55 protein-coding genes and 1 riboswitch (1 of these 56 running past the window's edge) are annotated in these 57,671 nt (G+C 51.0%); of the genes, 15 read left to right on the forward strand and 40 right to left on the reverse strand.

Translation table 11 applies throughout. From position 1 onward, the window contains the following. Positions 1–412: 412 nt before the first annotated feature. From hemG to JIG40_RS21280, 3 genes are read right to left on the reverse strand one after another with little or no spacing between them, the layout of a single operon-like run. Complete coding sequence (gene hemG / locus JIG40_RS21270; RefSeq protein ID WP_055452363.1) at positions 413–937, reverse strand: menaquinone-dependent protoporphyrinogen IX dehydrogenase; 525 nt, start codon at positions 935–937, stop codon at positions 413–415. Positions 938–947: 10 nt separating this feature from the next. Continuing rightward, positions 948–2,405: a TrkH family potassium uptake protein gene (locus JIG40_RS21275; RefSeq protein ID WP_024374751.1), complete on the reverse strand. Its 1,458-nt coding sequence runs from the start codon at positions 2,403–2,405 to the stop codon at positions 948–950. 33 nt (positions 2,406–2,438) lie between these two features. Continuing rightward, complete coding sequence (locus JIG40_RS21280; RefSeq protein ID WP_143683432.1) at positions 2,439–3,062, reverse strand: YigZ family protein; 624 nt, start codon at positions 3,060–3,062, stop codon at positions 2,439–2,441. A 216-nt stretch (positions 3,063–3,278) separates the two neighbouring features. On the opposite strand from JIG40_RS21280, the gene fadB reads away from it, so the two are divergent. Together fadB and fadA are read left to right on the forward strand one after the other, a co-directional pair. Next, a complete protein-coding gene (gene fadB, locus JIG40_RS21285) occupies positions 3,279–5,450 on the forward strand; it encodes a fatty acid oxidation complex subunit alpha FadB (protein WP_199466062.1) in 2,172 nt (723 codons plus the stop codon). A gap of 25 nt (positions 5,451–5,475) precedes the next feature. Beyond that, complete coding sequence (gene fadA / locus JIG40_RS21290; protein WP_024374754.1) at positions 5,476–6,639, forward strand: acetyl-CoA C-acyltransferase FadA; 1,164 nt, start codon at positions 5,476–5,478, stop codon at positions 6,637–6,639. 54 nt (positions 6,640–6,693) lie between these two features. Here the strand turns inward: fadA and punR are convergent, their stop codons facing one another. Further along, positions 6,694–7,599, reverse strand: a complete 906-nt coding sequence (punR, locus tag JIG40_RS21295) for a DNA-binding transcriptional activator PunR (protein WP_047461745.1) — start codon at positions 7,597–7,599, stop codon at positions 6,694–6,696. Positions 7,600–7,752: 153 nt separating this feature from the next. On the opposite strand from punR, the gene punC reads away from it, so the two are divergent. Further along, the gene (punC, locus tag JIG40_RS21300) at positions 7,753–8,955 is read left to right on the forward strand and encodes a purine nucleoside transporter PunC (RefSeq protein ID WP_199466063.1); all 1,203 of its coding nucleotides are present in this window, start codon (positions 7,753–7,755) and stop codon (positions 8,953–8,955) included. Between the two features lie 31 nt (positions 8,956–8,986). On the opposite strand, the gene JIG40_RS21305 is transcribed toward punC, so the two are convergent. Beyond that, positions 8,987–9,760, reverse strand: a complete 774-nt coding sequence (locus JIG40_RS21305; RefSeq protein ID WP_024373974.1) for a transporter substrate-binding domain-containing protein — start codon at positions 9,758–9,760, stop codon at positions 8,987–8,989. Between the two features lie 96 nt (positions 9,761–9,856). Here JIG40_RS21305 and JIG40_RS21310 point away from each other — a divergent pair, with 96 nt between their 5' ends. After that, complete coding sequence (locus JIG40_RS21310; RefSeq protein ID WP_075989133.1) at positions 9,857–10,591, forward strand: amino acid ABC transporter permease; 735 nt, start codon at positions 9,857–9,859, stop codon at positions 10,589–10,591. 31 nt (positions 10,592–10,622) lie between these two features. Here the strand turns inward: JIG40_RS21310 and glmU are convergent, their stop codons facing one another. The 23 genes from glmU to JIG40_RS21425 form a co-directional block, all read right to left on the reverse strand. After that, the gene (glmU, locus tag JIG40_RS21315) at positions 10,623–11,984 is read right to left on the reverse strand and encodes a bifunctional UDP-N-acetylglucosamine diphosphorylase/glucosamine-1-phosphate N-acetyltransferase GlmU (RefSeq protein WP_199466064.1); all 1,362 of its coding nucleotides are present in this window, start codon (positions 11,982–11,984) and stop codon (positions 10,623–10,625) included. A gap of 153 nt (positions 11,985–12,137) precedes the next feature. After that, on the reverse strand, positions 12,138–12,560 hold the full coding sequence (locus tag JIG40_RS21320; RefSeq protein WP_024373977.1) for a F0F1 ATP synthase subunit epsilon: 423 nt from the start codon (positions 12,558–12,560) through the stop codon (positions 12,138–12,140). 18 nt (positions 12,561–12,578) lie between these two features. Next, positions 12,579–13,982, reverse strand: a complete 1,404-nt coding sequence (gene atpD, locus JIG40_RS21325) for a F0F1 ATP synthase subunit beta (protein WP_032082197.1) — start codon at positions 13,980–13,982, stop codon at positions 12,579–12,581. A 34-nt stretch (positions 13,983–14,016) separates the two neighbouring features. Continuing rightward, positions 14,017–14,883, reverse strand: coding sequence for a F0F1 ATP synthase subunit gamma (gene atpG / locus JIG40_RS21330; protein ID WP_020430349.1), 867 nt, complete (start codon positions 14,881–14,883; stop codon positions 14,017–14,019). Positions 14,884–14,926: 43 nt separating this feature from the next. Beyond that, positions 14,927–16,468, reverse strand: coding sequence for a F0F1 ATP synthase subunit alpha (atpA, locus tag JIG40_RS21335; RefSeq protein ID WP_020430350.1), 1,542 nt, complete (start codon positions 16,466–16,468; stop codon positions 14,927–14,929). A gap of 13 nt (positions 16,469–16,481) precedes the next feature. After that, on the reverse strand, positions 16,482–17,015 hold the full coding sequence (gene atpH, locus JIG40_RS21340) for a F0F1 ATP synthase subunit delta (protein ID WP_020430351.1): 534 nt from the start codon (positions 17,013–17,015) through the stop codon (positions 16,482–16,484). Between the two features lie 15 nt (positions 17,016–17,030). Then, positions 17,031–17,501, reverse strand: coding sequence for a F0F1 ATP synthase subunit B (gene atpF, locus JIG40_RS21345; protein WP_024373978.1), 471 nt, complete (start codon positions 17,499–17,501; stop codon positions 17,031–17,033). Between the two features lie 78 nt (positions 17,502–17,579). Further along, positions 17,580–17,834, reverse strand: a complete 255-nt coding sequence (gene atpE, locus JIG40_RS21350) for a F0F1 ATP synthase subunit C (protein WP_002540812.1) — start codon at positions 17,832–17,834, stop codon at positions 17,580–17,582. Between the two features lie 54 nt (positions 17,835–17,888). Continuing rightward, entirely contained in the window at positions 17,889–18,701 is an 813-nt protein-coding gene (gene atpB, locus JIG40_RS21355) for a F0F1 ATP synthase subunit A (protein ID WP_020430363.1), read from the reverse strand. Between the two features lie 3 nt (positions 18,702–18,704). Further along, positions 18,705–19,100, reverse strand: coding sequence for a F0F1 ATP synthase subunit I (locus tag JIG40_RS21360; protein WP_024373979.1), 396 nt, complete (start codon positions 19,098–19,100; stop codon positions 18,705–18,707). Positions 19,101–19,287: 187 nt separating this feature from the next. Further along, positions 19,288–20,169 carry a ParB/RepB/Spo0J family partition protein gene (locus JIG40_RS21365; protein ID WP_199466065.1) on the reverse strand — a complete coding sequence of 294 codons (882 nt, stop codon included), beginning with the start codon at positions 20,167–20,169 and terminating at the stop codon, positions 19,288–19,290. Between the two features lie 23 nt (positions 20,170–20,192). Next, positions 20,193–20,966 carry a ParA family protein gene (locus JIG40_RS21370; RefSeq protein ID WP_020430367.1) on the reverse strand — a complete coding sequence of 258 codons (774 nt, stop codon included), beginning with the start codon at positions 20,964–20,966 and terminating at the stop codon, positions 20,193–20,195. Positions 20,967–20,981: 15 nt separating this feature from the next. Continuing rightward, complete coding sequence (rsmG, locus tag JIG40_RS21375) at positions 20,982–21,614, reverse strand: 16S rRNA (guanine(527)-N(7))-methyltransferase RsmG (RefSeq protein WP_020430370.1); 633 nt, start codon at positions 21,612–21,614, stop codon at positions 20,982–20,984. After that, on the reverse strand, positions 21,614–23,509 hold the full coding sequence (gene mnmG, locus JIG40_RS21380; RefSeq protein ID WP_047461791.1) for a tRNA uridine-5-carboxymethylaminomethyl(34) synthesis enzyme MnmG: 1,896 nt from the start codon (positions 23,507–23,509) through the stop codon (positions 21,614–21,616). Before mnmG ends, rsmG begins: the two co-directional genes overlap by 1 nt. Positions 23,510–24,004: 495 nt before the next feature. Beyond that, positions 24,005–24,439 (reverse strand): FMN-binding protein MioC, encoded by a 435-nt coding sequence (gene mioC / locus JIG40_RS21385; RefSeq protein WP_024373982.1) that lies wholly within the window; start codon positions 24,437–24,439, stop codon positions 24,005–24,007. Between the two features lie 298 nt (positions 24,440–24,737). Beyond that, positions 24,738–26,099, reverse strand: coding sequence for a tRNA uridine-5-carboxymethylaminomethyl(34) synthesis GTPase MnmE (gene mnmE, locus JIG40_RS21390; protein WP_100268764.1), 1,362 nt, complete (start codon positions 26,097–26,099; stop codon positions 24,738–24,740). A 94-nt stretch (positions 26,100–26,193) separates the two neighbouring features. Further along, positions 26,194–27,816, reverse strand: a complete 1,623-nt coding sequence (gene yidC / locus JIG40_RS21395) for a membrane protein insertase YidC (RefSeq protein ID WP_020430377.1) — start codon at positions 27,814–27,816, stop codon at positions 26,194–26,196. A 2-nt stretch (positions 27,817–27,818) separates the two neighbouring features. Then, positions 27,819–28,076, reverse strand: coding sequence for a membrane protein insertion efficiency factor YidD (yidD, locus tag JIG40_RS21400; protein WP_075989131.1), 258 nt, complete (start codon positions 28,074–28,076; stop codon positions 27,819–27,821). Further along, positions 28,043–28,366 (reverse strand): ribonuclease P protein component, encoded by a 324-nt coding sequence (gene rnpA, locus JIG40_RS21405; protein ID WP_020430379.1) that lies wholly within the window; start codon positions 28,364–28,366, stop codon positions 28,043–28,045. The genes yidD and rnpA overlap by 34 nt, the downstream gene beginning before the upstream one ends. 46 nt (positions 28,367–28,412) lie before the next feature. Continuing rightward, positions 28,413–28,550 (reverse strand): 50S ribosomal protein L34, encoded by a 138-nt coding sequence (gene rpmH / locus JIG40_RS21410; protein WP_004728723.1) that lies wholly within the window; start codon positions 28,548–28,550, stop codon positions 28,413–28,415. Between the two features lie 254 nt (positions 28,551–28,804). Continuing rightward, positions 28,805–29,542, reverse strand: a complete 738-nt coding sequence (locus JIG40_RS21415; RefSeq protein ID WP_020430381.1) for an amino acid ABC transporter ATP-binding protein — start codon at positions 29,540–29,542, stop codon at positions 28,805–28,807. Continuing rightward, positions 29,539–30,210: an amino acid ABC transporter permease gene (locus tag JIG40_RS21420; protein ID WP_024373985.1), complete on the reverse strand. Its 672-nt coding sequence runs from the start codon at positions 30,208–30,210 to the stop codon at positions 29,539–29,541. The genes JIG40_RS21415 and JIG40_RS21420 overlap by 4 nt, the downstream gene beginning before the upstream one ends. Positions 30,211–30,283: 73 nt before the next feature. Further along, a complete protein-coding gene (locus JIG40_RS21425) occupies positions 30,284–31,030 on the reverse strand; it encodes an amino acid ABC transporter substrate-binding protein (RefSeq protein WP_020430384.1) in 747 nt (248 codons plus the stop codon). Between the two features lie 309 nt (positions 31,031–31,339). Between JIG40_RS21425 and dnaA the strand changes: the two genes are divergently transcribed. The 5 genes from dnaA to JIG40_RS21450 all read left to right on the forward strand — a co-directional run bounded on the left by dnaA (position 31,340) and on the right by JIG40_RS21450 (position 38,174). Beyond that, on the forward strand, positions 31,340–32,746 hold the full coding sequence (dnaA, locus tag JIG40_RS21430) for a chromosomal replication initiator protein DnaA (protein WP_020430386.1): 1,407 nt from the start codon (positions 31,340–31,342) through the stop codon (positions 32,744–32,746). 63 nt (positions 32,747–32,809) lie between these two features. Continuing rightward, positions 32,810–33,910: a DNA polymerase III subunit beta gene (gene dnaN / locus JIG40_RS21435; RefSeq protein ID WP_172560369.1), complete on the forward strand. Its 1,101-nt coding sequence runs from the start codon at positions 32,810–32,812 to the stop codon at positions 33,908–33,910. Positions 33,911–33,927: 17 nt separating this feature from the next. Continuing rightward, positions 33,928–35,007 (forward strand): DNA replication/repair protein RecF, encoded by a 1,080-nt coding sequence (recF, locus tag JIG40_RS21440; protein ID WP_075989130.1) that lies wholly within the window; start codon positions 33,928–33,930, stop codon positions 35,005–35,007. Between the two features lie 18 nt (positions 35,008–35,025). Next, a complete protein-coding gene (gyrB, locus tag JIG40_RS21445; protein WP_020430391.1) occupies positions 35,026–37,443 on the forward strand; it encodes a DNA topoisomerase (ATP-hydrolyzing) subunit B in 2,418 nt (805 codons plus the stop codon). Between the two features lie 293 nt (positions 37,444–37,736). Continuing rightward, the gene (locus tag JIG40_RS21450) at positions 37,737–38,174 is read left to right on the forward strand and encodes an Hsp20 family protein (RefSeq protein WP_020430395.1); all 438 of its coding nucleotides are present in this window, start codon (positions 37,737–37,739) and stop codon (positions 38,172–38,174) included. 40 nt (positions 38,175–38,214) lie between these two features. Here JIG40_RS21450 and JIG40_RS21455 read toward each other — a convergent pair whose 3' ends face one another. The 3 genes from JIG40_RS21455 to glyQ form a co-directional block, all read right to left on the reverse strand. Continuing rightward, positions 38,215–39,465 carry a valine--pyruvate transaminase gene (locus JIG40_RS21455; RefSeq protein WP_024374363.1) on the reverse strand — a complete coding sequence of 417 codons (1,251 nt, stop codon included), beginning with the start codon at positions 39,463–39,465 and terminating at the stop codon, positions 38,215–38,217. Positions 39,466–39,651: 186 nt separating this feature from the next. Continuing rightward, positions 39,652–41,718: a glycine--tRNA ligase subunit beta gene (gene glyS / locus JIG40_RS21460; protein WP_199466066.1), complete on the reverse strand. Its 2,067-nt coding sequence runs from the start codon at positions 41,716–41,718 to the stop codon at positions 39,652–39,654. Between the two features lie 14 nt (positions 41,719–41,732). Further along, on the reverse strand, positions 41,733–42,650 hold the full coding sequence (gene glyQ / locus JIG40_RS21465; protein WP_024374365.1) for a glycine--tRNA ligase subunit alpha: 918 nt from the start codon (positions 42,648–42,650) through the stop codon (positions 41,733–41,735). Positions 42,651–42,863: 213 nt separating this feature from the next. After that, a riboswitch (yybP-ykoY riboswitch) is annotated at positions 42,864–42,978 on the forward strand. A 91-nt stretch (positions 42,979–43,069) separates the two neighbouring features. On the opposite strand from glyQ, the gene JIG40_RS21470 reads away from it, so the two are divergent. Further along, positions 43,070–43,624 (forward strand): TMEM165/GDT1 family protein, encoded by a 555-nt coding sequence (locus tag JIG40_RS21470; protein ID WP_032082185.1) that lies wholly within the window; start codon positions 43,070–43,072, stop codon positions 43,622–43,624. A 141-nt stretch (positions 43,625–43,765) separates the two neighbouring features. Beyond that, the gene (locus JIG40_RS21475) at positions 43,766–44,026 is read left to right on the forward strand and encodes a hypothetical protein (protein ID WP_020332592.1); all 261 of its coding nucleotides are present in this window, start codon (positions 43,766–43,768) and stop codon (positions 44,024–44,026) included. Between the two features lie 35 nt (positions 44,027–44,061). Here the strand turns inward: JIG40_RS21475 and tusA are convergent, their stop codons facing one another. Then, the gene (gene tusA / locus JIG40_RS21480) at positions 44,062–44,310 is read right to left on the reverse strand and encodes a sulfurtransferase TusA (RefSeq protein ID WP_020332591.1); all 249 of its coding nucleotides are present in this window, start codon (positions 44,308–44,310) and stop codon (positions 44,062–44,064) included. 137 nt (positions 44,311–44,447) lie between these two features. Between tusA and JIG40_RS21485 the strand changes: the two genes are divergently transcribed. Further along, positions 44,448–44,633, forward strand: coding sequence for a hypothetical protein (locus JIG40_RS21485; RefSeq protein WP_024374367.1), 186 nt, complete (start codon positions 44,448–44,450; stop codon positions 44,631–44,633). 135 nt (positions 44,634–44,768) lie between these two features. Next, a complete protein-coding gene (locus JIG40_RS21490) occupies positions 44,769–45,725 on the forward strand; it encodes a LysR family transcriptional regulator (protein ID WP_158129880.1) in 957 nt (318 codons plus the stop codon). Positions 45,726–45,759: 34 nt separating this feature from the next. Here the strand turns inward: JIG40_RS21490 and JIG40_RS21495 are convergent, their stop codons facing one another. The 6 genes from JIG40_RS21495 to ilvG form a co-directional block, all read right to left on the reverse strand. Further along, complete coding sequence (locus JIG40_RS21495; protein WP_020332588.1) at positions 45,760–46,740, reverse strand: MDR family oxidoreductase; 981 nt, start codon at positions 46,738–46,740, stop codon at positions 45,760–45,762. 161 nt (positions 46,741–46,901) lie between these two features. Further along, positions 46,902–48,434: a threonine ammonia-lyase, biosynthetic gene (gene ilvA / locus JIG40_RS21500; RefSeq protein ID WP_061057050.1), complete on the reverse strand. Its 1,533-nt coding sequence runs from the start codon at positions 48,432–48,434 to the stop codon at positions 46,902–46,904. Positions 48,435–48,437: 3 nt separating this feature from the next. Next, positions 48,438–50,279 (reverse strand): dihydroxy-acid dehydratase, encoded by a 1,842-nt coding sequence (gene ilvD / locus JIG40_RS21505; protein WP_199466067.1) that lies wholly within the window; start codon positions 50,277–50,279, stop codon positions 48,438–48,440. Positions 50,280–50,291: 12 nt separating this feature from the next. After that, positions 50,292–51,233, reverse strand: coding sequence for a branched-chain-amino-acid transaminase (gene ilvE / locus JIG40_RS21510; RefSeq protein WP_020332585.1), 942 nt, complete (start codon positions 51,231–51,233; stop codon positions 50,292–50,294). 11 nt (positions 51,234–51,244) lie between these two features. Next, positions 51,245–51,529 carry an acetolactate synthase 2 small subunit gene (gene ilvM, locus JIG40_RS21515; RefSeq protein ID WP_014204160.1) on the reverse strand — a complete coding sequence of 95 codons (285 nt, stop codon included), beginning with the start codon at positions 51,527–51,529 and terminating at the stop codon, positions 51,245–51,247. A gap of 11 nt (positions 51,530–51,540) precedes the next feature. Beyond that, a complete protein-coding gene (gene ilvG / locus JIG40_RS21520; RefSeq protein WP_020332584.1) occupies positions 51,541–53,187 on the reverse strand; it encodes an acetolactate synthase 2 catalytic subunit in 1,647 nt (548 codons plus the stop codon). 484 nt (positions 53,188–53,671) lie between these two features. Between ilvG and JIG40_RS21525 the strand changes: the two genes are divergently transcribed. Continuing rightward, positions 53,672–55,195, forward strand: a complete 1,524-nt coding sequence (locus JIG40_RS21525; RefSeq protein WP_199466068.1) for a YifB family Mg chelatase-like AAA ATPase — start codon at positions 53,672–53,674, stop codon at positions 55,193–55,195. Positions 55,196–55,298: 103 nt separating this feature from the next. Next, entirely contained in the window at positions 55,299–56,192 is an 894-nt protein-coding gene (locus JIG40_RS21530; protein ID WP_199466069.1) for an acyltransferase, read from the forward strand. 41 nt (positions 56,193–56,233) lie between these two features. On the opposite strand, the gene JIG40_RS21535 is transcribed toward JIG40_RS21530, so the two are convergent. Both JIG40_RS21535 and JIG40_RS21540 read right to left on the reverse strand, forming a co-directional pair. Next, positions 56,234–56,833 (reverse strand): thiol:disulfide interchange protein DsbA/DsbL, encoded by a 600-nt coding sequence (locus tag JIG40_RS21535; protein ID WP_024374484.1) that lies wholly within the window; start codon positions 56,831–56,833, stop codon positions 56,234–56,236. Positions 56,834–56,863: 30 nt separating this feature from the next. Beyond that, positions 56,864–57,671 carry the 3' portion of a serine/threonine protein kinase gene (locus JIG40_RS21540; protein WP_199466070.1) on the reverse strand. It continues 179 nt past the right edge of the window, so only the last 808 of its 987 coding nucleotides appear in the window; its start codon lies off the right edge, out of view; the stop codon is at positions 56,864–56,866.

The following is a 57,671-nucleotide window of genomic DNA, read 5'->3' on the forward strand; positions in this document are numbered from 1 at the left end:
TGATAACATTACTACGTAATGTTGAATTGACTGTGCTCGATACCGAAGTATCAAATTGGTCACTCAGTTCATTGATAAATCTTTTGCGATTATCATCAACGAGTGCCCACACAGATTGATAGGTTTAAGTTGTTAAAGAGCGTTGCTTTTCGAAGCTTTCTTCTCAAAGCGGACGGCCATTTTAGCGAGTTAAGTTTTAGTGTCAACCACTTTTTTCAAAACTTTTTCATCATATTTGACGAAGCTAAGTGACCTGCTAATCAAGGACTTTTCTGTCGAACCGTTCCCGTGTCAGCGAGGCGGCATTATAGGGAGACCTAGAATTTTGGCAATAGTTTTTGAGGCGAATTTTACGTATTTTTTGTCGTTCGGCTAAAAAAGAGGCAAAGGTCCACAAATCTGCTGGTTTTCTTTACATCTTTTTAAATTTTATCGCGAATTGAGTCACTTTTTCCCAGTTGGTGTACTCCACTTCTTTTGTGGTATCCGTTTCTCCGCCTGTCAGCGTCATGATTAAACGAATCATCATTTTGTCGAAAAAGCGGTACCTAGGGTAATAGAGTGCACCAGCAAACACACCTATCAGTTCCGGCTGCCACGGTGACTTTTTCAAAAACGTCTGTATATAGACACTCCCCTCGGGCGTGTCTTTGCCCTGATCCTCTTTGCGAGCGGTCAGATTGACACAAAAGAACGCGGCTTTGCTTTGCTGCAACTGGGTAAGATGACGCGCGATAAACTCATAGAGCTTTTTATTCAGGTGACCATAACGAATGGACGCTCCAATCAGAACTTTGTCATAAGCGGCCAGATCCAATGAGGCACAATCGTGCAGGTTGCGAATATCACACTCATACCCTTCAAGCTGACCTGCAATGGTACGTATGATTTTTTGCGTTTGCCCTTCCCGGCTGGAATATAATAATAGTGCTTTCACGAATGCTTCCTCAGCTGCGCCAGAACGTCGGCGTCAACAATATTAATAGTGTGAAGATCTCTAATCGGCCAAACAGCATCGATACCACCAGAATCCACTTGGCTGTATCGTTCACGTCAGCAAAGTGTACCGCGACTTCACCCAAGCCCGGGCCCAGGTTATTAAGTGTGGCCGCGACTGCCGAAAACGCGCTTAGTTCATCCATGCCAGTAGCAATGAGGGCCAGCATACACACGACAAACACCAGCGCGTACGCGGAGAAGAATCCCCAAACGGCATCCACAACACGTTGTGGCAGTGCGCTGTCTCCAATCTTAATGTGGTAGATCGCACGCGGGTGCACCAGGCGCTTCATTTCACGTGCCCCCTGCAGCGTGAGCAAGAACACGCGAATCACCTTCATTCCGCCCCCCGTCGATCCTGCACAACCGCCTATAAAAGAAGAGAACAATAGCAATACAGGCAAAAACAGTGGCCAATCGGAAAAGCCCGTGGTGGTAAATCCTGCGGTGGTCGAAATGGAGACGGTCTGGAATAGCGCCTGGTCAAACGCATCATAAAGCGAGTCATAAGAGTGGTGCTTGAGCAGCATCAGGAAACAGACGCTAAACAAAATCGCCTGAATGACAACAAACGCTCGAAACTCCGGGTCTTTCCAATAGTACTTCGGGTGCACGCCTCCGGTCGCGAACGCGGCATAGTGCAGAGTGAAGTTACACGCCGAAATCAGCAGGAACACCACCGTAATCATATTAATCGCGTAGCTATCGAAATAACCAATGCTGGCATCGTGAGTAGAGAAGCCCCCAATCGCAATGGTAGAAAAACTGTGACAAATCGCGTCGAACAACGTCATACCTGCCAGCCAGAACGCGCCCGCACAGGCGATGGTTAAGCTCAGATAGATATACCACAGCGCTTTAGCCGTTTCGGCAATGCGTGGCGTCACTTTGTTGTCTTTCACCGGCCCCGGAATTTCCGCTCGGTAAAGCTGCATGCCACCGATACCCAGCACGGGCAGAATGGCCACGGCCAAGACGATGATCCCCATCCCGCCGAACCATTGCAGAAACTGACGATAAAACAATACCGCTTTCGGCAGATTATCCAGCCCGACAATCACCGTGGCTCCCGTGGTTGTCAGCGCAGAAAAAGATTCAAAAAAGGCATCCGTGACGGAAATATTCGGATTGTCGGCAAGCAGAAACGGCAGCGATCCCGCACTGCCGATAACGGTCCAGAACAGAACCACAATCAGAAAGCCATCGCGCGCTTTCAATTCATGGCGATAGCGACGGTTAGGAAACCAGAACAGGCCGCCACACATCAGCAGAACAAAAAAGGTCGAAACGAACGGAACACCAGCACCGTCGCGGTAGATCAAAGCCACCAGCGCGGGCGCCAGCATAGACACACTGAATAACGCGAGCAGCAGCCCGACGATTCGAATGATTGAACGAAATTGCATGAATAGACTTAACGAAGCTGCGCTTCTGAGTTCCTAACTGTTTTCCACACCAGCAACAAGAATCTTGGCGCCGCTCTTGTTAATGATGCTCTGAGTAAACGCCTCAACATGAAGGCATTCCAATTCCACGGTAAGGCAGACACTTTCTCCATACTCAGCGTCCACTTCCGCGGCTTCAAACTGGCTCATGATCGACTGCGCCAGAGCAACCAATCCGTAGTCTAGCGTCAGGTGCAGTTTTGTGGTGATTTTTTTCTCAATAGTTTGAAGCAACTTGAGCGCTTGCTGCACACCGCCGCCATAGGCTTTCACTAAACCGCCGGTTCCGAGTCGAATCCCGCCATAGTAACGCGTCACCACCGCGGTCATCTCTCCCACACCCGACCCGGACAGCTGAGCCAGAATCGGCTTTCCCGCAGTACCGGATGGCTCGCCATCATCACTGAACCCCCACAGCATAGAGTTCTGTGGCCTGCCAGCGACAAATGCCCAGCAGTTGTGACGCGCATCGGCATGACGCGACTTGATCTCATCGACAAACGCTTTCGCTGCGTCAATTCCTGGCGTATGAGCTAAATAGGTAATAAAGAGGCTCTTTTTGATCTCTTCTTCAAAGCGAACCGGAGCTGCAGGAATGTGGTAAGGCTGAACGTTCATTTTTCTCGCCGATGATGAAAAGGTCGCCAAGTGTAACACGAGGATTTGAAAAATGACTCAGGATTGGCATGGCGCACAATGTTAAACAGTTGTTTAAAAAATGTATTGAAATTAATCAATCTCAGGTTCACACTAAATCGACTGGTCTAACCAGAATTTTAAATACAATAAAAACTCTCACACACAATCGTGGATTGTATGTCACGGAGATAGACAATGATTTACCAAGCCAAAACCCTACAGGTAAAGGAATTACATGATGGCATTGTGGAGCTGAGTTTCTGCTCTCCAGAATCCGTCAATAAGCTTGACCTAGCAACACTGACATCCCTGGACGAAGCGCTGGATGCGCTAAAGGCACATGCCGGACTCAAAGGCTTAGTCCTGACATCGGATAAAGAGGCATTCATCGTTGGTGCAGACATCACCGAATTTCTCGGCTTATTTGCTAAGCCGGAAGCAGAGCTCGATGAATGGCTGATCTTTGCCAACCGCATCTTTAACAAACTGGAAGATCTTCCGGTTCCGACGCTGTCAGCTCTGAAAGGATTCACATTGGGTGGCGGATGTGAGTGTGTACTCGCTACCGACTTCCGCATTGGTGATAAAACCACCAGCATCGGTTTACCTGAAACCAAACTGGGTATCATGCCAGGGTTTGGCGGCACGGTACGTTTACCTCGTGTGATTGGCGCAGACAGCGCAATGGAAATCATCACGCAAGGTAAAGCCTGCCGCGCAGAAGAAGCATTAAAAATCGGTTTGCTGGATGCTCTGGTCGACAGCGACAAACTGCTGGAATCTGCTCTGGCGACATTAACGCAAGCCATCAATGAAAAGGTTGACTGGCAAACACGTCGTCAGCAAAAAACATCGCCTCTGACGCTGAGCAAGCTGGAAGCCATGATGAGCTTTACCATGGCCAAAGGCATGGTCGCGCAAGTGGCTGGCCCGCATTACCCGGCGCCAATGACGTCTGTCGTGACGATTGAAGAAGCCGCTCGCTGCGCGCGCGATGAAGCGCTGGCGATTGAACGCAAACATTTCATTAAGCTGGCGAAATCTCAGGAAGCACAAGCGCTGGTCGGTATTTTCCTCAACGATCAGTACATCAAAGGCCTGGCGAAGAAATCAGCGAAAGCGGCCAGCAAAGCCACAGAACGTGCAGCGGTACTGGGTGCCGGCATCATGGGTGGCGGCATTGCTTACCAGTCAGCCAGTAAAGGCGTACCGGTACTGATGAAAGATATCGCGCAGAAATCACTGGATTTAGGCATGACTGAAGCGTCCAAACTGCTGAATAAACAGTTGGAACGCGGCAAAATTGATGGTTTTAAAATGGCCGGAATTCTGGCTTCCATCACGCCAAGCCTGCATTACGCAGGTATCGAACAAGCCGATGTTATCGTCGAAGCAGTGGTGGAAAATCCAAAAGTTAAAGCTGCGGTATTGAGCGAAGTGGAACAAAACGTCTCTGCTGAGACCATCATTACGTCCAACACCTCTACCATTCCGATTAACTTGCTGGCCAAATCGCTGCAGCGCCCGGAAAACTTCTGTGGCATGCACTTCTTCAACCCGGTACATCGCATGCCGCTGGTTGAAATCATTCGTGGCGAGCATACCTCTGAAGACACCATCAACCGCGTTGTGGCTTACGCCGCCAAGATGGGTAAATCGCCGATTGTGGTCAATGACTGCCCGGGATTCTTCGTCAACCGCGTCCTGTTCCCCTACTTTGGCGGCTTTAGCCTGCTGATGCGTGACGGTGCGGACTTCACTCAGGTTGATAAAGTAATGGAACGTCAGTTCGGCTGGCCAATGGGTCCGGCGTACCTGTTGGATGTGGTCGGTATCGATACCGCGCATCACGCGCAGGAAGTGATGGCGCAAGGCTTCCCGCAACGTATGGGTAAACAAGGCCGTGACGCGATTGATGCCCTGTATGAAGCGAACAAATTTGGTCAGAAGAACGGTTCAGGCTTCTATCAGTACACTATTGATAAGAAAGGCAAACCGAAAAAAGCGTTCTCAAGCGATATTCTGCCAGTGCTGGAAACCGTGTGTGGTGCGAAAGCGGAGTTTGACGCACAAACCATTATCGCTCGTATGATGATTCCGATGATCAACGAAGTCGCCCTGTGTCTGGAAGAAGGCATTATCGCGACACCACAAGAAGCTGATATGGCGCTGGTCTACGGCCTCGGTTTCCCTCCTTTCCGCGGCGGCGTGTTCCGTTACCTCGACAGTATTGGCCTGGCTAATTATGTCGCGATGGCGAAACAGTATGAACATCTGGGCGCCATGTACCAAGTACCACAACTGCTGATCGACAAAGCAGAGAAAGGCGAAAGCTTTTACCAGTCGCAGCAAGCTGGTTCGCTATAACCCCGTTTGGAAAAGGAATGACAAAATGAATAATGTAGTGATTGTTGATTGCCTTCGTACCCCGATGGGTCGCTCCAAAGGCGGGGCGTTTCGCCACCAGCGTGCGGAAGATTTGTCGGCGCATCTGATGAAAGGCCTGCTGTCGCGTAACCCTCAGGTTAACCCGCACGAAATCGAAGACATCTATTGGGGCTGTGTACAGCAAACGTTGGAGCAAGGCTTCAATATCGCCCGTAACGCCGCGCTGCTGGCGGGTCTGCCGATTGAAATCGGTGCCGTAACCGTCAACCGTTTGTGTGGTTCATCCATGCAGGCGCTGCATGATGCCACGCGTGCGATCATGGTGGGTGATGCGGAAATGTGTATCGTCGGCGGTGTTGAACACATGGGTCACGTACCGATGACGCACGGCGTGGATTTCCACCCGGGCATGTCGAAAAACGTCGCCAAAGCCGCTGGTATGATGGGTTTGACAGCCGAAATGCTGGGTAAACTGCACGGCATCAGCCGCGAACAACAAGATGCCTTTGCCGCCCGCTCTCACCAACGCGCGCAGGCAGCAACACTGGAAGGTCGTTTTAAAAACGAAATTCTGCCAACTGAAGGCCATGCACCAGACGGCACTCTGTTCACGCTCGATTACGATGAAGTGATTCGCCCGGAAACCACCGTGGAAGGCCTGTCTGAACTGCGCCCGGTGTTTGACCCGGCAAATGGCACCGTCACTGCGGGCACCTCGTCAGCTCTGTCGGATGGTGCGTCTGCGATGCTGGTGATGAGTGAAGCCAAAGCCAACGCGCTGGGCCTGACCATTCGAGCACGCGTGAAATCCATGGCCATTGCAGGCTGCGATCCTTCCATCATGGGTTACGGTCCGGTTCCTGCGACGAAAAAGGCGCTGCAACGCGCGGGTCTGAGCATCGACGATATGGATGTGGTTGAGCTCAATGAAGCGTTTGCGGCTCAGTCGCTGCCCTGTGCCAAAGATCTGGGTCTGCTGGATAAGATGGATGACAAGGTCAATCTCAACGGCGGCGCGATTGCACTCGGTCACCCGTTAGGCTGTTCCGGAACACGTATCTCCACCACGCTGATTAACCTGATGGAAGCCAAGAATGCCAAATACGGCTTAGCTACCATGTGTATCGGCTTGGGCCAAGGGATTGCCACCATCTTTGAACGCCCATAAGCGGCAACTGAAAAGCCAGCATCTGCTGGCTTTTTTATTTCCTGTGATTCTGGCTCAATACGCCTGCAACCAATCTTGATGTAACTGCTCACTGGTGCCGAGATAGTTCACCATCCACTCAATCAGCTTATGGTTGTCATCTTTACGCCACACCAAACAGCACTGGCTGAGCGGCTTTTCGTCCGGCAACATTTTCTCCACTAACTGACCACTGGCCAATAACGGCTGCGCCATATGACGAGGCATATACCCCACGCCCACACCATTTTTCAGGCACTCGATAGCGCTATACCAGTTGGGCAGCAGCAGACGTCGCTGCTGCGGATAGTGCCCGGTATGCCTTTTTGGCAATACACTGGAAGTGTCATCAAGACAGATCGCCGGAAACTGACTGACAAACGCTTCAGTAAGCACTTGCTCACGCACACACGGATGGGCCGGCGACATCACAAACGCCCAATCAAGAATCCCCATATCCCGCACTTCAAAATCGCCCCCGACAGGCACCGCAGAGGTCGCCCCAATCACAATATCCGCCCGCCCCTGAGAGATGGCTTCCCAAGAGCCATTAAACACTTCCATGTTGATTTGCAACTCGGCAAATTCAAACGTGCGGTAGAAATCTTCCACCAGCGGCTTCATGCGATCCAATTTGACTACATTGTCCAACGTGACTTTGAGGGTTTTCTGCCAACCGTGCGCCGCCCGCCGCGTTTGCGCTTTCAGCTCTTCCATCTGGCGTAATAACGACCTTGCCTCTTGCATAAACAGTTCACCTGCGGGAGTCAGCTCCACTTTTCGTGGCAGACGGCGAAACAGCACCACCCCGAGTTCCACTTCCACCTGACGCACACCATAGCTGATCGCCGAGGGGACTTTATGCAGCACATCCGCAGCGGCGGTGAAACTGCCCAAACGAGCTACGGTGTCGAGCATTTCCAGTGAGGATTTGGAAAACATGATTTTTACCCATCAATTTTTTTGAACGATAACTAACAAATTTCGCGTTTCAATTCATCTTAAACCAAAAATAGAATGAGGGCGCTCAGAAATCCTGGTTGGCGCCAAGAGATACAGGGTCAAATTGAATTAATTTTTTTGATGGGAAGAACAATGAACGTATCACCCTTACAGCTGTTTTATTTAGCAGCGCTCTCTATGCTCGGCTTCATCGCCACCGATATGTATCTGCCGGCGTTTAAAATCATGGAGCAGGACTTTGCCACCGGGCCGGAACAAATCGCGCTGTCACTGACCGTGTTTCTGGTTGGAATGGCGTCGGGTCAGTTATTGTGGGGTCTGGCATCGGATAAATTTGGTCATCGTAATACATTGATCACTGGTCTGGTGGTGTTTACTCTTGCCTCTGCTGGCCTGGCGTTCTGCGATCAAGTGTGGCAATTGCTCTCTTTGCGTTTCGTGCAAGCGATTGGGGTTTGTGCACCCGCAGTGATTTGGCAAGCCATGGTGATCAAACGTTACCCAAGCCAGACCAGCCAGCAGATCTTTGCCACCATTATGCCGCTGGTCGCGCTCTCTCCGGCCCTCGCGCCTCAATTGGGCGTGTTGCTGGCAGACCAGTTCGGCTGGCACAGCATCTTTCTGGCACTGACGGTCATGGGAATTGCACTGGTGATCAGCACTAGTGTACAGAAAAATGCCGTCAGTGAACCGAAAACGACGTCGATCACTCAGGACATCAAACATCTGCTGAGCAGTAAATCCTATCTTGGCAACGTACTGATGTTTGCAACCGCATCTGCTGCGTTCTTCGCTTACCTGACTGGCATGCCAGAAATCATGGCTCAGCTGGGCTATGAAGCAAAAGACATTGGCCTGAGCTTCATTCCGCAAACCATCGCGTTTATGGTCGGTGGTTACATGGGCAAATGGTGTGTGCGTAAGTTCGGCGATGAAGCGGTGCTGAAACAACTGATCGCTCTGTTCACGCTATCAACAGTACTGATCTTCATCGCATCACAATGGACACTGACGTCGATCTGGCCGATTCTGGCGCCGTTCTGCCTGATTGCTGTGGCTAACGGTGCGCTATACCCAATTGTTGTTAACCGCGCACTGTCCAGCGCTAAAGACAGCCCGGCTACCGCAGCAGGTTTACAGAACAGTCTGCAAATCTGTGCCGCAAGTGTAGCCAGTGCGCTGGTAGCGACCTTTGCCAGCCAAGCTCAAATGGTCACGGGGATTGCGATTGTGGTCTGTATGCTCGGCTTGTGGGTGGGCTACATCATTGCCAATCGTCAGCTGAACCAGCATTTCACTACGCCGGACAATGCTCGTGTAGTTCAGGATAAATAAACCATAAGCGCCTCAACTGAGGCGCTTTTTATTACAGACTTTTCAGCCCCCACTTCTCTGCGGTTTGACGGAAAAATCCTTGCGTTTTCTTCAGTTCCACCCAGTGATTCACGTAGTTAATCCATACCTGATCGTCCTGAGGTAACAGCATCGCAATCGGGGTTGGGCGGCGCGCCTCTTTCACCGGAACGATCGCCAACTGATTGAATTTTTCCACCAGTGTTGCCGCCTCGACATTAGACGTCACCGACACATCAGCACGTTTGGCCAACAGTTCCTGATAATCACGTGCCGGCGCTTCAATCACAATGTGCTGTGCATTGGGGAAAAACTCTTTAACCATTTTTTCCTGCACCGTGCCGAGCGTCGCGGCCACTTTTATCTCGGCGTTATCAAAATCACTCCAATCCTGATAGCGGCTGAGTTCACTTTTTTGCACCACCGGCACAAATGCCAGATAGAAATAGGGCTGGCTATAACCCGCTACTTTTGCCCGCGACATATTGAGTGACGCACTGCCGGTGATGTCATATTTGTTGGCGGTAATACCATTGACCAGGGTTTTCCAATCGGTCGCAACGTACTCCACTTTAACGCCGAGATCTTTGGCCAACTCGGCCGTCACATCAATATCAAAACCACGGTAACTGTTGGTCGCCGGATCTTTCATCGTCATCGGATTCCAGTCACCCGTCGTCCCAACGCGTAACACGCCGGTGTTCAAGACGTCCTGAAGACGGCTCTGCGCGTACACCTGACCCACTGACAACAAACATAATCCCAGCACTGCTATTATTTTTTTCATCGTTTTTTCCTTAAAAACTGTTCACTGAATGTACTGCATCATTGTTAACATAGCAGTATCAAAGGAGTTTTTTTAGTCAGACTAGGGAGGAGTGTGATGCTGCGATACAGTGCCTGGCTATTGCCGCTGCTGTTAACCGGGTGCAACCAGTACCAATGGGGCTGGTACGTTCTGGATCCGTCGACAGAGCAAGGCATGCGTAACCTCAAATTCCTCGTCGCGGGCTTTGGTGACACCTTGAGTATTTCTCTGCTGAGCATGGTGCTGGCAATGCTGTTAGGACTGGTGATTGCTCTGCCAGCACTGTCGCGTTATCGCTCACTGCGCCGTGCCAATCGGGTGTACGTTGAAATCGTGCGCGCCATTCCCGTCTTGGTACTGCTGTTGTGGGTCTACTATGGATTACCCGCGCTGTTTGACCTGTCGCTCAATCATTTTACCGCGGGGGTTATCGCGCTCAGCTTGGCGGAAAGCGCATTCATGGCTGAGGTGTTTCGAGGCGGAATTCAAGCCATCGCCCGCGGCCAACATGAAGCAGCAGAAGCCTTGGGGCTGAATTATTGGCAAAAAATGCGTCTGGTAATCCTGCCTCAGGCGCTGAGACAAATCCTGCCACCGCTGGGCAATCAGTTTATCTATATTCTGAAAATGTCATCGCTGGTCAGCGTCATTGGTCTGAGCGATCTGACCCGCCGCGCCAATGAACTGGTGGTCACAGAGTACTTGCCGCTGGAAATCTACACTTTTCTGGTACTGGAGTATCTGGTGTTGATTTTGTTGGTGTCACAGGGGGTGCGCAGTTTAGAGAAAAAGCTGGCTCTGCCGCAATAAAAAAGCCTGCTATTTAGCAGGCTCTCTAGGTCTATTTCTTTTTAACCGGACGTTGCCAGCCAGAGATTTTCTTCTCTTTAGCGCGAGTAATGACTAACTCACCTTCCGCAACATCGCGCGTCAGAGTAGTACCCGCACCGATGGTAGCCCCGTTTGCAATCGTCACAGGAGCCACCAGTTGGCTGTCAGAGCCGACAAAAACGTCGTCGCCAATCACGGTTTTATGTTTGTTGGCACCATCGTAGTTACAGGTGATCGCACCTGCACCGATGTTGACGCGTTGGCCAATTTCCGCATCACCAATATAGGCCAGATGGTTGGCCTTTGAGCCCTGACCCAAACGTGCATTTTTCACTTCCACAAAGTTGCCGACATGTGCATCGTTTTGGAGCTCAGCGCCTGGACGCAGGCGCGTAAACGGCCCTACAGTACAATCTTCACCGACGGTCGCGCCTTCAATCACACTGTACGGACGGATCACGGTATTGTCGTCAATTTCACAATCTTTCAGAATTGAACCTGCACCAATCACGACATTATTGCCAATCGAAACGGAACCTTCGATGATCACGTTCACGTCGATTTCAACGTCCGTACCGCACTGCAACTCACCACGCAGATCAAAACGAGCCGGATCGCGCAGCATCACGCCTTGTTCCAGCAGCTTGTTCGCCTGACGCGCTTGGAAAGCACGCTCAAGACGCGCCAGTTGAATGCGGTCGTTGACGCCTTCCACTTCAATCGAACTGACCGGATGCACGGCTTCTACAGCGCGACCTTCATCGTGCGCAGCCGCAATCACGTCCGTCAGGTAGTACTCGCCTTGAGCGTTGTTGTTATTGAGACCAGACAGCCAGCGCTTCAAATCGCCACCCGTTGCGACCATCACACCCGTGTTGATCTCTTTAATCAGTTTCTGCTCTTCTGTGGCATCTTTTTGTTCTACGATCGCTACTACCGGGCCATTTTTACGTACGATACGGCCGTAACCCGTCGGGTTATCCAGCACTACGGTCAGCAGTGCAATGCCGCCCGTAGGTTGAGCGTCCAGCAAACTATCGATGGTTTCTTCTGAAATCAGCGGGACATCGCCGTACAACACCAGAATTTTCTCATCATCCTGAAACTGAGCCGACGCTTGATCCACTGCGTGGCCAGTACCTAACTGCTCCGCCTGCAATACCCAATTGACGTTCTCTTCAGCCAATGCGTGTTGCATCTGATCGCCACCGTGGCCAAAGACTAAATGGATATTTTGTGCCCCTAAACTGTTACAGGTATCGATAACATGTTTCACCATTGGCTTGCCCGCAAGGGTATGAAGCACTTTGGGCATATTAGAATGCATACGGGTGCCTTTGCCCGCGGCAAGAATTACTGCGCTAAATTTCATTGGGTACCTAACTTACCTGACGTTAAACCTAATACTGCCCGCATTTTAGCGGCTTAATGAAGGGGTGTTAAATGAATGGCGTAAATTTCTATTAAAAATTAAGCAAAAAGGCGACCTTTCGGTCGCCTTTTGGTCTCAACGTAGTTAATTGGCTTAACGACGTTTCTTCGTCAACTCGATCACTCGAAGCTGAGCAATGGCTTTAGCCAGTTCACTGGCCGCTTGCGCAAAGTCCATATCGCCATGCTGATTCTGAATGTGTTCTTCAGCGCGACGTTTGGCTTCTGCTGCCTTCGCTGCGTCTAGATCTTCACCACGGATTGCCGTGTCAGCCAGCACAGTCGCTGTGCCAGGCTGAACTTCAATGATACCACCAGAAACATAAATGATTTCTTCGTGGCCGTGCTGTTTCACAATACGCACCATACCAGGCTTAATAGCGGTCAGCAGCGGTGTGTGGCCGTGGAAAATACCCAGCTCACCTTCGCTACCGGTCACCTGGAACGTTTCAACGAGGCCTGAGAAGATTTTCTTCTCAGCACTCACAACATCCAGATGAAAGGTTATTGCTGCCATATCGCCTCCTAGTTAGCCTTATAGCTTCTTCGCATTCTCAAGAGCTTCGTCGATTGCACCGCAGTACATGAACGCTTGCTCTGGAACATCGTCGTAGTCACCAGCTAACAGGCCTTTAAAGCCACGTAGAGTTTCTTTTAGTGGTACGTAGATACCTGGGTCGCCCGTGAAGACTTCCGCTACGTGGTAAGGCTGAGTTAGGAAACGCTCAATCTTACGCGCACGAGCTACCACTTGCTTATCGGTTTCAGACAGTTCGTCCATACCCAGAATCGCAATGATGTCTTTCAGCTCTTTGTAGCGTTGCAGAGTCTGTTGAACGCCACGCGCAATGTCGTAGTGCTCTTGACCAACAACCAATGGATCTAGCTGACGAGAAGTCGAATCCAGTGGGTCGATCGCTGGGTACAAACCCATTGCTGCGATGTTACGGTTAAGTACAACCGTTGCATCCAAGTGAGCAAACGTGGTTGCTGGTGACGGGTCGGTCAAGTCATCCGCAGGTACGTATACCGCCTGTACAGACGTGATAGAACCTTTCTTAGTTGACGTGATACGTTCCTGAAGTACACCCATCTCTTCAGCCAGTGTTGGCTGGTAACCTACCGCAGATGGCATACGACCCAGAAGTGCCGATACCTCTGTACCCGCAAGGGTATAACGGTAGATGTTATCGATGAACAGCAGTACGTCACGACCTTCATCACGGAAACGCTCAGCCATAGTCAGACCAGTCAGAGCTACACGCAGACGGTTGCCTGGTGGCTCGTTCATCTGGCCGTAAACCATCGCTACTTTTGATTCTTCAGGTTTCTCGATGTTTACAACACCCGCTTCCTGCATCTCGTGGTAGAAGTCGTTACCCTCACGAGTACGCTCACCAACACCAGCAAATACAGACAGACCTGAGTGTTGCAGTGCGATGTTGTTGATAAGTTCCATCATGTTAACGGTCTTACCTACACCTGCGCCACCGAACAGACCGATTTTACCACCCTTCGCGAATGGACAAATCAGGTCGATTACCTTAACACCAGTTTCCAGCAGCTCAGTTGCGTTAGACTGCTCTTCGTAGCTTGGTGCTGCACGGTGAATCGAGTAAAGCTCTTCAGCACCGATTTCACCACGTTCATCAATCGCATCGCCAAGTACGTTCATGATACGACCTAGCGTTTTAGTACCTACTGGCACTGAAATTGGAGCGCCAGTGTTTTCAACTGTCATTCCACGACGTAAACCATCCGAGCTACCCATTACGATTGCGCGTACAACGCCACCGCCAAGCTGTTGCTGAACTTCAAGAACCAGACGTTCTTTTGCTTCAACAACTTTCAGAGCATCGTAAACACCTGGTACTGCGCTCTGTGGGAACTCTACGTCGACTACCGCACCGATGATCTGTACGATCTTACCTGTAGCCATCGTTAATCCTCTAAACTGTTTGTTTTACCTAAGCTTAAACCGCTGCTGCGCCGCTCACGATTTCTGACAGTTCTTGTGTGATCGCAGCCTGACGGGCTTTGTTGTACACAAGTTCTAAGTCATCGATCAGATTTGAGGCGTTATCCGTTGCAGCCTTCATCGCAACCATTCGAGCCGCTTGCTCACAAGCAAGGTTCTCAACCACACCTTGGTAAACCTGAGACTCTACGTAGCGCAGCAATAGCGCATCCAGCAGAGGTTTTGGTTCAGGTTCATAGATGTAGTCCCATGAATGCTCACGCTGCATCTCTTCGCTGTCCGATTTAGGCAAAGGTAGCAATTGATCGATCTTTGGTTGTTGTACCATGGTGTTCACGAATTCGTTGAACACTACGTACAGACGATCCAACTCGCCGTTATCATATTTCTTCAGCATCACGCCAACAGAACCGATCAGGTCTTCCAGTGATGGGCTATCGCCCAGACCAGATACCTGAGCCGCTACTTTAGCGCCGCTGTTGTTGAAGAATGCCGTTGCTTTTGAACCAATAATGGCCAAATCAATTTCAGCACCCTTCTCTTTCCACGCTTGCATGTCTGTAACAGCTTTCTTGAACAGGTTAATGTTCAAACCACCACACAAGCCACGGTCGGTAGAAATAATGATGTAACCAACACGTTTCGCTTCACGCTCTTCTAGATACGGATGACGATACTCTAGATTCGCGTTGGCGACATGACCGATCACTTTACGCATAGTTGCCGCGTATGGACGAGAAGCTTCCATGGCGTCTTGAGAACGACGCATTTTTGAAGCTGCTACCATTTCCATCGCTTTCGTAATTTTCTGAGTGCTTTTCACACTACCGATTTTATTACGTATCTCTTTTGCGCCGGCCATCGTTACTCTCCATTAGTTGGTGGCAAAACTTGCCACCGACCTATTACCAAGTTTGGGTTGCTTTGAAATCGTCAACCAGCTTCTTCAGCTGAGCTTCGATGTCATCGTTGTAAGCACCCGTCTTGTCGATCTGCGCTGCTAGTTCAGCGTGTTGACCGCGAGCGTACGATAGTAGAGCCGCCTCGAAATCCAGAACTTTGCTCAGTTCTACATCTGCAAGGTAACCGCGCTCTGCTGCGAAGATAGTCAGAGCCTGATCAAAAACAGACATTGGAGCGTACTGCTTCTGTTTCATCAGTTCTGTTACTTTCTGACCGTGCTCAAGCTGACGTTTAGTCGCATCATCCAGATCCGAAGAGAACTGCGCGAATGCTGCCAGTTCACGGTACGCTGCAAGTGCAGTACGGATACCGCCTGACAGCTTCTTGATGATTTTCGTCTGAGCTGAACCACCTACACGAGAAACTGAGATACCTGGGTCAACTGCTGGGCGAACACCCGCGTTGAACAGTTCAGTTTGTAGGAAGATCTGACCATCGGTAATCGAGATTACGTTAGTCGGTACGAATGCGGATACGTCACCAGCTTGGGTTTCGATGATAGGCAGAGCAGTCAGAGAACCAGTCTTACCTTTCACTTCACCGTTAGTGAAACGTTCTACGTAGTCAGCGCTTACACGAGCAGCACGCTCAAGTAGACGTGAGTGGAGGTAGAAAACGTCACCAGGGAAAGCTTCGCGACCTGGCGGACGACGTAGCAGTAGAGAGATCTGACGATAGGCAACAGCTTGCTTAGAAAGATCATCGTAAACAATCAGTGCATCTTCACCGCGATCACGGAAGTATTCACCCATTGCACAACCTGCGTAAGGCGCAAGGTATTGCAGAGCTGCAGACTCAGAAGCTGACGCTACCACGACGATAGTGTTCTTCAGAGCGCCATGCTCTTCAAGTTTACGTACTACGTTCGCGATAGTAGAAGCTTTCTGACCAATCGCTACGTAAATTGAGTAAATACCTGAATCTTTTTGGTTGATGATCGCATCGATCGCCATCGCTGTTTTACCAGTCTGACGGTCACCGATAATCAGCTCACGCTGACCACGGCCGATTGGAATCATCGAGTCCACTGATTTGTAACCAGTTTGAACAGGCTGATCAACTGATTGACGGTCGATTACGCCTGGTGCAATCACTTCTACAGGAGAAGTCAGAGTTGCATTGAGTGGACCTTTACCGTCAATTGGTTCGCCCAGTGTGTTCACTACACGGCCAAGCAGTTCAGGACCAACTGGCACTTCAAGAATACGACCAGTACCAGTTACTTTTTCGCCTTCCTTAAGGTCAGCATATGGGCCCATTACAACCGCACCAACCGAGTCACGCTCAAGGTTAAGTGCTAGTGCAAAACGGCCACCCGGTAATTCAATCATTTCACCCTGCATCACGTCCGCTAGGCCGTGAATACGGATAATACCATCGCTTACCGATACGATAGTACCTTCATTACGAGCTTCACTAACAACGTTGAAAGACTCAATACGCTGTTTAATTAGATCGCTAATTTCCGTGGAATTAAGTTGCATGCTCCAATCCCCATTAAGACTGCAAGGCATCGCTCAGGCGGTTCAAACGACCACGCGCTGAGTTATCGATGACTAGGTCTCCGGCTCGAATTACTACCCCACCAAGTAGGGTCTCATCTACACTGCAATTCAGCTGAACTTTGCGTTCCAGACGCTGCTCAAGTTTGCTGCTGATGTCTGCCAGTTGCTGCTCTGAAAGTTCAGTTGCTGAAATAACTTCAACATCGACTTTCTTCTCATGCTCTTGTTTCAGGGCATGGAATTGAGCACAAACATCCGGAAGGGCCTGTAAGCGGCCATTCTCAGCCATTACCTTCAGCAGGTTCTGACCATGTGCATCAAACTGATCGCCACAAATTGCGACAAAGATTTCTGCCAATTTCTCAGCAGACGTCGAACTGGTTAACAGTTCTTTAATCTGGTCGTTCATTGCGACTTCGGCAGCGAAAACAAGCATCTGGCTCCATTGATCCAGTTGTTGTTTTTCCACCGCAAATTCAAATGCTGCTTTAGCATAGGGGCGTGCAATTGTAGTCATATTAGACATTCGGCGCCCCCAGACTTAAAGTTTTGCAGTAATGTTGTCGAGAATATCTTTGTGCGCATCTTTATCGATAGTACGCTCAAGGATCTTCTCAGCACCAGCAATAGCCAGAGTTGCAACTTGTTTGCGCAGCTCATCGCGGGCACGGTTACGCTCAGACTCAATTTCAGCATCAGCTTGAGCAAGGATTTTCTGGCGTTCTGCCTGAGCTTCCTCGCGCGCTTCATCCAAAATTTGCGCTTTACGTTTGTTCGCAGCCTCAATGACCTCAGTTGCTGTGCGCTTCGCTTCTTTTAATGAATCAGAAGCGTTGGCTTGTGCTAGGTCCAAATCTTTCTTTGCACGCTCAGCAGCTTGCAAACCGTCAGCAATTTTCTTCTGACGCTCTTCAATCGCTTTAATGATTGGTGGCCATACATACTTCATGCAGAACCACACAAACAGTGCGAATGATATTGCTTGACCTAGCAGAGTTGCGTTCATATTCACAACAGCTACCCCTCTATATGGACTAAGTGTTAATCAAAGACAAACCACCAAACGGGGTTTGTCGCTGGCAAAACGTGATTAACCTAGTTGACCAACAAATGGGTTCGCGAATGTGAATAGCAGTGCGATTACGATACCGATCATTGGAACCGCATCCAGCAGACCTGCGATGATGAACATCTTAACTTGTAGCATAGGAGCCATTTCTGGTTGACGAGCAGCGCCTTCCAGGAATTTACCACCTAGAAGTGCGAAACCAATCGCAGTACCAAGAGAAGCAAGACCGACGATGATACCTACGGCGATTGCAGAAAAGCTCAGTAAAGTTTCCATTACTATCTCCAATTATAGTTGTTGGCTTAATGTGCCCAAATAAAAGCTAATTTATTAATGATCACTGTCTTCGTGTGCCATTGACAGATAAACGATTGTCAACATCATGAACACGAAAGACTGAATCAGGATTACCAGAATATGGAAAATAGCCCACGGTAGTGAACCCATCCATTGTAGCCACCATGGTAGCATTGCTGCGATTAGAATGAATACAACCTCACCCGCGAACATGTTACCGAATAGACGCATACCTAGAGACAGCGGTTTTGCTAGTAGCGAGACCACTTCAATAAGTAGGTTAAACGGAATCATCACTGGGTGGTTAAACGGATGTAGTGCTAATTCTTTCGCAAACCCACCTAGACCTTTCACTTTGATGCTGTAGTAAATCATCAGAGCGAACACGCCTAGAGCCATAGCCATGGTGATGTTCACATCAGCAGACGGAACCACTTTTAAGTAAGGGATACCGAGCCAATGCTGTGCTGGATACGGCAAGAAATCAATTGGCACTAAGTCCATGATGTTCATTAGCAATACCCAACAAAAGATAGTCAGTGCCAGCGGTGCTATTAGTGGATTGCGTCCATGGAAGGTGTCTTTGACGTTGGTATCGACAAATTCAACCACTATTTCAACAAAACACTGTAGCTTGCCTGGTACACCCGCTGTTGCCTTCTTCGCCACTGAACGGAACACCCAAAGGAAGATCAGTCCGGTAAACAAAGAAAAAAACAGGCTATCGATATGTACGTTCCAGAAACTTGTTTCCTCCGCAACCAGACCTAACTTGTAAAGAGATAGGTTGGAAAGGTGGTGTTCAATGTATCCGGACGATGTTAGCGCTTCACCTGGCGCAGCCATAACTCATCCTATTTTTTTGTTGTTAATGAATAGCACTGGCGCACAGATATTAATACCTAGTGCCAGCAAATAGGTTAGTTTTAGGGGAACAAGTTCCACCTGCATATACATGTAGGCGACAGAGAACAGAGCGACAGTGATGAGAATTTTAAGTGCTTCGCCTGTGTAGAAAGAGGCCGTGATTCGCTTTGCAGCGCGAGCTCCACTATACATAAAAGCACACAGCGCAAAAACTGCATTGGCAAAGACAAAAATGCCTCCACCAACTAGCGCTGAAAATCCCCATTCAGCATTTACGGCAATCGCCATCCCTGCTGCCACAACTATAACCGCGCCAAACTGGATCATTAACAATTGCTTTGCAAGCGCTCGTCCTGGCCTAGCTAACGCAGCTACCATGTATTCGTACCTCTAGTAATATCCAACACACCACTCAAAAACGGGGCTGGAAATTGGCGAAAATTATACGGTGACGGCAACTGATTGCAATTACAACGCCGCAAAAAGTTACAATTTTGTTTACACACCGACATATTTCGCTAAAGAAAACTTATTTTTCACAATTGATTTAAATCAATTATCTCACTTAGCCCTGCAGCTTGGCAATTAGTTGCTCCAATTTGTGAGGCTCATCAAGACTTATTGTGACTTTTGACTTTCCGCTTTTCGAGCGGACGATTGAAACTTTTGCCCCGAGTTTTTCACTCAGATTTTGTGACAATTGTTGTGTTTCTACGTCTTCTGGCACATTTTTTACATCAGAGGTCTCTGAGAGGCATTTTTTCACTAATTGCTCTGTCTGACGTACGGTCAATTGCTTCTTGGCCACGCGCGCAGCCACTTCAATTTGTTGTTCGCCTTCCAACATCAGCAAAGCGCGGGCATGACCCATTTCCAACTGACGGGTTTCCACCAAACGCTTGACGCTATCATCCAGCTGATTCAAGCGCAGCAGGTTACTTACCGTTGCACGCGATTTACCAATCACATCGGCGACTTGCTGATGCGTTAGCTTAAATTCATCTTGTAACCGCTCCAACGCTTGCGCTTCTTCGATCACGTTGAGATCTTCACGTTGAATGTTTTCGATCAACGCCATCGCGATCGCCGCGCGATCTTCGACGCGTTTGATCAGACACGGAACTTGCTTCAGGCCTGCTTGACGAGCGGCACGCCAGCGACGTTCACCAGCAATAATTTCGTAGCCACCAAACTCCAGCGGACGCACCACAATCGGCTGAATGATGCCTTGCGACTGAATCGAAGCCGCGAGCTCTTCCAGCGCTTCTGGAGACATATCTTTACGGGGTTGGTAAATGCCCGGCTTGAGGTTGGTGATCGCAATATCGGTCAACTCGCCGTCACTGGACATAGCCTGACTTTGAGAAGCCACATGTTGTTTTTCACGAGCCAGAGAGCTGGTGGACAGCAGTGCATCCAGCCCTTTTCCTAAACCACGTTTAGACATGCAAACGAATCCTTTAGTTGGTGTTATGCGGGTACTTCTTCACGACGTAACATTTCGCCAGCTAAAGCAAGATACGCTTTGGCCCCTGCGGAGTACTTGTCGTAATACATGGCTGGTTTGCCATGACTTGGTGCCTCAGCGAGGCGAACATTGCGAGGAATAACTGTGCGGTACACTTTGCTACCAAAGTGTTTTTTCAATTGATCAGAAACTTCGTTAGCGAGTCGGTTACGCGGATCGTACATGGTACGAAGCAGACCTTCGATCTTCAGATTGTCGTTCACCACTGCGGCTAACTTGCTGATGGTGTCCATTAACGCAGTTAAACCTTCCAAGGCAAAATACTCACATTGCATCGGCACTAAAACCGAATCGGCCGCCGCCATCGCATTGATTGTAAGGAGATTTAAAGAAGGAGGACAATCGATAAAGATGAAATCATAGTTATCGCGAACTGGCGCGAGGGCGTTTTTGAGGCGGACTTCGCGGGCAAACACTTCCATAAGTTTGATTTCTGCCGCGGTGACGTCACCGTTGGCGGCAATCAGGTCGTAATGGCCTGTGGTTTTACGGCACACCACTTCTTCAAATGGTGCTTCTTCCACCAACAACTCATACGCGGTGGCATCCACCTGATACTTATCGACGCCGCTGGCCATGGTTGCATTGCCTTGCGGGTCCAGGTCGATCACCAGAACTTTGCGTTTAGTGGCTGCCATGGAGGCCGCCAGATTAATACAAGTCGTTGTTTTTCCTACGCCACCTTTCTGGTTGGCGATCGCTACGATTTTGCCCACGGTAATGCCTCGCTATTATCCCTTGCGCGATAAGATTACAAGATGACGCTCACCTTCCAACTCAGGAACATTCAAAGCTTTGATGTCGGTCACAGAACACCATTCCGGCAACTGTGCTATCTCTTCTTGCGGCAATAGGCCTTTCAACGCCAAGAATACGCCAGTATGAGCACGCGGCAGGTGATGACACCACTCCACCATGTCTGTGATGGAAGCAAATGCACGGCTCAGAACGCCATCGAAGCCTTCTTCGCCATCGTAGTCTTCCACCCGGCTTTGAACTGGGGTGACATTCGCAATCTTGAGTTCATGCAGTACCTGCTTGATGAAGCGAATGCGCTTACCCAGACTGTCGAGCAGGACAAAACTTTTTTCCGGATTCATGATGGCCAGAGGAATTCCCGGCAAACCCGGTCCGGTACCGACATCGATAAAACGCTCACCCACCAATAGCGGGCTGACCACGATGCTATCCAGAATGTGTTTCACCATCATTTCCATCGGATCGCGCACCGATGTCAGGTTGTAGGCTTTGTTCCATTTGTTGAGCAGCTCAACGTAGCCGACCAACTGCTCACGCTGATGCTCAGACACCTCTAGGTCGGTCTGAGCAATCAGAGCATCGAGTTTAACTCGTAGCGAATTCATTACGCGGCTTCTCCTTTTTTGAGCATGCCGTGTTTTTTCAGGTGCACCAGCAGAATAGAAATGGCCGCTGGCGTAATACCGGAAATGCGCGAGGCGATACCGATGGTCTCCGGCTTCGCGTTATTCAGTTTCAGTACGACTTCATTCGACAAACCTTTGACCGCTTTGTAATCAAGGTCGACAGGCAGCTTCGTGTGTTCATGGCGCAGGGATTTTTCAATCTCATCCTGCTGACGCTGAATATAACCTTCGTATTTAACCTGAATTTCAACTTGTTCCGCCGCTTCAAGATCGTCCATCGCCGGAGCAAAGGTTGGCAATGACGTCAGCATTTCGTATGTCATTTCAGGACGACGCAGCAGATCTTCGCCGCTGGCTTCACGCGACATTGGCGTTTTCAACAAGGCGTTCAGTGCATCCACACTGTCAGAATTCGGGTTCATCCAGGTCTCTTTCAGACGCTGACGTTCCGTTTCCATATTTTCAATCTTCTGATTGAAACGCGCCCAACGTGCATCGTTGATCAGACCCAGTTCACGGGCTTTTTCAGTCAAACGCAGATCAGCGTTGTCTTCACGCAGCAGCAGACGGTATTCCGCACGTGAGGTAAACATGCGGTACGGTTCTTTGGTACCCATGGTCGACAAATCGTCAATCAGAACGCCCATGTAAGCCTGATCACGACGAGGACTCCAGCCCTCTTTGTCCTGACTGAACAAACTCGCGTTCAGACCAGCCATCAGACCTTGTGCCGCCGCTTCTTCGTAGCCGGTAGTACCGTTAATCTGACCCGCAAAGAACAGGCCTTGAATAAACTTGGTTTCGTAAGTCTGTTTCAGATCGCGCGGATCAAAGAAATCGTATTCGATCGCATAGCCTGGGCGGACAATATGCGCGTTTTCAAAGCCTTTCATCGAACGTACGATCTGAACCTGCACATCAAATGGCAGACTGGTGGAAATACCGTTCGGGTAGAGTTCTGTGGTTGTCAGACCTTCTGGCTCGATGAAAATTTGGTGACTGTTTTTATCCGCAAAGCGCATCACTTTGTCTTCGATCGACGGGCAGTAACGTGGACCAATGCCTTCAATCACCCCCGCATACATCGGGCTGCGATCCAGGTTGGCACGAATCACGTCATGCGTTTTTTCGTTGGTGTGCGTGATGAAACATGGAATCTGACGCGGATGCTGTTCGCGCTTACCCATGAATGAGAACACTGGCGTAGGGTTATCACCATGCTGCGCTTCCAACACGGAGAAATCGACACTGTTGGCGTCGATACGTGGTGGTGTGCCGGTTTTCAGACGATCCACGCGAAATGGCAGTTCGCGCAGGCGCTGAGCCAATGCGATCGATGGCGGATCCCCGGCACGGCCACCTGAGAAGTTTTCCAGTCCAATATGGATCTTACCGCCCAGAAAGGTACCAACAGTCAATACCACCGCCTTAGCGTGGAATTTGAGGCCCATTTGGGTGACTACACCGCGCACCTGATCATTTTCAACGATCAGATCGTCAGCGGCCTGCTGGAACAGTGTCAGATTCGGTGTGTTCTCGAGTGCATGGCGAACGTAAGCTTTGTACAGCGCACGGTCAGCCTGAGCACGAGTTGCACGTACTGCTGGGCCTTTGGAGGCGTTCAGTGTGCGAAATTGAATACCCGCATGATCGATAGCTTCCGCCATCAGACCACCCATCGCATCCACTTCTTTAACTAAGTGGCCTTTGCCAATACCGCCGATTGCCGGGTTACAGGACATCTGGCCCAGGGTGTCGATATTGTGAGTAAGAAGTAACGTACGTTGGCCTGTACGAGCGGCTGCGAGCGCGGCTTCCGTTCCTGCGTGACCGCCACCAACCACAATGACGTCAAATGTTTCGTGATAAAGCATGAACGACCTCAGGTATTCATTGAGACTAAGGGATAAAATAAAAGAGACGTATTCTACCTTCTTTCCAGTGGCTAGAAAATCGCTTTTCTGCTTTTTTCCATTCAGGGCTTTTAAGTAAATAATATATAAAGATCTATATAGAGATCTTTTTATTGGATCTACTATTAGGATCGACGATCTCTGTGGATAAGTGAAAAATGATCAACAAGATCATGGATCTTGATTGGATCAGAACATGTGATCATCAACTGATCTGATCGAGGATTAGCTGGGATCAAAATAGCTACTTATGCACAGGGGTAGATTTGGATCTAAGTTGTTATTTGGATAACTATAGGTTGATCACCGGATAAATGCAGAGTTATACACAGATGTTTGGGTTAAAAAAACACCAATCTGTTGACGCATCAATGCTGAATATTATTCACAGCGGTTTGGCTGGTGGCTTTGCTGAATGAAAAAAGCGACCTTTGGCCGCTTCGGGGAAGTGTTTAGTCAGAACTTTTCGATGATCTCATTGAGCCATATTTCCGCGGCATCTTCCGGTACCGGATGTTCTTGGACGTCAATCGTCAAACAGTCTGCCAGTGGTGTGGCACCGATGTCTTCTAGTAAATCAAAGGCGTGCTGACCTGCTGCGCAGAAAGTGTCATAGCTTGAGTCACCAATCGCCACCACGGCAAACTTCAGCTCGCGAGTGTTGGGTGGTGTGGTTTGCAGGGCCTGAATAAATGGCTGGATATTATCCGGATACTCACCGGCACCATGAGTTGAAGTAATGATCAACCAGGTACCCTGAGCCGGAATGTCGGCCAATAACGGCTGATTGTGAATCGTGGTCTCTTTACCCTGCGCCTGCAGCAAATCGCTGAGGTGATCTCCGACGTATTCCGCGCCGCCTAAGGTACTGCCTGTGATGATATGAATCATATAAACCCCGGTGAATTTCGTGTGAAACGAAAGAAGTGAATAATCGACTTGGGGTAGAAGAATACAGGGGTAAGTTGTGGATAGTAAAGCCTGAGATCGTGTGAGTGGCTGATTTAATAAGGATCCTGTCTGTGCACAAGCTCATCCACAATGTGGATCGCCGTTGTTTGAGCGTATGAGCGGCTTAGAGTATGTGTCGGCAATCTTTGTTGGGAGCATAAACCAAGGAAAGGCATGGTGGGCGAGGGAATTTGAGCGGGAAACAGGCTAAGAGCCGAATGACTCTTAGCCGCGAAGTTTATTTGCCGATACAGAATGACGAGAAAATACGACCAAGCAGGTCATCTGAGCTGAACTCACCGGTGATTTCATTCAGGTGTTGCTGCGCCAGACGCAGCTCTTCTGCCAGAATCTCTCCCGCCATATAGCCTTCCAGCTGTTGCTGGCCGATATCCAGGTGCTCAGCGGCACGCTCCAGCGCATCCAGATGACGACGGCGAGCCATAAAGCCACCTTCCTGATTGCCGGCAAAGCCCATGCACTCTTTCAGGTGTGAACGCAGCGCATCGACACCTTCACCAGTCTTCGCTGACAAGCGGATCAGGGTCGGTTGATTGACATGGCAGATCCCTAATGTTTCGCCGGTTTGATCGACTTTGTTGCGGATCACCGTCATGCCCATGCTGTCTGGCAGGCGATCGACAAAATCCGGCCAGATGTCTTGGGGATCAGTGGCATCGGTCGTGGTGCCATCGACCATAAACAGTACGCGATCGGCTTGGGCAATCTCTTCCCAGGCGCGCTCGATACCAATTTTTTCCACTTCATCCGACGCATCACGCAAACCTGCGGTGTCGATAATGTGCAGTGGCATGCCATCGATGTGAATATGTTCACGCAAGACATCGCGCGTGGTGCCGGCGATATCCGTCACAATCGCGGACTCTTTACCCGACAGGGCGTTCAGCAGGCTAGACTTGCCAGCGTTAGGACGACCCGCAATGACCACTTTCATCCCTTCACGCATGATGGCGCCCTGATTAGCTTCCTGGCGCACCGCGTTGAGGTTATCAATGATGGCCTGCAAGTCAGCAGACACTTTGCCATCGGCGAGAAAATCAATTTCTTCTTCCGGAAAATCAATCGCCGCTTCGACGTAGATGCGCAGATGAATCAGTGACTCCACCAGCGTATGAATGCGTTTGGAAAACTGGCCCTGCAGCGATTTGAGTGCCGATTTGGCTGCTTCTTCTGAACTGGCATCAATCAGGTCGGCAATCGCTTCTGCCTGAGTCAGGTCCATCTTATCGTTGAGGAACGCGCGCTCAGAAAATTCCCCGGGGCGTGCCGGACGTACACCCGTAATCGTCAGAATACGCTTGATGAGCATGTCCATGACGACAGGGCCGCCGTGACCTTGCAGCTCGAGTACATCTTCACCGGTAAACGAGTTGGGATTCGGGAAGAAGAGGGCGATACCCTGATCCAGTTCCACGCCAGACTCGTCTTTGAAAGGCAGGTATTCTGCGTAACGTGGTTTGAGTGTACGGCCTGTTACCGCCAGAGCTACCTCTGCGGCTTTCGGACCAGAAACACGAATAATGCCGACGCCGCCGCGGCCCGGAGCCGTGGCCTGCGCGACGATAGTATCGGTAGTCATAACCTTTACCTGTATAAAATCGAATTAGCGTCATTGTAATCAGCAAGCAACAAAAAGGCGACCTTTTGGCCGCCTTTGCTGATTCGCTTAATGCTTACTTGGTGTGTAAGCCTTTCTTCTCCAGCCCTTTGTAAATCAAAGTCTGCTGAATCAGAGTCACGATGTTCGATACCAACCAGTACAGAACTAGGCCTGAAGGGAAGAACAGGAAGAAGAAGGTGAACATAACCGGCATAAAGGTCATGATCTTCTGCTGCATTGGATCCGTCACGGTGGTTGGGCTCATCTTCTGGATGAAGAACATACTTGCACCCATCAGCAGTGGCAGGATGTAGTACGGGTCTTGTGCAGACAAGTCGTGAATCCAGCCAAAGAATGGTGAGTGACGCAGTTCGACCGATTCCATCAGTGCCCAGTACAGAGAAATGAAGATAGGCATCTGCAGGAAGATTGGCAAACAGCCACCCAGCGGGTTCACTTTCTCTTTCTTGTACAGTTCCATCATTTCCTGGCTCATGCGCTGACGGTCATCGCCGATGCGCTCACGCATAGCTTGCAGTTTTGGTTGCAGCATGCGCATTTTCGCCATTGAGGTGTACTGTGCTTTGGTCAGCGGGTACATCGCACCACGTACGATGAAGGTCAGACAGATGATTGCCACACCCCAGTTACCAACGAAGGTCTGAATCACAGACAGCAGCCAGTGCAGTGGTTTCGCGATGAACCATAGCCAACCGTAGTCAACCACGAGGTCAAGGTTTGGCGCGGTAGCGGCCATTTGATCTTGCAGTTTAGGACCTACCCACAGGGTGGCTTTGAAATCCGCTTGCTGGCCATCGGCGATGGTTTTGTTTGGCATACGTACGCCGATATCACCCAGGTTGCCAATCACGCGCGAGTACAGATTGGTACCTGGTTCATTGCGTGGAATCCAAGCTGAAGCAAAGTAGTGTTGAATCATTGCCGCCCAACCCTGACCGTTTGGCAGGTTCATCGCTAGGTTGCGATCCTGCATATCGTCAAAGCTGTATTTTTTGTAACGGGTATCTTCAGTCGAGTAAGCACCGCCACGGTAAGTTGGCATTGCCAGGCTACCGCCAGAATCCAGCAGGTTTTGACGCAGGTGCGCGTACATGCCCAGAGTGGCATTGTTACCTGAATGGTTGACCACGTTGTATTCAACGTCGATAGCGTAATCACCACGCTTCAGCACGAAAGTTTTGGTGTATTCGATGCCGTTAGCCTGGTAAGTCATCGGAATGCGCAGTTCATCCTGGCCATCAGCCAGAGTGAAGCTATCCGCGTCAACCGTGTAAGTCGGGCGGTCGCTGCTGCTCAGATCGATACCTTGTGGACCGATCAGGCCGCTTTGCGCGATGAATTGATGACCTTGAGTATTTTTCAGAAGGACGAATGGGTTTTCTGAGTCCAATTCTTCAGAGTATTGGTTCAGTTTTGCCGTGACGACATCGCCGCCAACTGTGTCAATTGACAGAGTCAGTACATCCGTGGTGACAGTAATCACTTTTGCCGCAGCACTGCTTTGCGATGGTACTGGATCGAACTCATCGGCTAAAGACGGTGCAGGAACGGCACTGCTGGTTTGAGCCTGCTCAACCGCTTGAGGTGCCGGATTCTTTGCTACTTGCCACTGTTGGAAAAGTAAAAAAGAAACCAGAGCCAAAGCGATTAACAGGATATTACGTTGAGAATCCATCGTTATTTATCTCTGTCGTGTTTTTGGACTGGTGGAACGGGGTCAAATCCCCCTTCGTTCAAAGGGTGGCATTTTAATAGACGTTTGCCGGATAACCAACACCCTTTTACAAATCCGTGAGCTCTCAACGCTTCTATCGCGTAAGTAGAGCAAGTGGGAGTAAATCGGCAACGCGGGCCGATCAGCGGACTAATAAACCACTGGTAGAGTCGGACTAAACCAATGGCTAGCCACGTGAAGGGCGAGAGAGGCGATGCCATAACTTGTCGAACAAAGTGAACATTTCTTCATTGCTCAAATCTTGGGCGCTTTTCTTCGCAATGACAACAAAATCTTTGTGTGCAAGTTTATGTTGATTGAGACGAAAGCTTTCGCGGGCCAAACGCTTAAAGCGGTTACGACCGACGGCTGTTTTGATTTGTTTCTTTGGAACCGCTAACCCTAAACGAGGATGAGAAAGGTTATTATCGCGTGCAATGATGGTGAAATGGGGGGAGCCTGCTCGATGAGCTTGCTGAAAGACATTTTGATAATGCTCGGGAGTTAACAAACGTAACTCCCGATTAAATGCGTACGTACTCAAAATAAGCTAGCGATTATTTTGACAGGCGCTTACGGCCTTTTGCACGACGTGCATTGATTACTTTACGACCGTTCGCAGTCGCCATGCGTGCACGGAAACCGTGAGTACGCTTGCGCTTTAGAACTGTAGGTTGAAAAGTGCGTTTAGACATGGTTATTACCTTTACTGATCAGTAGTTTTTAGGTTCATAAAACCCGGCGTGGGCAATACGTCTTCTCTTTATATAAAAGAAAGGACATTCCGACGCCTCTCAACAAAGAGGCGGAATTGTAATCACAGTCACAAAAGGTGTCAATGATTGGGTTTGCCAAAACCCCAGTGCGATGAACGAAAAACGGTCAATCGCGGGCTTCCTTCTTTCCGGTCGGCCGATTATACGGAGTCTCGATAAAATCTCAAGGATCCTTAGTCGATCCCAACCTGATTGAGGAATTTTCTTAAGCGCGGATCCTGTGGACGGTCAAAGATATCCTGTGGAGAACCTTGCTCAACAATATTCCCTTCCGCCATAAAGATCACGCGATCGGCGACCTCTTTGGCAAATTGCATTTCATGGGTCACCACCAGCATCGTCTGGTGCTGAGTGGCGAGTTTCTTCATTAAACCAAGTACTTCGCCTACCCATTCCGGGTCGAGCGCAGAGGTCGGTTCATCAAACAGCAGCAGTTCCGGTTGCAGCGCCATCGCGCGACCAATGCCGACGCGTTGTTGCTGGCCGCCGGATAGCGCTGCCGGGTAGCTATCGCCGCGATCGCCCAGACCGATATCTTCTAGGATCTGCTGCGCGCGGTTCAGTGCTTGATCTTTCTTCCAGCCGCGTACGGTCATCAGGCCTTCGGCAATGTTCTGACGTGCCGTCAGGTGGGCAAACAGCGCGTAGTTCTGGAATACAAACCCGGTTTTACGCCGCAGGGCCAGCACTTCGGCTTTGGTGTGTTTTTGCGTATCCACGCTGACATCATCAATCGTGATGCTGCCCTGATCGGCCTGCTCAAGAAAGTTCACGCAGCGCAGCAAGGTGGATTTACCCGTGCCGCTCGAGCCGATAATCACAATGATTTCGCCCTGATTGATCGTAATATCGATGCCTTTCAGCACTTCGGCGTTACCGAAACGTTTATGAATATTGGATAACGTGATCATCGTACATACGCCTTATTCAGTTTGTTCTCAGCCCAGATTTGCACGCGGGTCAGTACAACCACCACCGCCCAGTAAATCAGTGCCACTGCCAGGAAGGCTTCAAAGAAGCGAAAGCTGGAGGACGCTTCCATCTGCGCTTTGGCCATGATTTCCGCCACGCCGAAGGTAAACGCCAGCGAAGTCGATTTGATCATGTCGATGAAGTAGTTCATCAGGGACGGCAGCGCGACGCGGCTGGCTTGCGGCAAAATAATGCGGCGCATCGCCTGGCCAGTGGTCATACCGACTGACAGACTCGCTTCCATTTGACTGCGGTCGATACCGATGATGGCTGCGCGAATGGTTTCAGCCATGTAAGCGGCGAAGTGCAGCGTCAAACCAATCACGGCTGCGCTGAAAGCATCAATACCGATTAATAGCGGGAAAATCTGTGGCAGGCCGTAGTACAACAGGAACATTTGTACCAGCAGCGGAGTGCCACGAAAGAAGCTGATGTACAACTGGCTCAGAGCGTTTAATACCGGCACCTTAAAGACGCGGATATTGGCCAGCAGCACGGACAGAATCAGTGCGAAGAACATGCCCCACACTGCCATTTCCATGGTGGTGCCCAGATACTTGAGCAGTATCGGCATCAGCCCCAGCATGTATTGAAAATCAAACCCCATTTACTTCCCCTTAAAGACAACAAAAGGCGGAATCCTGCGATTCCACCTTATTTATTCGGTTTGCTGGTCTAAGTTATTTCGTAATATCCGTACCGAACCATTTTTCAGAAATCTGGCTCAGTGTACCGTCTGCACGCATTGCAGCAAGTGCTTGGTTTACTTCAGACTGCAATTTATGGCCTTTATCGTTGTTCAGGAATGGCCACGCGTTTTCGATGGTTTCGAACGGAGAACCAGCCAGTTGCAATGGCAGACCCGTTTTGTCGATCACTTCCAGTACCGACAGACGGTCCATGACGAATGCATCGATTCGGCCCAACGCCACGTCGCGCTCAAAACCGGTATCGTAGGTTTTGATGTCGATTTTGCCGTCTTTATCGTAGGCACGCAGCAGTTGTTCGAAGTTTGAACCCAGGTTAACCGCCACGGTTTTACCGGCCAAGTCTTCAATGCCTTGGATGCTGTCGTTGCCTTTACGTACCGCGATTTGCGCGCCGTCAATCACGTAAGGTGCTGAGAACAGGTATTTCGCCTGGCGCTCTTTAGTGATTGTGATCTGGTTAGAGATGGTGTCGATACGACCGGTTTCCAGCAGGCCAAACAGGCCAGAGAAATTAGAGGTTACATATTCCACGTGGTAATCGTTACGTTTACCGATCTCGTTCCATACATCCACTTCAAAACCTTGCAGTTGGTCTTGTTTAACAAACGTGAATGGGAAGTAGCGGCCAGACATACCCACTTTCACGTCGGTTGCCGCTTGTACAGTCGCTGCGGATAGGGCCAGCGCAGCCACTGCTAATTTAATCCAGTTTTTCATCTTGTGACTCCTTATGATTATGGGACGTGATGTTACTGGTAAATAACTCAATAGAATAAATAACCAGTTGTTATTAATCATAACTGGACGATCGCCCGTTTTGGGGATAACTCCTGATGATCATAGAATATGTGGATCAATGTGTGAGTAAATTTAGGACGCTCTGTGTGGATCTTGCCAAATGATGAGAAAATATTGTGAATAACTTGGATCTTATTCACTGGATCGTCGATCAATCGCTGGCGATCTGAGTTATCAACAGGTAGAATTGCCAGTCTTTACCGATCATTGATTTAGAGTGAGGGAATCGTGTCATCTTCGCTTTGGTTGCAGTGTCTGCAACAGCTTCAAGAAGAGCTACCAGCCGCAGAATTCAGCATGTGGGTTCGTCCGTTACAGGCGGAGCTCAATGACAATACTCTCACTTTGTTTGCCCCGAACCGCTTTGTGCTCGATTGGGTGCGTGACAAGTACATCAACAACATCAATCGTCTACTGCAAGAGTTTTGCGGGCATGATGTGCCGAGCCTGCGTTTTGAAGTCGGTAGCCGCCGGGTTGTGGCGCCAAAACCTGCGCCAACCCGCACTGCCGCTGATGTGGCCGCGGAATCTTCGGCACCAGCGCAACTGGCACAACGCAAGCCGATTCACAAAACCTGGGACGACGACGCAGCCGCTGCGGCGGACATTGCACACCGTTCCAACGTGAACCCGAAACACAAATTCAATAACTTCGTCGAAGGTAAGTCGAACCAGCTTGGCCTCGCAGCCGCACGCCAGGTGTCTGACAATCCAGGCGCGGCGTACAACCCGCTGTTCCTTTATGGTGGTACGGGTCTGGGTAAAACTCACCTGTTGCACGCGGTCGGCAATGCCATCGTCGATAACAATCCGAACGCCAAAGTGGTCTATATGCACTCGGAACGTTTTGTGCAGGACATGGTAAAAGCGCTGCAAAACAACGCGATTGAAGAGTTCAAACGCTATTACCGCAGTGTGGATGCGCTGCTGATCGATGACATTCAGTTCTTTGCTAACAAAGAGCGTTCGCAGGAAGAATTTTTCCATACCTTCAACGCGCTGTTGGAAGGTAACCAGCAAATCATTCTGACATCCGACCGTTATCCGAAAGAGATCAACGGGGTGGAAGATCGCCTCAAATCTCGTTTTGGCTGGGGTCTGACCGTCGCTATTGAGCCGCCAGAGCTGGAAACCCGCGTCGCGATCCTGATGAAAAAAGCGGAAGATCACCAGATTCATCTGCCAGATGAAGTGGCGTTCTTTATTGCGAAACGTCTGCGTTCGAACGTGCGTGAACTGGAAGGGGCGCTGAACCGCGTGATTGCCAACGCCAACTTTACCGGTCGCCCGATCACCATCGATTTCGTACGTGAAGCGCTGCGCGATCTGCTGGCGCTGCAAGAGAAGCTGGTCACCATCGACAACATTCAAAAGACCGTTGCTGAGTACTACAAGATCAAAGTCGCGGATCTGTTGTCCAAACGTCGTTCACGTTCGGTGGCACGCCCACGCCAACTGGCGATGGCGCTGTCCAAAGAGCTCACTAACCACAGTTTGCCGGAAATCGGCGATGCGTTTGGGGGCCGTGACCACACGACCGTGCTGCACGCCTGTCGTAAGATTGAGCAACTGCGTGAAGAAAGCCACGATATTAAAGAAGACTATTCGAACCTGATTCGTACCCTTTCTTCTTAAAATCGCGCTATGCTTAGCGCTGATTTTTCACGTCGTTTATCCAATATCGTTTAAGAGCACACTATGAAATTTACGATTGAACGTAGTCACTTCATTAAACCACTGCAACAAGTCTCCGGTACGTTAGGCGGACGAGCAACGTTGCCGATTTTGGGTAACCTGCTGCTGAAAGTAGAAGACAATCAGCTTTCCATGACTGCGACCGATCTGGAAGTCGAACTGGTGAGCCGAGTGACGCTGGAAGGCGATTTCGAAGCGGGCAGCACCACCGTGCCAGCGCGTAAATTCCTCGATATCTGCCGTGGCCTGCCGGATGCGGCGGTGATCACTGTGGTGCTGGAAGGCGATCGCGTGCAAGTGCGCTCAGGCCGCAGCCGTTTCTCTCTGGCGACGTTACCGGCCAGTGATTTTCCGAACATTGAAGATTGGCAAAGCGAAGTCGAACTGTCGCTGACTCAAGGCGAACTGCGTGGTCTGGTCGAGAAAACGCAGTTTTCGATGGCGAACCAGGATGTGCGTTACTACCTCAACGGTATGCTGTTTGAAATTGACGGCAGCACGCTGCGCAGCGTGGCGACCGATGGTCACCGTATGGCGGTGTCGCAAGCCGAGTTGGGTGCCGATTTCGCCAACAAGCAAATTATTGTGCCACGCAAAGGTGTGCTCGAGTTGGTAAAACTGCTGGATGCACCGGAGCAGCCAGTGATTCTGCAAATCGGCAGTTCTAACCTGCGTGCTGAAGTGAACAACTTTGTCTTTACGTCCAAGCTGGTTGATGGCCGTTTCCCGGATTATCGCCGTGTATTGCCGCAAAATACCAACAAAACGCTGCAAGCGGGTTGTGATGAACTGCGTCAGGCGTTTTCGCGTGCCGCGATTCTGTCAAACGAGAAATTCCGTGGCGTGCGCGTCAACCTGGATGGCGGCGAAATGCGCATTACCGCCAACAACCCAGAGCAGGAAGAAGCGGAAGAGATGCTCGACGTCAATTTTGATGGCGAGGCGATCGAAATCGGTTTTAACGTCAGCTACGTGCTGGATGTGCTCAATACGCTGCGCTGTGAGAACGTGCGCGTGTCGATGTCCGATGCAAACGCCAGTGCGCTGATTGAAAACGTTGACGATGACAGCGCCATGTACGTGGTGATGCCAATCCGTCTGTAACGGATGACTATCGCGCAATGCCGCTTACCCGACTGATTGTTCAGCAATTTCGCAACATTAAAGCCTGTGATATTCAATTATCATCAGGCTTTAACTTTCTTATTGGCCCCAATGGCAGTGGCAAAACCAGCGTGCTGGAAGCCATCTATCTGCTTGGTCATGGCCGCTCTTTCAAAAGTTCTCTGACCGGGCGCGTGATTCAGAACGAGTGTCCGGAACTCTTTGTTCACGGTCGTTTTTTGACCTCGGATCAATTTGAGCTACCGATTGGCATTAATAAGCAGCGCGACGGCTCAACAGAGGTTAAAATAGGCGGTCAGTCCGGACAAAAGTTGGCACAATTGGCGCAGGTTCTGCCATTACAACTGATTCACCCGGAAGGGTTTGAATTGCTCACGGACGGACCGAAACAGCGCCGCGCGTTTATCGACTGGGGCGTGTTTCATACCGAAGCGGCATTCTTTGATGCCTGGGGCCGGTTCAAACGGCTCAACAAACAGCGTAATGCGCTGCTCAAGACCGCGAGCAGCTATCGCGAGCTCAGCTATTGGGATCAGGAACTGGCCAGACTGGCGGAAAACATCGACCAGTGGCGCAGTGCGTATGTTGAGCAGATGAAAAGTGTGGCAGAGGAGTTGTGTCGCACATTTTTGCCAGAATTCGAGATTACATTGAAGTATTATCGGGGCTGGGAAAAAGAGACGCCGTATCATGAGATACTGCAAAAAAACTTCGAGCGTGATCAATTGCTTGGATACACGTTCAGCGGTCCTAACAAAGCAGATTTAAAGATTAAAGTGAACGGAACGCCAGTGGAAGATGTTCTGTCACGAGGTCAGCTCAAATTGATGGTTTGCGCCCTGCGTGTCGCGCAAGGGCAGCATTTGACAGAGCTGACCGGGAAGCAATGTATCTATCTTATCGATGATTTTGCTTCCGAACTCGATAGCCAGCGTCGCAAGCGTCTAGCCGATTGCTTGAAAGCGACGGGGGCTCAAGTTTTTGTAAGTTCTATTACTGAAAGCCAGGTTGCCGACATGATCGAGCCTAACAGCAAGATGTTTCATGTGGAACATGGCACAATAGGGCAAGGATAAATAGTGAGAGAGTAACTCATGTCGAATAATTACGATTCATCGAGTATTAAAGTACTGAAGGGTCTAGACGCGGTACGTAAGCGTCCGGGTATGTACATCGGCGACACTGATGATGGCACCGGTCTGCACCACATGGTTTTTGAGGTGGTGGATAACTCGATTGATGAAGCGTTAGCGGGTTACTGTAAAGACATCATCGTGACCATTCACGAAGATAACTCGGTATCGGTCAGCGATGACGGTCGTGGTATTCCGACCGAGCTCCACCCTGAAGAAAAAGTCTCTGCGGCAGAAGTTATCATGACGGTTCTGCACGCTGGTGGTAAGTTTGATGACAACTCCTACAAAGTTTCCGGTGGTCTGCACGGGGTAGGTGTGTCAGTGGTAAACGCGCTGTCGGAAAAAGTGGTACTGACCATTCACCGCGGTGGCAAAGTTCACACCCAAACCTACCGTCACGGCGTTCCTGAAGCGCCGCTGGCTGTGATCGGCGAGACTGACCGCAGCGGTACCATGGTGCGTTTCTGGCCAAGCGCTGAAACCTTCACCAACATCGAATTCCATTACGAAATTCTGGCAAAACGCCTGCGCGAACTGTCGTTTTTGAACTCTGGCGTCTCCATCAAGCTGGTGGATGAGCGCGAAGAAGACAAACAAGACCACTTCATGTACGAAGGTGGTATTCAGGCATTCGTGACCCACCTCAACCGCAACAAAACGCCAATCCACGAAAAAGTGTTCCACTTTAACTCGGAACGTGAAGACGGCATCAGCGTAGAAGTGGCAATGCAGTGGAACGATGGTTTCCAGGAAAACATCTATTGCTTTACCAACAACATCCCACAACGTGATGGTGGTACTCACTTAGCTGGTTTCCGTGGTGCGTTGACCCGTACTTTGAACAACTACATGGACAAAGAAGGCTTCTCGAAGAAAGCCCAAGCGGCAACATCAGGTGATGATGCGCGTGAAGGCTTAACGGCTGTGGTGTCGGTTAAAGTGCCAGATCCTAAATTCTCGAGCCAAACCAAAGATAAGCTGGTTTCTTCGGAAGTGAAATCCGCGGTTGAGTCAGCCATGAATGAGAAACTGGCGGATTTCCTGGCGGAAAACCCAAGCGAAGCGAAAAACGTTTGTTCGAAGATTATTGATGCGGCGCGCGCGCGTGAAGCAGCGCGTAAAGCACGTGAAATGACGCGTCGTAAAGGCGCACTGGATCTGGCTGGTCTGCCAGGCAAACTGGCGGACTGTCAGGAAAAAGATCCAGCGCTGTCTGAACTCTACATAGTGGAGGGTGACTCAGCGGGCGGTTCTGCAAAACAAGGTCGTAACCGTAAGAATCAGGCGATTCTGCCGCTGAAAGGTAAAATCCTTAACGTAGAGAAAGCGCGTTTTGACAAGATGCTGTCTTCGCAAGAGGTGGCTACGCTGATCACCGCGCTGGGCTGCGGTATCGGCCGTGACGAGTACAACCCGGATAAACTGCGTTACCACAACATCATCATCATGACCGATGCGGACGTCGATGGTTCGCACATTCGTACGCTGCTGCTGACGTTCTTCTACCGTCAAATGCCGGAGCTGATCGAGCGTGGTTACATCTACATTGCTCAGCCACCACTGTACAAAGTGAAGAAAGGCAAACAAGAGCAGTACATCAAAGATGAAGATGCGATGAACCAGTACCAGATCTCTCTGGCGCTGGATAACGCTGAGCTGCACGTGAACCCGGATGCGCCTGCACTGGCAGGTGAGCCACTGGAGAAACTGGTACAGCAGTACAATGCCGCCATCAAACTGATTGAACGTATGAGCCGCCGCTACCCGCACTCGCTGGTACACGAATTCATCTACATGCCTCGTCTGACTGCTGAACAGTGTCAGGATCAGGCGGCAGTGGAAGCGTGGAGCCAACAGTTGATTGAACAGCTGAACGCGAAAGAAGTGGGCGCGAGTCAGTACAACTGCGTGGTTGAGCACAACGCCGAGCAGAACGTTTACTCGCCAAAAGTGAAGGTACGCACGCACGGTGTGACTCACGATTACTTGCTGAGCGTGGATCTGCTGAACTCACGAGAGTACGGCAAACTGGCTGAGCTGTCAGAAGCGTTGCACGGTCTGATTGAAGAGGGCGCCTACATTCAACGTGGTGAGCGTACACAACCTGTGACCAGCTTTGCTGCTGCACTGGACTGGTTGATCAAAGAGTCGCGTCGTGGCTTGTCTGTACAGCGATACAAAGGTCTGGGTGAGATGAACCCGGATCAGCTGTGGGAAACCACCATGGACCCAGAAACTCGTCGTATGATGCAAGTGACCATCGATGATGCTGTGGGTGCCGATGAGCTGTTTACCACACTGATGGGTGATCAGGTTGAACCGCGTCGTGCGTTTATCGAAAACAACGCACTGAAAGTGGCGAACCTGGACGTATAAATCCGCTCCCTATCTGATCTGATAAACAAACGGCGCACTTCGGTGCGCCGTTTTTCTTTACTGCAGATGTCGCAGTTCGCTGCTTAGCACCTTACCCACTACCGATTTCGGCAGTTGCCATTGGTGCTGCAAAAAATTTTCTTTATGCGCCTTGAAAGCGTAAATGATGACCATATATCTGTCAGTGAAGCAGGAAATGCTGCAGCAAGCGGGTTTCCAGCGATTCGTCCTAAGGGAGAGTCGGCTTCATCTGTTGATCATCAATAATATTGCTTCATAGAAGGATAGCGATTATGAGAACTGTAGATTTCACACCCTTATACCGTAACGCGATTGGTTTTGACCGTCTGTTGAACATGATGGAAGCCAGCGCCGCGAAAAATGCTCAGGGCGGTTACCCTCCATACAACATCGAACAGCAAGAAGAGAACAAATACCGTATTACCATGGCGGTAGCTGGATTCGCGGAGGAAGAGCTGGACATTACTCAGCAAGAAAATACGCTGATTGTCCGTGGTGAACGTCAGCCAGAAGAGAACAAAAACTACATCTACCAGGGCATTGCGGAACGCGATTTTGAACGTAAGTTCCAACTGGCAGATTACGTGAAAGTGATTGGTGCAGTGATGGAAAAAGGGTTACTGCACATCGATTTAGAACGTGAAATTCCGCAGGCGATGCAGCCACGTAAAATTGCCATCAATGGTAAAAATTTACTTGAGAATCAATAATGAAAAAGCCCGCTTCGGCGGGCTTTTTTGTGTGCGGAGATTAACCTTCTAAATACGCTTTTTGCACTTCTTCAGCGATGATGGCAATGCCTTGCTGCATCGCGTCATCGCTCTGCACGTAGTTCATACGTAAGCATTGATGGGCATGTGCCCAGTCCTCTTTCTGGCCAATGAAGAAATACTCACCCGGTACGATCAGTACGCCACGTGCTTTGAGGCGGCGGTACAGTTCCATGGTGGTGATTGGCAACTCATCAAACCACAGCCACAGGAAAATAGCGCCTTCTGGTTTATGAATGCGAAAACGCGGGTCGTCGATCGCCTGTTGCAACAACTCCACCGCACGTTGCGATTTCTGGCGGTAGAACGGTTTGATCACCTCCTGGCTTAGACGCAGCAGATCACCTTTTTCAATGATGCGGTGCGCCAACGCCGGGCCGACACTGCCCGGGGCGAGGCTGATGATACCGTTCATATTGGTCAGCGCCTGAGTGATGGCTTCGCTGGCAATCACAATTCCGCAGCGCACGCCTGGCAGGCCCAATTTGGACAGACTCATGCACAAAATGGTGTTGTCGTTCCAGAACGGTTCCACATCTTCAAAAATGATGTTGGGAAACGGCACGCCGTAAGCGTTGTCGATGATGAGCGGAATGTTGTTGTCGCGCGCCAGTTTGTCCAGTTTATGTACTTCTTCTTCCGTCAGTACGTTGCCGGTCGGGTTGGTCGGGCGGGATGCACAGATGGCGGCTACGGACTCATCGACTTTGAGCTGCTCAAAATCAACGTGATATTTGAACAGGCCATTGTCGAGCAGTTCGATTTCCGGATGGTAGGAGACAAAGATATCCTCGTCGATGCCCGCATCTCCATAGCCGATGTATTCCGGTGCCAGTGGCAGCAGAATTTTCTTAAAGCTGCCGTCAGGCTGACGGCCGGCCAGTAAATTGAACAGATAGAAGAAACCGCTCTGGCTGCCATTGGTCAGGCTGATATTTTTTTCGCTGATGTCCCAGCCGTAGGTGTCGCGCAGCAGTTTGGCCAATGCTTTCACCAGCACATCTTTGCCCTGTGGGCCGTCGTAGTTGGTCATGGCGGCAATCAGAGAGCCGTCGGCGAGCATCTCTTCACTGGTGAGTTTGAAGTAATCGAGCATTTCCGGAATGGCGGCCGGGTTACCACCTCCGAGCATGATGGCACCCGGTGTGCGCAAACCATCATTCAAATCGTCCATTAACTGGGTAATACCGGAATACCGATTAAATTTCTCGCCAAAAGTTGAAAACTGCATTGTTCGACTGCCTAAAAGAGTTGTGTTTGTATATTGTCGTTTAGCGGGAGGAATCTCCGCCATTTAGAGTAGTTCTTGAACATACCGCAATGCTTTTGCGAGGCAAAGTACTATTTTGTCTTAGATCAAAAAACAAAGCCCAACTCCGAGGAGTTGGGCTTGAATGATTTACTGCTTAATGAGCACTTATTTCTGCAGCAGCGAGATATCCGCGATTTGCAGGAACAGGTTACGCAGGTTATTCAGCAGCGTCAGACGGTTTTTCTTCAACGCTTCATCATCAGCCATGACCATCACGTTGTCGAAGAATGCGTCAACAGGTTCACGCAGACCCGCCAGCTGGCTCAGTGCCTGCTGGTAGTTACCAGTGGCAAATGCAGGTTCCAGCGCTTCAGTCATCACTTCTACTGCTTCAGCCAGCGCTTTTTCTGCGTCTTCTTGCAGCAGCGCCAAGTCAATCTCTTGCGCCAGCTCGCCGTCGAATTTCGCCAGGATGTTACCCACACGTTTATTCGCCGCTGCCAACGCTTCGGCCGCATCGAGGTCACGGAAGTGCGACACCGCTTTCACACGGCGGTCAAAGTCAGCTGGTTTGGTTGGGTGACGTGCCAACACCGCTTGAATGATGTCCACGCTGAAGCCTTCGTCCTGATACCAGGCACGGAAACGGCCCAGCATGAATTCGATCACTTCCTGCTCAACATTGTCGTTGCTCAGGCGAGCGCCAAACAAGGATTTCGCTTTTGCGACCAAATCCACCAGATCCAGGTTGTAGCCGTATTCTACGATGATACGCAGTACGCCCAGAGACGCGCGGCGCAGAGCAAACGGGTCGCTGCCTTTAGGCGCCTGACCGATACCGAAGATACCCACGATGGTATCCAGTTTGTCGGCCATAGCCAGTGCAGATGAGACGCCGTTGCTTGGCAGTTCATCGCCAGCAAAACGTGGCATGTACTGCTCGTTCAGTGCCACAGCCACTTCTTCCGCTTCACCATCGTGGCGAGCATAGTGCATACCCATCACGCCTTGGGTGTCGGTAAATTCAAACACCATCGAGGTCATCAGGTCACATTTGGCCAGCAGACCTGCACGTTTGGATTTCTCCACATCCGCGCCGATTTGCTCGGCAATGTAGCCAGCCAGTTCGGTGATGCGATCGGTTTTGTCTTTGATGGTGCCCAGTTCTTTCTGGAAAATCGCATTTTCCAGCTGTGGCAGACGGTCAACCAGCGGCTTCTTACGGTCGGTATTGAAGAAGAACTCCGCATCCGCCAGACGGGGACGAACCACCTTCTCGTTACCTTCGATAACATGGCGAGGCTCTTTGGACTCGATGTTTGACACGAAGATAAAGTTTGGCAGCAGGTGCTTGTTGGCGTCGTAAACCGGGAAGTATTTCTGGTCACCTTTCATGGTGTATACCAGCGCTTCTGCCGGAACTTTGAGGAATTTCTCTTCAAATTTCGCCGTCAGGACAACCGGGAATTCCACCAGCGAGGTCACTTCTTCAACCAGATCGTCTTCCAGATCGGCGATACCGCCCAGTTCTGCCGCGGCTTTTTGTGCGCCGTCGATGATCATCGCTTTACGGGTTTCGTAATCAGCAATCACTTTACCGCGCTCCAGCAGAATCGCTGGATACTGCTCAGCCGAATCGATGGTGAATTCAGGTTCACCCATGAAACGGTGACCACGGACGATGCGGTCTGATTTCACGCCCAGAATTTCGCCTTCGATCAGTTCGTTGCCGAACAGAATAGTCAGGGTTTTTACCGGACGGATGAATTGAGTTTCTTTATCGCCCCAACGCATTGGCTTGGCGATTGGCAGGTTTGCCAGTGCTTTGGCGGCCATATCAACGACCACAGCAGACGTGTCCTGACCTTTTACCTGCTCTTTGAACAGTAGCCATTCACCTTTGTCGGTGACGAGGCGTTCTGCTTGCTCAACGGTAATACCGTTGCCGCGTGCCCAGCCTTGCGCGGCTTTGGTTGGGTTGCCGTCAGCATCGAATGCCACGTTAACCGCAGGACCACGTTTTTCGACCACTTTGTCTGGCTGACCTTCGGCCAGATTGGCTACTTTCAGTGCCAGACGACGTGGGGTGGCGTACCAGGTGATGCCATCGTGTGCGATGTCTGCGCTTTGCAGTTCTGCTGCAAAGTTTGTTGCAAACGCTTCAGCCAGAGTACGCAGTTGTTTTGGAGGCAGTTCTTCCGTACCCAGCTCAATCAAAAATTCTTTTGCCATGTGACGTCTTTCCCTTACTTCTCTTCGGACTTTTTACACATTGGGAAGCCCAGAGCTTCACGAGATGCGTAGTAAGCTTCAGCAACTGACTTGGTCAGGTTGCGAATACGCAGAATGTAGCGCTGACGTTCGGTTACGGAAATCGCTTTGCGCGCATCCAGTAGGTTGAACGCGTGCGCCGCTTTCAGAATGCGCTCGTACGCTGGCAATGGTAGCGGTTTTTCCAGTTCCAACAGGTGGACACACTCTTTTTCGCACTGATCGAAGAAGGTGAACAGGAAATCAACATCCGCATGTTCGAAGTTGTAAGTAGACTGTTCCACCTCGTTTTGGTGGAAGATGTCACCGTAGGTGACTTTACCCAGAGGGCCATCGGTCCATACCAAGTCATACACAGAATCCACGCCCTGAATGTACATGGCCAGACGCTCAATACCGTAAGTGATTTCACCCGTTACCGGTTTACACTCCAGGCCGCCTACTTGCTGGAAGTACGTAAACTGCGTCACTTCCATGCCGTTCAGCCACACTTCCCAGCCCAGACCCCAAGCGCCCAGCGTTGGGTTTTCCCAGTTGTCTTCCACGAAGCGAATGTCGTGTACGCGCGGGTCAACGCCCAGCACTTCCAGAGAACCCAGGTACAGTTCCTGAATGTTGTCTGGTGACGGTTTAATGATGACCTGGAATTGGTAGTAGTGTTGCAGACGGTTTGGGTTTTCACCGTAGCGGCCGTCAGTCGGACGACGTGATGGCTGAACATACGCCGTGGCAATTGGCTCAGGACCAAGAGCACGCAAGCATGTCATTGGGTGAGACGTACCTGCGCCCACTTCCATATCTAATGGTTGAACAATGGTACAGCCTTGTTGGGCCCAATAATCCTGCAGCGCGAGGATCATACCCTGAAAGGTTTTGATATCGTATTTTTGCATAGTCAGGTTCGCGCGATTCTTCTGTCTGAATTGATAAAAAATAACGATCAAGTATACCGAGTTATTCCCCGACAAAGTAGAGGAAATCTTGCTTAATTAATCGGCGAAAATCTCTTTTAATGGAGTTTTTGTCGTTTAAGCGGCGCAAATTTCTCAATGTTGCGGCTTTTCGCCATCTTGGGGTTGAGATTCGTGGCGAGGCTGGATAGAATTCATCCCGTCTTTGGGGAGTAGCTTATCGATCAAATCACTTCATTTGATCGGTTCGTTCGTCAACACAATTGGTGCACAATCACCATGGCGTTCGAGACTCGGTGCCTACCGGGTTTAGCAAGACCTTAGACAAACATCACGAACCGGGGTGGGGCGTGTCTGTTTGTCTATGGTTATATAATTATCCCTGCCCCAATGAGCAAGTCGTGAGCGTTTTAGCTATCTCTATTACTACTGTTGCACTGGCCGAAATCGGGGATAAAACCCAGCTTTTGTCGTTATTACTCGCCAGTCGATACCGTAAACCGATCCCTATTATTGCTGCTATTTTTCTGGCTACTATCGCCAACCATGCCTTGGCGGCGTGGCTCGGGGTTGTCGTGGCCGATTATCTGTCGCCTGACGTGTTGAAATGGGTGTTGGTGGTGAGCTTTTTGGCGATGGCCGCCTGGGTACTGATCCCGGATAAACTCGATGATGACGAAGAAATTTCCAACCGTGGCCCGTTTGTCGCCAGCTTCATTGCGTTCTTTGTGGCGGAAATTGGCGACAAAACCCAGATCGCGACTTCGATTCTGGGGGCGCAGTACGCGGATGCTCTGTCGTGGGTCGTGCTCGGCACCACTATCGGTATGTTGCTGGCGAACGTGCCAGTGGTGCTGATCGGTAAATTGTCGGCCGATAAAATGCCGCTGGGGCTGATCCGTAAAGTGACCGCAGCGCTGTTTGCGGCGTTAGCGGTTGGCGCGGCGTTTTTCTGAAAAATAAACGTTCGTTGAAACAAACCATTAGCACAGATCACGCTCTGATGATTTCCGGTGCAGAGCGTGATATTCGCCATATTCGTGTCATACTTGTCATGCTAGTGTAAAGGTCAACCATCATCGCGAGAGGGTAGGTTTATGCTGACACGTTATATGGGAATGAGCGCTAAAAGTCAGAGTTACTTGTTTACTTTTGGTTTGGCGTTAACTTTGCTTGGCATGTCGTTAACGGATATGTGGTTACCGATGGTGGCGGGTGCCATCATTATGGCCGGACTTACGGTTGAGTCCTGGATTCGAGTGGCTCACATCATTCCGATGCATGAAGAAATGCGCGCGATGCAAAAGCAGATTCATCGTTTGCAGGCGGAAATCCGCTCAATCGAACAGCAAGAATAAACAAAAGGCTGCCATTGGCAGCCTTTTTTATCTCTCTACTCCAGCCCTTTTTTTATCAGATACTGGTAGGGTAGCTCGTCGGTCTTTGCCGCGAGCAGCTGATGATCCATAAAGCGGCAGAAGCTCGGAATGTCGCGTGTCGTCGATGGGTCATCGGCTTTGATCAGCAACACTTCACCGTCTTTCATCGTACGAATCGTCTTCCTGACCATCATCACTGGCTCTGGGCAGCGTAATCCTTCCGCTTCTAAAACTAACGTGGCTAATTCAGGATTAAAAGTCATGGTCAAACCTAATGGATGTCACAAATTAGGCTTAGATAATACTGGCGAGGAAAAAATATTCAATAAGCGCTTGGCAAAGTGATCTTTTTGTTTTAATTTGGTTAACAAGTTGGTAACAAATCGCTAAGGAGTGCAATATGTTGACAGCACTGGACAGACTGACCATCTACTCGGTTCTGTGTTTTATTTCCTTTTGCGCCCTTGTCATGCGATCACCAGCCGAAACATCATTAATGCCGCTACTCGGCGTGAGTGCTTCGATATTTGGGATTTGGCTCGAGATGCATCGCTGGCAAGGTGCATCTGGTGAGCAAGAACATTAACACACACTTGTCAAACTACGCTCAATTACATTCCGACACTATCCCCATTTTTCTTGGGCTTCCCCGCCGAAAGGCGGGATTTTTTTTGCCTATTGGTTACACTCTCCCTATTCGTCATAAACCCCGGACTTCAGTGTGGAATTGGAAGATATTTATCGCCGCGATCTCAATCTGTTGATTGCATTGCGGGTTTTGGTGGAAGAGTGCAGCGTCAGTAAAGCTGCGGAGCGGCTTAATCTCAGCCAGTCAGCCATGAGTCGTGTGCTTGGCCGTCTGCGTGAGCTGCTGGGCGATCCGCTGTTTACTCGTCAAGGACAGCACCTGATCCCGACGGAAAAGGCGTTGGCGTTTAACCGCGAACTTGGTGAGCCGCTGGAAAGCCTGCGTCAATTGTTGTCACCAGCCGAGTTTGATCCCAAGTCCTGTGCTCAGACGTTTACCATTGCGACCACTGATTACGCGATGCAGACCATTTTGCCGTTTGCGTTGCCGCGTATTTATCAGGAAGCGCCCAATGTGGCGTTTGAGTTTCTGCCGCTGCAACACGAACGTTTGGTGGATCAGCTCACTTACGATGGCGCCGATCTGGCGATTTGTCGTCTGATTCGTTCGGTCGAACCGCTGCAAAGTGAAGTGTTGGGACGTGTCGGGGTGCTGTGCTTACTCTCGCGTCACCATCCGTTGGCGCAGCAGTCGATGACCTTGCAGGATTATCTCGATTTCCCTCATGCAATGATTGCCATTAGTGATGGGGTCAAGGCGTTGCTCGATCAGGCGTTGGAAGGATTACCTTCCAGACGAATGGTGCTCAGGGCGTATCATCTTGAGGCGGCGCTGGCGATAATCGATACCATGCCGCTGATTATCACGGTGCCGGCGGACTTGGCGTATCTGGTAGCGGAACGTTATGACCTAGTGGTGAAGCCACTGCCGTTTTCCTTTACGCCGTTCGATTATTCGATGATTTGGCATCCGCGCTGCGAACATTCCCCGGCGCAGGAGTGGCTGCGTAGCATGGTGAAGGAAGAGTGCAGCAAATTGATTGCCAAGCGGGTTGAAGATATGGGCTTAGACGAATCAAGGCCCGATTAGGGCCTTGAGATAGAGAACGTCGTGAGCGCGAAAATTACAGCTTGATCACCACGCGGCCGGTGACCTGACCATTAGTGATGTCTTGCGCGTATTGCGGCGCTTGCTCCAGACCAATTTCGGTACACGCTTGCTCGAAGTAACTCGCAGGCAGCAGTTCAACCAGTTTTTCCCATGCGGCAATGCGTTTTTCGCGCGGGCAGTTGACCGAATCGACACCTTGCAGGCGCACGTTGCGCAGAATAAATGGCATGACGGTGGTGGGCAGATCAAAACCACCTGCCAGACCACACGCGGCAACGGCGCTGTTGTAGTCCATCTGTGCCAGGACTTTCGCCAGCACTTTGCTGCCAACAGTATCAATCGCACCGGCCCACACTTGTTTTTCCAGCGGGCGTGCTGGCTCTTCAAACTCGCTGCGGTCGATGATGCGGCTCGCGCCCAGTTTTTCTAACAGCGGACCGTTTTGTTCCGCGCGACCGGTCACCGCGGCCACTCGATAACCCAGTGTGGCCAGCAGAGTCACTGCGACAGAACCCACACCACCACTGGCGCCAGTCACCACAATTTCGCCGTCCTGCGGTTGGATACCGGCATCAAGCAGTGCTTGGACACACAACATCGCGGTAAAACCGGCGGTGCCGATCATCATCGCTTGTTTGCCATCAAAGCCTTGTGGCAGCGGAACCAGCCAGTCACCTTTGAGGCGTGCTTTTTGCGCCATACCGCCCCAGTGGTTTTCACCCACGCCCCAGCCAGTGAGGACCACATCGTCACCTGCCTGATAGCGTGCATCCTGTGAGCTGATCACTTTGCCTGCCAGATCGATGCCCGGCACCATTGGAAACTGACGAATAATTTTGCCTTTGCCCGTGATGGCCAGGCCATCTTTGTAGTTCAGTGATGAATAATCGACGGCGATCAGCACGTCACCTTCCGGCAACTGCGCTTCATCAATCTGCTCAATACTGGCCAGAGTACGTTTATCTTCTTGATTCAAAATCAAAGCTTGAAACATGGGGTTCTCCACACATGGCTAAACATTAACTCTAGTCTAGATCTGATAGGTCTATGAATTAAATGAAACTTTAGCATTATATCTATGCGCAAAAAGCATAGTCATAGTAAGGGTATTGCGAAGAGAGAAAAAACAAGCCACCGCAATGGGTGGCTTGAGTCTTATTTGGCGAGGAAGAAGCGATAGGCCGGGTTGTCGGTTTCATCTTTATAGTGATAACCGAGTTCGACCAAATGCGCTGAGAAGCGCGACAGATCGTCATCACTGAGTTCAAAGCCACACAGCACACGGCCGTAATCTGCACCGTGGTTGCGGTAGTTGAACAGGCTGATATTCCAGTGGGTACCCAGCGTGCTGAGGAATTTGAGCAGCGCGCCCGGATATTCCGGAAACTCAAAGCTGTACAAACGTTCTCTGAGTGGCTTGGACGGACGCCCGCCAATCATGTAACGAATGTGCAGTTTGGCCATTTCATCATCGGACAGGTCCTGAACCGGATAACCGGACTGACGCAGTTCGTGAATGATGGTTTTCAGCTCTTCCTGACCGCCCATCAGACGCACACCGACAAAAATGTTAGCCAGTTGGTCGTCACTGTAGCGGTAGTTGAACTCGGTGACCGCCCGGCCGCCGATGATTTGGCAAAATTCAAAGAACGCGCCTTTGCGCTCTGGAATGGTGACCGCCAGCAGACCTTCACGTTTCTCACCCAGTTCGCAACGTTCGGACACGTAGCGCAAACCGTGAAAGTTGGTGTTGGCGCCGGACAGCACAGTCGCCAGTTGCTTATCTTTCAGCCCATTCTGTTCTGCAAATTTCTTCAGCCCTGCCAGAGCCAGTGCCCCGGAAGGTTCAGCAATGGCGCGGGTGTCTTCGAAAATATCTTTTACCGCCGCACAGATTTCATCGCTGGACACGGTAATGTGGCCATCGAGATACTGCTGACACAGACGAAACGTTTCATCGCCGATGCGTTTTACGGCTACGCCGTCGGCAAACATGCTGACTTGATCGAGCACCACTGGTTCACCAGCATCCAGCGCTGCTTTGAGGCAGGCTGAATCTTCCGGTTCAACCGCAATCACTTTGATTTCCGGCATCAGCTGTTTGACCAGCACCGCAACACCTGCCGCAAGGCCGCCACCGCCGACGGGCACAAAGATATAATCGAGATGGCCGTTTTGCTGCAGCATTTCCATGCCGATGGTGCCCTGACCGGCAATCACCAGTGGGTGATCGAACGGCGGCACAAAGGTGTAGCCACATTCCTGCGACAAGCGCTCAGCTTCGGCTTTGGCTTCGTCGAAGTTGCTGCCGTGCAGTACAACATTGCCGCCAAAACCGCGCACCGCTTCGACTTTGATGTCCGGCGTGGTGCGAGGCATGACGATAGTGGTACGAATGCCCAGTTTGGTGCCAGAGAGCGCCATACCCTGAGCGTGGTTGCCTGCGGATGCGGCGATCACACCGGCATTTTTCTGTTCTTCCGTCAGACTGGCCACCATGTTGTACGCGCCGCGCAGTTTGAACGAATGCACCGGCTGGCGGTCTTCACGTTTGATTTGCACCTGATTGCCAATGCGCGCTGACAGACGCGGCATGGCTTGCAGGGGAGTCACGTTCGCCACTTCATACACCGGCGCACGCAATATCTGGCGCAGGTAATCTGCGCCAGTTTGTTGAGTGAGCGTCATAAGCTAGCCCTCTAGCTTGGATTTGTCTCGCACCGCTCCTTTGTCAGCACTGGTTGCCATGCTGGCGTAAGCTTTAAGTGCAAAAGAGACTTCACGTTGACGATCGACCGGTTTCCAGCCGAGCTTATCTTGCGCTTCGCGACGCGCCGCCATCTCTGCATCAGAGATTTGCAGCACAATCGAACGATTCGGAATGTCGATCGCGATGGTATCGCCATTTTTCACCAAACCGATCGCACCGCCGTTCGCCGCTTCCGGAGAGGCGTGACCAATCGACAGACCCGACGTCCCGCCGGAGAAGCGGCCGTCGGTCAGCAGCGCACACGCTTTGCCAAGGCCCATGGATTTGAGGTAGGTGGTCGGGTAGAGCATTTCCTGCATGCCCGGACCGCCTTTAGGGCCTTCGTAACGAATCACGACCACATCGCCCGCTTTGACTTCGCCGCCCAGAATGCCTTCAACCGCATCTTCCTGGCTTTCAAACACCACGGCCGGGCCTTCAAATTTAAGAATGCTGGCGTCCACGCCGGCGGTTTTGACGATACAGCCATCGAGCGCGATGTTGCCTTTCAGCACGGCCAGACCACCATCCTGACTGAATGCGTGCTCTTTGGCACGAATACAGCCTTCCTGACGGTCGTCATCCAGCGTATCCCAACGGCAATCTTGCGAAAATGCCTGGGTGGTACGAATGCCCGCCGGTCCGGCGCGGAAGAAGGTTTTCACAGCTTCAGAGTCGGTTTGTTTGACGTCGTATTGCGCCAACTGCTCGGCAAGCGAAATGCCCAGCACGGTACGCGTGTCATCATGCAGCAGGCCTGCGCGTTGCAGTTCACCCAGAATGCCCATCACACCACCAGCGCGGTGCACATCTTCCATGTGATACTTCTGCGTCGACGGCGCCACTTTACACAGGTGCGGAACCTGACGTGACATGCGATCGATGTCGGTCATATCGAAATCCACTTCACCTTCTTGCGCCGCGGCCAGCAGGTGCAGTACGGTGTTGGTCGAGCCGCCCATCGCGATATCCAGCGCCATCGCGTTTTCGAACGCATCTTTGGTGGCGATATTGCGTGGCAGCGCGGTGGCATCCTCTTGCTGGTAGTAACGCTTGGTCAGATCGACGATGCGACGACCTGCACTCAAAAACAGCTCTTTACGGTCCGCGTGCGTGGCCAGCAGTGAGCCGTTGCCCGGCTGAGAAAGGCCCAGCGCTTCGGTCAGACAGTTCATTGAGTTGGCGGTAAACATGCCAGAGCACGAACCACACGTCGGACACGCGGAACGTTCCACTTGCTGGCTCTGCTCGTCCGAAACGTTTGGATCGGCACCCTGAATCATGGCATCCACCAGATCGAGCTTGATGATTTGATCGGAAAGCTTGGTTTTACCCGCTTCCATCGGACCGCCAGAGACAAAAATGGTCGGAATATTGAGGCGCATGGACGCCATCAGCATTCCCGGGGTGATTTTGTCACAGTTGGAGATACACACCATGGCGTCGGCGCAGTGGGCGTTCACCATGTATTCTACCGAGTCGGCGATCAGTTCTCGTGATGGCAGCGAGTAAAGCATGCCGCCGTGGCCCATTGCGATACCGTCATCGACTGCAATGGTATTGAATTCTTTGGCGATGCCGCCCGCGGCTTCGATTTCACGCGCCACCATCTGACCGAGGTCTTTGAGATGGACGTGACCCGGCACGAACTGGGTGAATGAGTTCACCACGGCAATAATCGGTTTACCGAAATCTTCTTCTTTCACACCGGTTGCGCGCCACAGTGCGCGTGCACCAGCCATGTTGCGTCCATGAGTGGTGGTGGCCGAACGATACTTAGGCATAATCTTGTCTCCTTACTTCGCTTGCTCTGGGTATACGTAATCCAACCAGCCCCACTTATCTTCAGTGGTGCCGTTGAACAGGCCGAAGTAGGCCTTCTGCATCGCTTCGGTCACAGGACCGCGTTTGCCGATACCAACGGTGATTTGGTCAATGCTGCGTACCGGTACGATTTCCGCCGCCGTGCCAGTCATGAACACTTCGTCGGCCAGATACAGGGCTTCACGGGAAATATTGGCTTCACGCACTTCATAGCCCATGTCTTTGGCCAGCGTCATGATCGAGTCACGTGTGATGCCCGGCAGGATTGAGCTGGTGGTCGGTGGCGTCAGGATCTCGCCGTTCTTGACCACAAAAATGTTCTCGCCCGCGCCTTCAGACAGGTAACCATCCACGCTCAGTGCAATCCCTTCTGCGTAGCCGTGACGACGTGCTTCGCCGCCTACCAGCAGAGAAGACAGGTAGTTACCGCCCGCTTTGGCAGCGGTTGGAATGGTGTTAGGTGCGGCGCGGTGCCAGCTGGAGATCATCGCATCCACGCCATTTTCCAGCGCTTCTTCACCCAGATAGGCGCCCCAAGGGAATGCGGCGATGATGACTTCCATTTCGGTGCCAGCCGGCGGACATACGCCAAGGCCCACGTTGCCGACAAAAGCCAGCGGACGAATGTAGGCGCTGTCGAGTTTGTTGGCGCGCAGTGTTTCGCGGGTTGCTTCCATGATCTCTTCCTGAGAATACGGAATCGGGAAGCGGTAGATCTTGGCAGAATCAATCAGGCGCTGAGCATGCTCACGGTGACGGAAAATGATCGGACCTTTTGGCGTGTTGTAGCAGCGCACGCCTTCAAATACGGAGGTGCCGTAGTGCATGGCATGGGTCAACACGTGAACGGTCGCGTTTGCCCATGGCATCAGTTCACCATTGAACCAAATATAATCTGCAGTTTTAGTTGCCATGATTGCCTTCCTTAAGCACAAATCTTTTGTTGTAAGTTGTTATTTGGGAGCTCGTTGCTCTTGATGGGGGTCACATCAACGCTGCGGATATCCCATAATTTCTCAATCTGGTTAATCAGTGTGTTTATCGGACGATCGCTGTCGACGATGATTTCCACACTGGCAATTTTGCTTTCGTGGTTTTGCGTTGCCGCTACCTGTTTAATGATAAAGCCACGGTGGCGAACCACACGGAGAACACGCTCCAGCAGCACCGGTTTATCGTCTGCTTTGATGTCGAGTAAGTATCTTTGCATGATGGCGTCTCCTAGGTGTTCTCTAACATATCATTGTTGGACGCGCCTGGCGGTACCAACGGCCACACGTTCTCTTCTTCGTCGATCGCAACGTGCAGCAGGTAAGCGGTTTTACTCTCCAGCATCTCTTTCAGAGCGGGTTCCACTTCTTCTTTTCTGGTGATGGTTTTGCCCGGAATATCGAAGGCTTTCGCCAGCATGATGAAATCCGGGTTGTCATCGAGAATGGTTTCACTGTGGCGGCCGTCAAAGAACAGCGATTGCCACTGGCGCACCATGCCCAAACGCTGGTTATTCAGCAGCACCATCTTGACCGGGATCTGGCGACGTTTAAGCGTGCCCAGTTCCTGAATGTTCATCATAAACGAGCCGTCACCGGTGATGAGAATCGATTGGTCATTCGGGCGAGCCACCGCAGCACCCATTGCAGCTGGCAGGCCAAAGCCCATGGTGCCAAGGCCCGCGGATGAGATGAAGTTTTGCGGATCGCGCGGTTGAATGTGCTGCGCTGCCCACATCTGGTGCTGGCCGACATCGGTCGACACCATGGCGCTGTCCGGCATCATGTCAGACAGTTGTTTGAGCAGCAGCGGGGCAAAAATCGCTTCACCCGGGTGGTCGTAACGCCATTTGAATCCGCTGCGCAGGCTTTCACTGTGGTGAACCCAAGGCGAGATATCGTGGCTCAGTTCAAGCTGAGGCAAAATGGTATTGATGTCGCCGCGCAGTGCCGCATTGGCCTGACGCAGTTTGTTAAATTCCGCCGCATCGATATCGATGTGAATGACTTTGGCGTGGGGTGCAAAGGTATCCAGCTTACCGGTCACACGGTCATCAAAACGTGCGCCGACAACGATCAGCAAATCGCTTTCCTGTACCACTAAGTTACCGGCTTTGGTGCCGTGCATACCCAGCATGCCAAGATAATGCGGATCGTGACGCTCAATAGTACCCAGGCCTTTTAATGTGCTGACCGATGGCATCGGATTGAGACGCAAAAATTCGCGTACTGTGTCGGTGGCTTTGGCCAGTTGCACACCGCCGCCGACATACAATACCGGACGTTTGCTTTGAGCCAGCAGCGCTTGCGCTTGCGCCAGTTGCTGGGGATCGACCTGAGGTATCGCAGGAGGTGTAAAAGCGGGCAAAACGGAAACCGGTGCCTGACCCAGTTGCACATCTTTAGCGATATCAACGATCACAGGGCCTGGACGGCCGGTTTTGGCGACTTCAAATGCTTCCGCCAGGGTTGGCGCAAGTTCATTAATATCGGTAACGAGGTAACTGTGTTTGGTACACGAGAGTGACATACCAATCACATCCATTTCCTGGAAGGCGTCAGTGCCGATGTGAGAACTGGCAACCTGACCGGTAATTGCAACGAGAGGGACTGAATCGAGGAAGGCATCGGCAAGGCCGGTGACTAAGTTGGTAGCGCCTGGGCCGGAAGTGGCCATACATACAGCCACGTCCTGTGTGGCTCTTGCCATGCCGATAGCGGCCATGGCGGCTCCCTGTTCGTGTCGACACAAAATGTGTTCAACACCACCATCATACAAAGCATCATAGATTGGCATGATGGCGCCGCCGGGGTAACCAAAAACGGTTTTGATTCCCTGCTGTTTTAATGCCGCTACGACTAATTGAGCTCCGGTCATCGTAAGCCTCCCGAACAGCGATCCGACTCGCTGTTTTCTGTTGTGTTGTGCTTGCACCTCATGTGCTGCTCCCCATTCTTCCTGCCATGTCTGATGAGAGATTCATCAGCATGTGCTTTTTTTTAAGTCTAACAGTTGTAAAAAAACCCCCGGACTTTTCAGTGCGGGGGTTTTTCGAATCTGGTGTTTATTTTGCGCCCACAAGCCCCCGCGCGGTCATAATCAGGACCACGATAATAAGGCTAATCAGAGAGTTGAAACGGGCGTATAAGTTCATCGTAATAATTCTAAATGTTGTCGTAATATCATACGAAATTGTTTGCGTCTCTAGTGGTAACACACATCTCCGTTACATGACAAGCAAAAACTCATTCTTTTTTCACATTCCCGTTTTAACCCTCCGCGTTATATAACAACTTTCGCAGCCCGCAGTCGAACTCAATCTGTGTGGTGAATGGTTTTTAATCAATAACTAAGGAAAGTCATGGGGCTTGCTATCATTCATAGCCGTGCCAGCATCGGTGTTCAGGCACCAGCGGTGACGGTGGAAGTACACATCAGTAACGGTATGCCGGGGTTTACGCTGGTTGGTTTGCCGGAGACAACCGTCAAAGAATCCCGCGATCGCGTGCGCAGCGCCATCATCAATTCCAAGTTTGAATTTCCCGCCAAACGCATTACCGTCAATTTAGCGCCCGCTGATCTGCCCAAAGAGGGCGGCCGTTTTGATTTGCCGATCGCGCTCGGCATTCTGGCTGCCTCGGATCAGATTGCCCGCACCCAATTGAGCGACCACGAATTCATCGGTGAGTTGGCGCTGTCGGGGGAAATTCGCAGCGTGAAAGGCGTGCTGCCCGCAGCCTTGGCGGCCAATCAGGCGCGGCGCAGTTTGGTGGTGCCCCATTTCAATGGCGATCAGGCGGCGCTGGTGGGGAAAGAGCAACATAAATCGGCGCGCACTCTGCTTGAAGTGTGTGCCGATCTGTGTGGTCAACAGACGTTATCGCTGTTTCAAAGTGACGGGCACGACGCCGCCGTGCCGCGCGAACGCGATTTGCAGGACATCATTGGTCAGCAGCAAGGCAAGCGGGCGTTGGAGATAGCGGCGGCGGGCAACCACAACCTGTTGTTTCTTGGCCCGCCGGGCACGGGTAAAACTATGTTGGCCTCGCGCCTGTGCGATCTGCTGCCGGAGATGACTGAGGCCGAGGCGATGGAGACTGCATCAGTGGCCTCGCTGACGCAGCAGGAAATCAACCAGCACAACTGGAAACAGCGTCCGTTTCGCGCGCCGCATCATTCCAGCTCCATGGCAGCGCTGGTGGGCGGCGGCACCATTCCTCGTCCCGGAGAAATCTCACTTGCTCACAATGGCCTGTTGTTTCTGGATGAAATGCCGGAATTTGAACGCAAAGTGCTCGATTCACTGCGCGAGCCGCTGGAGTCGGGCGAGATTATTATTTCCCGCGCGCAGGGCAAAACCCGTTTCCCAGCGCGTTTTCAGTTGGTTGGCGCGCTCAATCCCAGTCCGACCGGGTATTACGAAGGCAATCAGGCGCGGGTGAATCCGCAGGGGATTTTACGCTATTTGAGCCGTTTGTCGGGGCCGCTGCTGGATCGCTTTGATATGTCGATCGAAATTCCGGCGTTGCCCAAAGGCACTTTGTCGCACGGCGGCGACCGCGGCGAGCCGACGGCGGTGGTGCAGGCGCGGGTCTTTCGCGCACGTGAAACCATGCTGGCACGCAGTGGCAAAGTGAATGCGCTGTTGCAAAGCCGTGAAATCGAAACTTATTGCCCGCTCTGTCAGCCGGATGCGGAATTTCTGGAAAATGCGCTGCACCGCCTGGGGTTGTCAATCCGGGCCTATCACCGCATCATCAAAGTCGCGCGCACCATTGCCGATTTGAGCGGTGAGGCACACATTCAACGGGCGCACCTGGCCGAAGCGCTCGGGTATCGCGCTATGGACCGGTTACTCAAACAGCTCACCGCCCAATCGGTCTAGGGCGGCAGTACTCTGACCATTGGCAGACGTATTTCTTTCAGCGGGCAAGCGAGTATAATTGCTCGCTGTTTTTTTATTCAATTTTTTGAAAACTATAAATTCTATGCTCGCTTACGTTCTGCTTGTCCTCAATATTGTGCTGGTGATCCTCAATACCATGTTCAGTTCGTTATTGATCTGCGCGATTGCGCTGGTCAAACTGCTGCTGCCGACGCCGAGATTGAAAGCGATGGCGACCAGCATGGCGGACAAAGCGATGTGGCTGTGGGCGACACTTAATGCGCGTATTCTGGCGATGTCAAACCGCGTCGAGTGGGACATTCAGGGCGGGGAAGGACTGAGTAAGCAGGGCTGGTATCTGATGATCAGCAACCACCTCAGCTGGACGGACATTGTCGTGCTGTGTTGTGTGTTCAAAGATCGCATTCCGATGCCGAAGTTTTTCCTCAAACAGCAACTGTTGTATGTGCCGTTTGTCGGCATGGGGTGTTGGGCGCTGGATATGCCGTTCATGCGTCGCTATTCGCGGGAATACTTGATTCGCCATCCACACAAGCGCGGCCAGGATCTGGCGACCACGCGTCGCTCGTGCGAAAAATTTAAGTTTCATCCGACGACGGTGGTGAACTACGTCGAAGGTACGCGTTTCACTGAGCACAAACAGCGTGCGACCCGTTCGCCTTACCAGCATCTGCTGGCGCCGAAAAGCGGCGGGATTGCGTATACGTTGGCAGCGATGGGTGAACAATTCTCCAATATTATCGATGTTACGCTGGCCTATCCGGATAACACCGATAAGCCGTTTCGCGATATGTTAATGGGCCGGATGCACCGCATTGTGGTGCGTATTCGCGTGTTGCCGGTCGATGAGCAGGTACGCGGTGACTATTTTCATGACAAACCGTATAAACGCCAGTTCCAGCAGTGGCTGACTGCGCTGTGGCAACGCAAAGATCAGCAGTTGGCAACGCTGTATCAGTCAAAATCGGACGTATAAAAAAAAGGAGCCTCAGGCTCCTTTTTTCTTGGCGGGCAAACTTACTTGCTCAGCAGGTAGTTCACCAGATCAAAGTATTCGTCCATCGTTTTGATGCCTTGCGCCTGAACCAGATAGTGGTTGTTCACCACGACAGAAGGAACGCCGGTCAGGCCGCTTTCCTGGAACTGCTTGTCAAAGCGGCGCACCATTGAGTCCACCGCGAAGCCGTTAAACGCAGCGTCGAATTTCGCACCGTCGACGCCTTCATCAACGAAGATCTGACGCAGCTCGGCATCATTTTTTGGTGGCTTGCGCAGGTTGTGAATGCGGTCAAACATCACTGGGATCATTTTGTCTTCAACGTTCAGTGCAATCATGGTCGCGTAGGCTTTGCTCATCGATTTGCCCATGTCACCACCCATGAATGAAACGTGGTTTTTTTGCAGCTTCACGCCTTCTGGCAGCTTGGTTTTTAGCTGAGAGATGATCGGTTCGAACGCGTTACAATGCGGACAGTAGAACGAAAAGTACTCAGTGACGCTCGGTTTTGAGGAAGGCTCTAAGTTGAGCACTTTGTATTGTTCCCCTTCTTTGAACTGCGCGGCATGGGCCGACAGGCTTAACATCAGGGTTGCAACCAGTGCAAACAGCTTTTTCATTGTGGACTCCATTATTCCTTTGAAGGCTTGTTACCATTGTGGCATCAGCGAGAGCGGAGGCTCTTCTAATGCTGCGATTTGTTCTTTGAATGCCAGTACCTGACTCTCCCAGTATTTTGGATCATTAAACCAGGGAAAGGCGAGCGGAAAGGCCGGATCTTGCCAACGTTTTGCCAGCCATGCCATGTAGTGCACCATTCGTAGACCGCGAAGTGGCTCGATAAGTTTCAATTGATTAAAGTTAAAATCGCAGAACTCTTGATAGCCTTCAAGCACAATATCGAGTTGGATCAGCTTGTCGTTGCGATCGCCACTGAGCAACATCCACAAATCCTGTACCGCCGGGCCATTACGAGCATCGTCAAGATCGACAAACATCGGGCCATCCCGCCACAAAATATTGCCCGGGTGGCAGTCGCCATGCAGGCGAATCAAGGCTTGATCCGGTTGCCAGTGCTGCTCAATTCTGCTGATCAACATATCCAGATCGTTGAAAAAACTGTTTTCTAAATGCATCGGAATACATTGTGCGTTGTGCAGCAGCGCGCGCGGCTGATAGAGATACTCATCCAGGCTGATCGTCGGGCGATGAATGAACGTTTTGCTCGCGCCCACTTTATGAATGCGGCCTAGAAAGCGTCCGACCCATTCCAGCTGTTCTTCATTGTCGACTTCAAACTGGCGCCCGCCAACGCTGTTAAACAGCGCAAAATGGTAACCCTGATAGTGGTGCAGTGAAGCGCCGTTGATCACCAGTGGTGCGGCGAGCGGGATCTCGGCGTCGGCCAGCTCCAGTGCAAAGTCGTGCTCTTCCTGAATCTGTTCGATGCTCCAGCGC

This window comes from Vibrio sp. bablab_jr001 (assembly GCF_016464285.1).
Lineage (GTDB): Bacteria > Pseudomonadota > Gammaproteobacteria > Enterobacterales > Vibrionaceae > Vibrio > Vibrio fluvialis.

Coding starts and splice junctions, on each gene's coding strand:
- JIG40_RS21275 (WP_024374751.1), bottom strand. CDS start 2,405: ATGCAATTTCGTTCAATCATTCGAATCGTCGGGCTGCTGCTCGCGTTA.
- JIG40_RS21280 (WP_143683432.1), bottom strand. CDS start 3,062: ATGAACGTTCAGCCTTACCACATTCCTGCAGCTCCGGTTCGCTTTGAA.
- fadB (WP_199466062.1), top strand. CDS start 3,279: ATGATTTACCAAGCCAAAACCCTACAGGTAAAGGAATTACATGATGGC.
- fadA (WP_024374754.1), top strand. CDS start 5,476: ATGAATAATGTAGTGATTGTTGATTGCCTTCGTACCCCGATGGGTCGC.
- punR (WP_047461745.1), bottom strand. CDS start 7,599: ATGTTTTCCAAATCCTCACTGGAAATGCTCGACACCGTAGCTCGTTTG.
- punC (WP_199466063.1), top strand. CDS start 7,753: ATGAACGTATCACCCTTACAGCTGTTTTATTTAGCAGCGCTCTCTATG.
- JIG40_RS21305 (WP_024373974.1), bottom strand. CDS start 9,760: ATGAAAAAAATAATAGCAGTGCTGGGATTATGTTTGTTGTCAGTGGGT.
- JIG40_RS21310 (WP_075989133.1), top strand. CDS start 9,857: ATGCTGCGATACAGTGCCTGGCTATTGCCGCTGCTGTTAACCGGGTGC.
- glmU (WP_199466064.1), bottom strand. CDS start 11,984: ATGAAATTTAGCGCAGTAATTCTTGCCGCGGGCAAAGGCACCCGTATG.
- JIG40_RS21320 (WP_024373977.1), bottom strand. CDS start 12,560: ATGGCAGCAATAACCTTTCATCTGGATGTTGTGAGTGCTGAGAAGAAA.
- atpD (WP_032082197.1), bottom strand. CDS start 13,982: ATGGCTACAGGTAAGATCGTACAGATCATCGGTGCGGTAGTCGACGTA.
- atpG (WP_020430349.1), bottom strand. CDS start 14,883: ATGGCCGGCGCAAAAGAGATACGTAATAAAATCGGTAGTGTGAAAAGC.
- atpA (WP_020430350.1), bottom strand. CDS start 16,468: ATGCAACTTAATTCCACGGAAATTAGCGATCTAATTAAACAGCGTATT.
- atpH (WP_020430351.1), bottom strand. CDS start 17,015: ATGTCTAATATGACTACAATTGCACGCCCCTATGCTAAAGCAGCATTT.
- atpE (WP_002540812.1), bottom strand. CDS start 17,834: ATGGAAACTTTACTGAGCTTTTCTGCAATCGCCGTAGGTATCATCGTC.
- atpB (WP_020430363.1), bottom strand. CDS start 18,701: ATGGCTGCGCCAGGTGAAGCGCTAACATCGTCCGGATACATTGAACAC.
- JIG40_RS21360 (WP_024373979.1), bottom strand. CDS start 19,100: ATGGTAGCTGCGTTAGCTAGGCCAGGACGAGCGCTTGCAAAGCAATTG.
- JIG40_RS21365 (WP_199466065.1), bottom strand. CDS start 20,169: ATGTCTAAACGTGGTTTAGGAAAAGGGCTGGATGCACTGCTGTCCACC.
- rsmG (WP_020430370.1), bottom strand. CDS start 21,614: ATGAATTCGCTACGAGTTAAACTCGATGCTCTGATTGCTCAGACCGAC.
- mnmG (WP_047461791.1), bottom strand. CDS start 23,509: ATGCTTTATCACGAAACATTTGACGTCATTGTGGTTGGTGGCGGTCAC.
- mioC (WP_024373982.1), bottom strand. CDS start 24,439: ATGATTCATATCATCACAGGCAGTACCTTAGGCGGCGCGGAATACGTC.
- mnmE (WP_100268764.1), bottom strand. CDS start 26,099: ATGACTACCGATACTATCGTCGCGCAGGCCACGGCTCCGGGCCGCGGC.
- yidC (WP_020430377.1), bottom strand. CDS start 27,816: ATGGATTCTCAACGTAATATCCTGTTAATCGCTTTGGCTCTGGTTTCT.
- yidD (WP_075989131.1), bottom strand. CDS start 28,076: ATGGCATCGCCTCTCTCGCCCTTCACGTGGCTAGCCATTGGTTTAGTC.
- rpmH (WP_004728723.1), bottom strand. CDS start 28,550: ATGTCTAAACGCACTTTTCAACCTACAGTTCTAAAGCGCAAGCGTACT.
- JIG40_RS21415 (WP_020430381.1), bottom strand. CDS start 29,542: ATGATCACGTTATCCAATATTCATAAACGTTTCGGTAACGCCGAAGTG.
- JIG40_RS21420 (WP_024373985.1), bottom strand. CDS start 30,210: ATGGGGTTTGATTTTCAATACATGCTGGGGCTGATGCCGATACTGCTC.
- JIG40_RS21425 (WP_020430384.1), bottom strand. CDS start 31,030: ATGAAAAACTGGATTAAATTAGCAGTGGCTGCGCTGGCCCTATCCGCA.
- dnaN (WP_172560369.1), top strand. CDS start 32,810: ATGAAATTTACGATTGAACGTAGTCACTTCATTAAACCACTGCAACAA.
- recF (WP_075989130.1), top strand. CDS start 33,928: ATGCCGCTTACCCGACTGATTGTTCAGCAATTTCGCAACATTAAAGCC.
- gyrB (WP_020430391.1), top strand. CDS start 35,026: ATGTCGAATAATTACGATTCATCGAGTATTAAAGTACTGAAGGGTCTA.
- JIG40_RS21450 (WP_020430395.1), top strand. CDS start 37,737: ATGAGAACTGTAGATTTCACACCCTTATACCGTAACGCGATTGGTTTT.
- JIG40_RS21455 (WP_024374363.1), bottom strand. CDS start 39,465: ATGCAGTTTTCAACTTTTGGCGAGAAATTTAATCGGTATTCCGGTATT.
- glyS (WP_199466066.1), bottom strand. CDS start 41,718: ATGGCAAAAGAATTTTTGATTGAGCTGGGTACGGAAGAACTGCCTCCA.
- glyQ (WP_024374365.1), bottom strand. CDS start 42,650: ATGCAAAAATACGATATCAAAACCTTTCAGGGTATGATCCTCGCGCTG.
- JIG40_RS21475 (WP_020332592.1), top strand. CDS start 43,766: ATGCTGACACGTTATATGGGAATGAGCGCTAAAAGTCAGAGTTACTTG.
- tusA (WP_020332591.1), bottom strand. CDS start 44,310: ATGACTTTTAATCCTGAATTAGCCACGTTAGTTTTAGAAGCGGAAGGA.
- JIG40_RS21485 (WP_024374367.1), top strand. CDS start 44,448: ATGTTGACAGCACTGGACAGACTGACCATCTACTCGGTTCTGTGTTTT.
- JIG40_RS21495 (WP_020332588.1), bottom strand. CDS start 46,740: ATGTTTCAAGCTTTGATTTTGAATCAAGAAGATAAACGTACTCTGGCC.
- ilvA (WP_061057050.1), bottom strand. CDS start 48,434: ATGACGCTCACTCAACAAACTGGCGCAGATTACCTGCGCCAGATATTG.
- ilvD (WP_199466067.1), bottom strand. CDS start 50,279: ATGCCTAAGTATCGTTCGGCCACCACCACTCATGGACGCAACATGGCT.
- ilvE (WP_020332585.1), bottom strand. CDS start 51,233: ATGGCAACTAAAACTGCAGATTATATTTGGTTCAATGGTGAACTGATG.
- ilvM (WP_014204160.1), bottom strand. CDS start 51,529: ATGCAAAGATACTTACTCGACATCAAAGCAGACGATAAACCGGTGCTG.
- ilvG (WP_020332584.1), bottom strand. CDS start 53,187: ATGACCGGAGCTCAATTAGTCGTAGCGGCATTAAAACAGCAGGGAATC.
- JIG40_RS21525 (WP_199466068.1), top strand. CDS start 53,672: ATGGGGCTTGCTATCATTCATAGCCGTGCCAGCATCGGTGTTCAGGCA.
- JIG40_RS21530 (WP_199466069.1), top strand. CDS start 55,299: ATGCTCGCTTACGTTCTGCTTGTCCTCAATATTGTGCTGGTGATCCTC.
- JIG40_RS21535 (WP_024374484.1), bottom strand. CDS start 56,833: ATGAAAAAGCTGTTTGCACTGGTTGCAACCCTGATGTTAAGCCTGTCG.